Annotated in this window: 56 protein-coding genes and 6 pseudogenes (1 of these 62 running past the window's edge); 31 read left to right on the forward strand and 31 right to left on the reverse strand. The window is 32.9% G+C overall.

Annotated elements, in window-relative coordinates; translation table 11 throughout:
• The 5 genes and pseudogenes from ACTYBU_RS16610 to ACTYBU_RS16630 all read left to right on the forward strand — a co-directional run.
• A pseudogene (locus ACTYBU_RS16610) lies at window positions 1-209 on the forward strand (histidine phosphatase family protein); the annotation flags it as partial.
• A 1,376-nt stretch (window positions 210-1,585) separates the two neighbouring features.
• A complete protein-coding gene (locus ACTYBU_RS16615; protein WP_445491448.1) occupies window positions 1,586-2,026 on the forward strand; it encodes a hypothetical protein in 441 nt (146 codons plus the stop codon).
• A 1,066-nt stretch (window positions 2,027-3,092) separates the two neighbouring features.
• Window positions 3,093-3,422 (forward strand): HIT domain-containing protein, encoded by a 330-nt coding sequence (locus ACTYBU_RS16620; RefSeq protein WP_445491450.1) that lies wholly within the window; start codon window positions 3,093-3,095, stop codon window positions 3,420-3,422.
• Between the two features lie 298 nt (window positions 3,423-3,720).
• A pseudogene (locus ACTYBU_RS16625) lies at window positions 3,721-4,095 on the forward strand (DUF6262 family protein).
• Window positions 4,096-4,257: 162 nt separating this feature from the next.
• The gene (locus tag ACTYBU_RS16630; RefSeq protein WP_445491451.1) at window positions 4,258-4,833 is read left to right on the forward strand and encodes a nucleotidyltransferase family protein; all 576 of its coding nucleotides are present in this window, start codon (window positions 4,258-4,260) and stop codon (window positions 4,831-4,833) included.
• A gap of 226 nt (window positions 4,834-5,059) precedes the next feature.
• Here the strand turns inward: ACTYBU_RS16630 and ACTYBU_RS16635 are convergent, their stop codons facing one another.
• Window positions 5,060-5,641 (reverse strand): LOG family protein, encoded by a 582-nt coding sequence (locus tag ACTYBU_RS16635; protein WP_445491453.1) that lies wholly within the window; start codon window positions 5,639-5,641, stop codon window positions 5,060-5,062.
• Window positions 5,642-5,735: 94 nt separating this feature from the next.
• Here ACTYBU_RS16635 and ACTYBU_RS16640 point away from each other — a divergent pair, with 94 nt between their 5' ends.
• Entirely contained in the window at window positions 5,736-6,056 is a 321-nt protein-coding gene (locus ACTYBU_RS16640) for a MazG nucleotide pyrophosphohydrolase domain-containing protein (protein ID WP_445491455.1), read from the forward strand.
• Window positions 6,057-6,388: 332 nt separating this feature from the next.
• Here the strand turns inward: ACTYBU_RS16640 and ACTYBU_RS16645 are convergent, their stop codons facing one another.
• From ACTYBU_RS16645 to ACTYBU_RS16655, 3 genes are all read right to left on the reverse strand, one after another.
• Window positions 6,389-7,819 carry an IS4 family transposase gene (locus tag ACTYBU_RS16645; RefSeq protein ID WP_445491456.1) on the reverse strand — a complete coding sequence of 477 codons (1,431 nt, stop codon included), beginning with the start codon at window positions 7,817-7,819 and terminating at the stop codon, window positions 6,389-6,391.
• 212 nt (window positions 7,820-8,031) lie between these two features.
• Complete coding sequence (locus ACTYBU_RS16650; protein ID WP_445491458.1) at window positions 8,032-9,048, reverse strand: NAD-dependent epimerase/dehydratase family protein; 1,017 nt, start codon at window positions 9,046-9,048, stop codon at window positions 8,032-8,034.
• A gap of 127 nt (window positions 9,049-9,175) precedes the next feature.
• Window positions 9,176-9,757, reverse strand: a complete 582-nt coding sequence (locus ACTYBU_RS16655) for a Crp/Fnr family transcriptional regulator (RefSeq protein WP_229523310.1) — start codon at window positions 9,755-9,757, stop codon at window positions 9,176-9,178.
• Window positions 9,758-10,041: 284 nt separating this feature from the next.
• Between ACTYBU_RS16655 and ACTYBU_RS16660 the strand changes: the two are divergent.
• From ACTYBU_RS16660 to ACTYBU_RS16675, 4 genes and pseudogenes are all read left to right on the forward strand, one after another.
• Window positions 10,042-10,311 (forward strand): annotated as a pseudogene (locus ACTYBU_RS16660) (transposase); the annotation flags it as partial.
• A 360-nt stretch (window positions 10,312-10,671) separates the two neighbouring features.
• Window positions 10,672-11,121 carry a class I SAM-dependent methyltransferase gene (locus ACTYBU_RS16665; RefSeq protein ID WP_445491461.1) on the forward strand — a complete coding sequence of 150 codons (450 nt, stop codon included), beginning with the start codon at window positions 10,672-10,674 and terminating at the stop codon, window positions 11,119-11,121.
• 434 nt (window positions 11,122-11,555) lie between these two features.
• On the forward strand, window positions 11,556-13,352 hold the full coding sequence (locus ACTYBU_RS16670; RefSeq protein WP_445491462.1) for a M3 family oligoendopeptidase: 1,797 nt from the start codon (window positions 11,556-11,558) through the stop codon (window positions 13,350-13,352).
• 314 nt (window positions 13,353-13,666) lie between these two features.
• Complete coding sequence (locus ACTYBU_RS16675; RefSeq protein ID WP_445491463.1) at window positions 13,667-14,458, forward strand: phosphotransferase; 792 nt, start codon at window positions 13,667-13,669, stop codon at window positions 14,456-14,458.
• A gap of 286 nt (window positions 14,459-14,744) precedes the next feature.
• On the opposite strand, the gene ACTYBU_RS16680 is transcribed toward ACTYBU_RS16675, so the two are convergent.
• Window positions 14,745-15,728, reverse strand: coding sequence for a serine hydrolase domain-containing protein (locus ACTYBU_RS16680; protein WP_445491464.1), 984 nt, complete (start codon window positions 15,726-15,728; stop codon window positions 14,745-14,747).
• A gap of 486 nt (window positions 15,729-16,214) precedes the next feature.
• On the opposite strand from ACTYBU_RS16680, the gene ACTYBU_RS16685 reads away from it, so the two are divergent.
• The 5 genes from ACTYBU_RS16685 (at window position 16,215) to ACTYBU_RS16705 (ending at window position 20,460) form a co-directional block, all read left to right on the forward strand.
• Window positions 16,215-16,808 (forward strand): recombinase family protein, encoded by a 594-nt coding sequence (locus ACTYBU_RS16685; RefSeq protein ID WP_445491466.1) that lies wholly within the window; start codon window positions 16,215-16,217, stop codon window positions 16,806-16,808.
• Between the two features lie 1,070 nt (window positions 16,809-17,878).
• Complete coding sequence (locus tag ACTYBU_RS16690) at window positions 17,879-18,355, forward strand: hypothetical protein (protein ID WP_445491467.1); 477 nt, start codon at window positions 17,879-17,881, stop codon at window positions 18,353-18,355.
• Window positions 18,330-18,956 (forward strand): hypothetical protein, encoded by a 627-nt coding sequence (locus ACTYBU_RS16695; protein WP_445491468.1) that lies wholly within the window; start codon window positions 18,330-18,332, stop codon window positions 18,954-18,956. The genes ACTYBU_RS16690 and ACTYBU_RS16695 overlap by 26 nt, the downstream gene beginning before the upstream one ends.
• A 722-nt stretch (window positions 18,957-19,678) precedes the next feature.
• Window positions 19,679-19,885: a hypothetical protein gene (locus ACTYBU_RS16700; RefSeq protein ID WP_445491469.1), complete on the forward strand. Its 207-nt coding sequence runs from the start codon at window positions 19,679-19,681 to the stop codon at window positions 19,883-19,885.
• A 2-nt stretch (window positions 19,886-19,887) separates the two neighbouring features.
• Window positions 19,888-20,460 (forward strand): DUF6036 family nucleotidyltransferase, encoded by a 573-nt coding sequence (locus ACTYBU_RS16705; RefSeq protein WP_445491470.1) that lies wholly within the window; start codon window positions 19,888-19,890, stop codon window positions 20,458-20,460.
• A 916-nt stretch (window positions 20,461-21,376) separates the two neighbouring features.
• Here the strand turns inward: ACTYBU_RS16705 and xerS are convergent.
• From xerS to ACTYBU_RS16735, 6 genes are all read right to left on the reverse strand, one after another.
• The gene (gene xerS / locus ACTYBU_RS16710) at window positions 21,377-22,486 is read right to left on the reverse strand and encodes a tyrosine recombinase XerS (RefSeq protein WP_445491472.1); all 1,110 of its coding nucleotides are present in this window, start codon (window positions 22,484-22,486) and stop codon (window positions 21,377-21,379) included.
• Window positions 22,487-22,599: 113 nt separating this feature from the next.
• Complete coding sequence (locus ACTYBU_RS16715) at window positions 22,600-22,737, reverse strand: hypothetical protein (RefSeq protein WP_445491473.1); 138 nt, start codon at window positions 22,735-22,737, stop codon at window positions 22,600-22,602.
• Window positions 22,738-22,848: 111 nt separating this feature from the next.
• Window positions 22,849-23,568, reverse strand: coding sequence for a DUF3800 domain-containing protein (locus ACTYBU_RS16720; protein ID WP_445491475.1), 720 nt, complete (start codon window positions 23,566-23,568; stop codon window positions 22,849-22,851).
• Between the two features lie 615 nt (window positions 23,569-24,183).
• Window positions 24,184-24,294 carry a YxiJ family protein gene (locus ACTYBU_RS16725; RefSeq protein WP_445491476.1) on the reverse strand — a complete coding sequence of 37 codons (111 nt, stop codon included), beginning with the start codon at window positions 24,292-24,294 and terminating at the stop codon, window positions 24,184-24,186.
• Window positions 24,295-24,332: 38 nt separating this feature from the next.
• The gene (locus tag ACTYBU_RS16730) at window positions 24,333-24,749 is read right to left on the reverse strand and encodes a WapI family immunity protein (protein ID WP_445491477.1); all 417 of its coding nucleotides are present in this window, start codon (window positions 24,747-24,749) and stop codon (window positions 24,333-24,335) included.
• Between the two features lie 12 nt (window positions 24,750-24,761).
• The gene (locus ACTYBU_RS16735; protein ID WP_445491478.1) at window positions 24,762-25,547 is read right to left on the reverse strand and encodes an RHS repeat-associated core domain-containing protein; all 786 of its coding nucleotides are present in this window, start codon (window positions 25,545-25,547) and stop codon (window positions 24,762-24,764) included.
• Window positions 25,548-26,296: 749 nt separating this feature from the next.
• Here ACTYBU_RS16735 and ACTYBU_RS16740 point away from each other — a divergent pair.
• The 4 genes from ACTYBU_RS16740 (at window position 26,297) to ACTYBU_RS16755 (ending at window position 30,563) form a co-directional block, all read left to right on the forward strand.
• Complete coding sequence (locus tag ACTYBU_RS16740; RefSeq protein ID WP_445491480.1) at window positions 26,297-27,673, forward strand: amino acid permease; 1,377 nt, start codon at window positions 26,297-26,299, stop codon at window positions 27,671-27,673.
• Between the two features lie 77 nt (window positions 27,674-27,750).
• Window positions 27,751-28,587 carry a transporter substrate-binding domain-containing protein gene (locus ACTYBU_RS16745; protein ID WP_445491481.1) on the forward strand — a complete coding sequence of 279 codons (837 nt, stop codon included), beginning with the start codon at window positions 27,751-27,753 and terminating at the stop codon, window positions 28,585-28,587.
• 246 nt (window positions 28,588-28,833) lie between these two features.
• Complete coding sequence (hisC, locus tag ACTYBU_RS16750; protein ID WP_445491482.1) at window positions 28,834-29,937, forward strand: histidinol-phosphate transaminase; 1,104 nt, start codon at window positions 28,834-28,836, stop codon at window positions 29,935-29,937.
• Window positions 29,938-29,948: 11 nt separating this feature from the next.
• Window positions 29,949-30,563, forward strand: a complete 615-nt coding sequence (locus ACTYBU_RS16755) for a YitT family protein (protein ID WP_445491484.1) — start codon at window positions 29,949-29,951, stop codon at window positions 30,561-30,563.
• A 913-nt stretch (window positions 30,564-31,476) separates the two neighbouring features.
• Here ACTYBU_RS16755 and ACTYBU_RS16760 read toward each other — a convergent pair.
• The 5 genes and pseudogenes from ACTYBU_RS16760 to ACTYBU_RS16780 form a co-directional block, all read right to left on the reverse strand.
• A pseudogene (locus tag ACTYBU_RS16760) lies at window positions 31,477-31,554 on the reverse strand (ABC transporter ATP-binding protein); the annotation flags it as partial.
• Window positions 31,555-31,721: 167 nt separating this feature from the next.
• The gene (locus ACTYBU_RS16765) at window positions 31,722-32,063 is read right to left on the reverse strand and encodes a DUF1048 domain-containing protein (RefSeq protein WP_445491486.1); all 342 of its coding nucleotides are present in this window, start codon (window positions 32,061-32,063) and stop codon (window positions 31,722-31,724) included.
• Window positions 32,064-32,135: 72 nt separating this feature from the next.
• Complete coding sequence (locus tag ACTYBU_RS16770; RefSeq protein ID WP_445491487.1) at window positions 32,136-32,456, reverse strand: PadR family transcriptional regulator; 321 nt, start codon at window positions 32,454-32,456, stop codon at window positions 32,136-32,138.
• 1,428 nt (window positions 32,457-33,884) lie between these two features.
• On the reverse strand, window positions 33,885-34,028 hold the full coding sequence (locus ACTYBU_RS16775; RefSeq protein ID WP_445491489.1) for a DUF7695 domain-containing protein: 144 nt from the start codon (window positions 34,026-34,028) through the stop codon (window positions 33,885-33,887).
• A 52-nt stretch (window positions 34,029-34,080) separates the two neighbouring features.
• Window positions 34,081-34,629 carry a hypothetical protein gene (locus ACTYBU_RS16780; protein ID WP_445491491.1) on the reverse strand — a complete coding sequence of 183 codons (549 nt, stop codon included), beginning with the start codon at window positions 34,627-34,629 and terminating at the stop codon, window positions 34,081-34,083.
• Window positions 34,630-35,271: 642 nt separating this feature from the next.
• On the opposite strand from ACTYBU_RS16780, the gene ACTYBU_RS16785 reads away from it, so the two are divergent.
• The 6 genes from ACTYBU_RS16785 (at window position 35,272) to ACTYBU_RS16810 (ending at window position 38,072) form a co-directional block, all read left to right on the forward strand.
• Entirely contained in the window at window positions 35,272-35,814 is a 543-nt protein-coding gene (locus ACTYBU_RS16785; protein ID WP_445491493.1) for a sigma factor-like helix-turn-helix DNA-binding protein, read from the forward strand.
• A complete protein-coding gene (locus ACTYBU_RS16790) occupies window positions 35,798-35,935 on the forward strand; it encodes a YvrJ family protein (RefSeq protein ID WP_445491494.1) in 138 nt (45 codons plus the stop codon). Before ACTYBU_RS16785 ends, ACTYBU_RS16790 begins: the two co-directional genes overlap by 17 nt.
• 15 nt (window positions 35,936-35,950) lie before the next feature.
• Window positions 35,951-36,145: a hypothetical protein gene (locus ACTYBU_RS16795; RefSeq protein WP_445491495.1), complete on the forward strand. Its 195-nt coding sequence runs from the start codon at window positions 35,951-35,953 to the stop codon at window positions 36,143-36,145.
• 169 nt (window positions 36,146-36,314) lie between these two features.
• Window positions 36,315-36,746, forward strand: a complete 432-nt coding sequence (locus ACTYBU_RS16800; RefSeq protein ID WP_445491497.1) for a hypothetical protein — start codon at window positions 36,315-36,317, stop codon at window positions 36,744-36,746.
• Between the two features lie 95 nt (window positions 36,747-36,841).
• On the forward strand, window positions 36,842-37,372 hold the full coding sequence (locus ACTYBU_RS16805) for a S8 family peptidase (RefSeq protein WP_445491498.1): 531 nt from the start codon (window positions 36,842-36,844) through the stop codon (window positions 37,370-37,372).
• A gap of 67 nt (window positions 37,373-37,439) precedes the next feature.
• On the forward strand, window positions 37,440-38,072 hold the full coding sequence (locus ACTYBU_RS16810; RefSeq protein ID WP_445491499.1) for a hypothetical protein: 633 nt from the start codon (window positions 37,440-37,442) through the stop codon (window positions 38,070-38,072).
• 1,280 nt (window positions 38,073-39,352) lie between these two features.
• Here the strand turns inward: ACTYBU_RS16810 and ACTYBU_RS16815 are convergent.
• A complete protein-coding gene (locus ACTYBU_RS16815) occupies window positions 39,353-39,496 on the reverse strand; it encodes a hypothetical protein (protein ID WP_445491500.1) in 144 nt (47 codons plus the stop codon).
• Window positions 39,497-39,506: 10 nt separating this feature from the next.
• On the opposite strand from ACTYBU_RS16815, the pseudogene ACTYBU_RS16820 reads away from it, so the two are divergent.
• Window positions 39,507-39,986, forward strand: a pseudogene (locus tag ACTYBU_RS16820) (Tn3 family transposase); the annotation flags it as partial.
• Between the two features lie 242 nt (window positions 39,987-40,228).
• Here ACTYBU_RS16820 and ACTYBU_RS16825 read toward each other — a convergent pair.
• A complete protein-coding gene (locus ACTYBU_RS16825) occupies window positions 40,229-40,699 on the reverse strand; it encodes an Lrp/AsnC family transcriptional regulator (RefSeq protein ID WP_445491502.1) in 471 nt (156 codons plus the stop codon).
• 324 nt (window positions 40,700-41,023) lie between these two features.
• Between ACTYBU_RS16825 and ACTYBU_RS16830 the strand changes: the two genes are divergently transcribed.
• The gene (locus tag ACTYBU_RS16830; RefSeq protein ID WP_445491504.1) at window positions 41,024-42,187 is read left to right on the forward strand and encodes an aminotransferase-like domain-containing protein; all 1,164 of its coding nucleotides are present in this window, start codon (window positions 41,024-41,026) and stop codon (window positions 42,185-42,187) included.
• A gap of 94 nt (window positions 42,188-42,281) precedes the next feature.
• Window positions 42,282-43,478 carry an MFS transporter gene (locus ACTYBU_RS16835; protein WP_445491505.1) on the forward strand — a complete coding sequence of 399 codons (1,197 nt, stop codon included), beginning with the start codon at window positions 42,282-42,284 and terminating at the stop codon, window positions 43,476-43,478.
• A gap of 456 nt (window positions 43,479-43,934) precedes the next feature.
• Here ACTYBU_RS16835 and ACTYBU_RS16840 read toward each other — a convergent pair whose 3' ends face one another.
• The 9 genes and pseudogenes from ACTYBU_RS16840 to ACTYBU_RS16880 form a co-directional block, all read right to left on the reverse strand.
• Window positions 43,935-44,378 carry a JAB domain-containing protein gene (locus tag ACTYBU_RS16840; RefSeq protein WP_445491507.1) on the reverse strand — a complete coding sequence of 148 codons (444 nt, stop codon included), beginning with the start codon at window positions 44,376-44,378 and terminating at the stop codon, window positions 43,935-43,937.
• Between the two features lie 1,060 nt (window positions 44,379-45,438).
• Complete coding sequence (locus ACTYBU_RS16845) at window positions 45,439-46,281, reverse strand: alpha/beta fold hydrolase (protein ID WP_445491509.1); 843 nt, start codon at window positions 46,279-46,281, stop codon at window positions 45,439-45,441.
• A 24-nt stretch (window positions 46,282-46,305) separates the two neighbouring features.
• Complete coding sequence (locus tag ACTYBU_RS16850; protein WP_445491511.1) at window positions 46,306-47,307, reverse strand: NADP-dependent oxidoreductase; 1,002 nt, start codon at window positions 47,305-47,307, stop codon at window positions 46,306-46,308.
• 158 nt (window positions 47,308-47,465) lie between these two features.
• On the reverse strand, window positions 47,466-48,527 hold the full coding sequence (locus tag ACTYBU_RS16855; protein WP_443480459.1) for an alkene reductase: 1,062 nt from the start codon (window positions 48,525-48,527) through the stop codon (window positions 47,466-47,468).
• 33 nt (window positions 48,528-48,560) lie between these two features.
• The gene (locus ACTYBU_RS16860) at window positions 48,561-49,409 is read right to left on the reverse strand and encodes an alpha/beta fold hydrolase (protein WP_445491512.1); all 849 of its coding nucleotides are present in this window, start codon (window positions 49,407-49,409) and stop codon (window positions 48,561-48,563) included.
• Window positions 49,410-49,751: 342 nt separating this feature from the next.
• On the reverse strand, window positions 49,752-50,501 hold the full coding sequence (locus ACTYBU_RS16865) for an SDR family NAD(P)-dependent oxidoreductase (protein WP_443480457.1): 750 nt from the start codon (window positions 50,499-50,501) through the stop codon (window positions 49,752-49,754).
• Between the two features lie 171 nt (window positions 50,502-50,672).
• Entirely contained in the window at window positions 50,673-51,248 is a 576-nt protein-coding gene (locus ACTYBU_RS16870; RefSeq protein WP_443480456.1) for a TetR/AcrR family transcriptional regulator, read from the reverse strand.
• A gap of 853 nt (window positions 51,249-52,101) precedes the next feature.
• On the reverse strand, window positions 52,102-52,539 hold the full coding sequence (locus ACTYBU_RS16875) for a Tn7-like element transposition protein TnsE (protein WP_445491624.1): 438 nt from the start codon (window positions 52,537-52,539) through the stop codon (window positions 52,102-52,104).
• 224 nt (window positions 52,540-52,763) lie between these two features.
• A pseudogene (locus ACTYBU_RS16880) lies at window positions 52,764-53,128 on the reverse strand (winged helix-turn-helix transcriptional regulator).
• 143 nt (window positions 53,129-53,271) lie between these two features.
• Here ACTYBU_RS16880 and ACTYBU_RS16885 point away from each other — a divergent pair.
• Window positions 53,272-53,790: a DJ-1/PfpI family protein gene (locus ACTYBU_RS16885; RefSeq protein WP_445491513.1), complete on the forward strand. Its 519-nt coding sequence runs from the start codon at window positions 53,272-53,274 to the stop codon at window positions 53,788-53,790.
• Between the two features lie 236 nt (window positions 53,791-54,026).
• On the opposite strand, the gene ACTYBU_RS16890 is transcribed toward ACTYBU_RS16885, so the two are convergent.
• The 3 genes from ACTYBU_RS16890 to ACTYBU_RS16900 all read right to left on the reverse strand — a co-directional run bounded on the left by ACTYBU_RS16890 (window position 54,027) and on the right by ACTYBU_RS16900 (window position 55,689).
• On the reverse strand, window positions 54,027-54,467 hold the full coding sequence (locus tag ACTYBU_RS16890; RefSeq protein WP_445491515.1) for a DUF4275 family protein: 441 nt from the start codon (window positions 54,465-54,467) through the stop codon (window positions 54,027-54,029).
• A 189-nt stretch (window positions 54,468-54,656) separates the two neighbouring features.
• On the reverse strand, window positions 54,657-54,908 hold the full coding sequence (locus ACTYBU_RS16895) for a hypothetical protein (protein ID WP_445491517.1): 252 nt from the start codon (window positions 54,906-54,908) through the stop codon (window positions 54,657-54,659).
• Window positions 54,892-55,689, reverse strand: coding sequence for a ParA family protein (locus tag ACTYBU_RS16900; protein WP_445491626.1), 798 nt, complete (start codon window positions 55,687-55,689; stop codon window positions 54,892-54,894). The genes ACTYBU_RS16895 and ACTYBU_RS16900 overlap by 17 nt, the downstream gene beginning before the upstream one ends.
• A gap of 609 nt (window positions 55,690-56,298) precedes the next feature.
• On the opposite strand from ACTYBU_RS16900, the gene ACTYBU_RS16905 reads away from it, so the two are divergent.
• Window positions 56,299-56,616 (forward strand): hypothetical protein, encoded by a 318-nt coding sequence (locus ACTYBU_RS16905; RefSeq protein ID WP_445491518.1) that lies wholly within the window; start codon window positions 56,299-56,301, stop codon window positions 56,614-56,616.
• A gap of 86 nt (window positions 56,617-56,702) precedes the next feature.
• Entirely contained in the window at window positions 56,703-56,942 is a 240-nt protein-coding gene (locus tag ACTYBU_RS16910; RefSeq protein WP_445491519.1) for a hypothetical protein, read from the forward strand.
• A 691-nt stretch (window positions 56,943-57,633) separates the two neighbouring features.
• Here ACTYBU_RS16910 and ACTYBU_RS16915 read toward each other — a convergent pair.
• Window positions 57,634-57,671: the 3' portion of a hypothetical protein gene (locus ACTYBU_RS16915; protein ID WP_445491520.1), read on the reverse strand. 268 nt of this gene lie beyond the right edge of the window; the window shows 38 of its 306 coding nt (coding positions 269-306); its start codon lies off the right edge, out of view; the stop codon is at window positions 57,634-57,636.

Below are 57,671 nucleotides of genomic sequence, written 5' to 3' on the forward strand. Positions count from 1 at the left end.
GAATTTTTAATGTAATCGATGAAATTTTTAATAATGAACTTGAAAATACGGTGATTGCTACCCATGGAAATATCATGTCATTGTTGCTTAAAAATTTTGATCCAACCTTTAATTTTGAATGCTGGGAGAAGCTTAGTAACCCTGATGTATTCGAATTGAATTTATTTAATAACAGAGTGGAAATAAATCACACTTGGAAAGGTTTTTAGTGTTACGCTAATGCTGACACAAAAATATTTTGCTCACACTAAGTGAGCTTTTTTATCTTTTCTTAGGCAGCACGATGGCTTTATAATCACTATCGTATATGCTCTCTATATTAAAAGTTTACAGATCAAAGTTTTCCTTTTGGTTAGTTTTCATCATTTGTCCAATTCTAATAGGTATTATTCGTTACCTATTAGAATTGGACAAATATTCCTAAAATTCTTTAATTCCATTTACGTAGCAAAAAAAGAGAGTTAGAAGCGTAATTTACTTCTAATCCCTTCAAGTACAATAACTGTTCCAAAACAATCTGTACTCTTTAAAATCCAACAACTTTTATTATATAGAAAAAACTCGATTTCTCATGGTTTTCTATCATACTGTATTGATGGTACATTGGGATGTCAAATCCCTGATCTTTACCTAGCTAGAGTAAGGGTAAATTGAAGACTTTCTAGTTTCTTAGATTATATATTAATTTATTTTTAGATTAATAATCTTATAAATTTTTCAAAATACTGCTGGCATTATTTTTATAACGTACACCGAATATAGGAGGAAATGCACCTCACTTGATTAGTGATAAAATAGAGGGTATTCAAGTTGACTTAGTTAAGTATTTTAAACATAAGTAGTGTTGTGTTGCTGAGGGTGATTCTGACGCAATTAACTTTTGTTAGTAAGGAAAGGGTATAGTTAATTTCCTTGTATAGCTTCGTAGGTGAATAGATTTTTTCTTTTTTTGTTTAATTATAGCTTGAAGATTAACCTTTTTTGGGGAATATATATGGGTGGAAAAACTATAAATAAAATATTGTATAGTCTTTAATCAATGCATACAAACATGATTTATTTTAAAAATCTATTAGAATGTGTGAAAAGGTGAAAATGTACGTAAGAAAGGTGAATAAAAAAATCTACATATGCGGATTTTTTTAATAAGGACCGAATTTTAAGTAATGAGGTAACAGCAAGTGAATCATACCACTTTTTTAATGAATAATTTCGTTTCAAAAGACATTAAAAAACCGCGCATAAGTAAAGTTATGCGCGGTAAATGCGAGATAGTGTCTGTGAGGAAATTAAAATGGTTTTAACCCATGATTGGTCATTTAATTCCTTGTGAAAGTATTGAATTTTTTTCATTAAAATCCAATGACTTGAGCAATAGCCTCAAAAAGAACGATGCATGATAAAGTGGTAGATGAAAGCTCTTAAAAAGTAATTTATTCAAAAGTAATACGTTCAGACTAGATTTTTTTATGCAATAATAGGGGTAGACAAGAAAGAATTTAAACTTTATAAAGAATTAAGGTCCTTAACCGTTTTTCCAGGAGTTGATTTATTTTTGTTTAATCTAGGAGGTAATTTATAATAAATGATTTCATACAAAAGAGAAATTAGATTAAGAGATTTAGAAGTCTACTTGATATTTAAAGAAAATATATCAATGGGATATTTAATTATTGAAGATTTGAGAAGACCTTTAGGTCAAGAGGAGTTGACAATATCTCCTTATAAATATATGGATGAAGAAGATATTGAAGGATATCGAAATCTTATTAAAATCGATATTTTATCTGATGCGAAATTAACAGAAGAAGATCAAGAATTATATAGAGAATTTGCTTATGATTTAGTAGATCGAAAAGATTTCTGTGCTCTAAAGATAAATTATACTGTTGATTCGGAATTATTTAAAAATCTTCCATTAGATTTAGAAGTAAAAGATTATCAAGAGGTATTAAAGGTGATTAATTCCAAATATGACATTTCTAATTTGAATTTAGATAATTTAATGTATTTGTCTCAAGATTAGTTAGAAACAGAAAGAATTTGTTCTTGAAAAATCGGTATTCATCTCTATAAGAAACAAAAAAATTATTATTAATTTGGTTAGATCTATAAAAGAAAAACTTTTAAGGCGGATTATACTGGGTTAGAAATTGAAACGTATTTCAATACAAAGTACCTTATAGAATTGGTCGAAGCCGATGAATTTAAAAAGGTAATTTTATTTCCATTGAGCTACTACAGCTATGAGGACTTTTTTTCTTCCAAACTATGTCGAGTATCGTTGCATTTGAAAGAGGTTTATCAATCAACGTCCAAAACCAGGATTACAATCCGCAGTAGGTACAGAGGAAGTTGGTTACTTAATTTTCACACGAACGAGTTTTACTCCATCCTTCTTCGCATTTGCTGCTGCTTTTTTTAAGTATGTAGCTGTTGACTTATTTTTTTTATTTGCTTTTCTCATTTTACATTCCCCATTTTTCGAATATTTGATGTTACCATTCTTTCCGATATTGTCTAAGAATATACGAAAATAGCATACATAAAGCATAATAATCTCGCCCCTCCCAATTAACTGAGTTTGGAAATTTGGAAAAGAGGAAAAGCGACCCTGCAATAGGATATCCAAACGGAGAAAAGAGTGGGGAGGTGGGACATATCATGGAAAGAAACATGATTAATATAAAAAATTAATCTCATTGTGTTTTCTAAAAGATTGTTGATTTAGAAAAGAATAAATTTACAGTGGCCGACTATTTAATAAAAATCTTATTAAATCAGGTTTTTTGGTATAATATAACAAAAAATAAGATGGAGATGATGGTGTCGCCATTCGATTTACCTATTTGGTTCATGTTAATTTCCTACATTATGGGTTGGTCATTTATTTATGTGGGATACAGATAGTTGAAAAACTAACTTTAACGGTCACTTTGGATATTTTGCAAAAAAAAAACTATCACCTCCAAAAATTATTATCGAACGTAAGATAGTGGAGAAATGTTCTTGAACTAACAGAGGATTAGTAGAATGAAGGAATAGAATAAAGAAAAGTAAAAGTAGAAAAAGTAAAATTTAAGGAGATTATTATGACTGAAGATTTTTATTGTGACGAAGTATTAAGTGGTAAAACACAAGTTAATAAAGTGTTGGAGACAAAAAATGTATTAGCCTATTATCATACAAATCCTTTTTACCCAGTCCATATTGTTGCTATACCTAAGAAACATATCCCTTCTTTAATTACGTTGGAAGAGCGAGATAACAAATTATTGCTAGAACTTTTAGGAGTCATAAAAAAAGTTGCTGCTATGGTAACTGAAAAAAATGGTGCTTGTAGAGTTATTACAAACTTAGGTGATTATCAGGATTCAAAACACCTCCATTGGCATATAGTCTCTGGAAGCCCTCTGAAATAGTGTATTTTCATTTAACTACTGAGTCCGATTTTTTAATAAGTAAGGTCTCTTTTTCCCATATGATAGAAACTTGATAGGTCCGTTAAATAAGGGAGTTCGTCATATAATCGTTGTAAGAAGAAACATATGGAGGAAATTGGATGAAAATCAGAAAAGCTACGATTAATGACGTTCCAAGAATAGTATCATTAATGGAGCAACTTGGTTATCCAACATTAGTAGATAAATAAAACACTTAAAACTGGAAGTGTAATATTTGGAAGATTAGATCGAGTAAAACGAAAGCAAGGTGTAACAAATGGCTAAATATGACCGTTCTGCTCATTTTCATGCTCAATGAAAAGCAGCTACATACCAAAAGGTAGATGAAGCAATTAAAAGGCTAATAAGAGCAAATGAGATAATCAATTTTAACAGTGTATCAAATGAATCTGGTGTATCGAAAGCAACTCTATACAATAATTTCGATATTCGTGAAAGGATTGAAACATTAAGGCTGCAACAATCAATTGCTCCCACATCAAAACAATTGAGGCGAGAAATGAATGAGAGCAATAAGGATGCTCTTATTGAATCACTGAAACGGAAGGTTATGAAATTAGAAGATGATAACAAACAACTTATAGATAGATTAAAAGTCGCTTATGCAGAGGTATATAAAAATATTAATTAATATGGAGAACGAAGTTCTCCCTTCCCTACTTTTTAAATTAATGGAGATTTTTCTTGTGTCACAAACTTGGCAGGTTAGCGGAAGAAGGATTATTGAAAATTTCTGTTGAATTTCTTATGTTGAAAAGGGAAGTAAGTGCAGGTTCTATAACAGGAGGCAAATATGAAAGTATATGAAGACTTATTAGTTGAGACCATATCAAGTTATGAACCATTAATGAGGGTTATTAAGGTTCTTAAAGATTTAAATCTCCCTTTTGAATATTATGTTGGGGCAGGCTGTATCACAAACATGGTTTGGAATGACATCTCTGGCTATCCTCTTGAATATGGTATTTCAGACTTTGATATAGTTTATTATGCACCTGAAGATTTAACTTCCGAGAGTGAGAAGAAACTCAAGGATAAATTGTTAAATCTACTCGGAGATTTTCAATTTAAGCTAGATGTGAAAAACCAGGCGAGAGTACACCTGTGGTATGAGAATAAGTTTGGTTTTTCCATAAAGCCCTACCACTCTCTCGAAGAAGCAATAGATAGTTGGCCAACCACTGCAACAGCTTTAGGACTAAGACAAGAACAAGATGGGGCATATAAAATCTATGCACCTTACGATTTGGACGATTTATTTTCATTGGTAGTAAGACCAAATAAACTGATGATAACTAGAGAAATCTATGAAAATAAAGTACAGAAATGGCGAGAAAAATGGCCAAAACTTATGGTAGTTCCTTGGTAACCCATTTTTGTTGTGAGAAATTCTATTCAATTACGAATGGGTAGTTATTGAACAAACGTGGGCAAGATATTACTTCAGTAACGGGCGGTGATCAGCTCTTTTTTTCTTATGCAGTAACAGGGCAGCATTCCTGTAATAAATATTGAATATCTTTCTTCTAGAGCACTCTTGGCAGGATAGTTCAACAAGAAACCATCGAATATTAGATGGTTTCTTTCTATAATGATTAAGTTTGAGTGGCTTTAATATAGGTTTTAACTGAAGGTGGATTGTACGTTTGAAATTGTTCTATTAACGACGCTGGCTCAGAATCATTCATAAGCATTGATAGGTATTTATCTTGAAGAAATTCTTTTTTATTCATTTGACTAAAGAATTTAATCAATAAATCGAAGTAACTATCTATATTTAGTAAGCCACAAGGCTTTTTATGTAAACCTAATTGCCCCCATGTAAAAACTTCAAAAAATTCTTCCATAGTTCCTGGTCCGCCAGGTAAAGCTATAAATCCATCAGCAAGCTCTGCCATTTTCGCTTTTCTTTCATGCATTGAATCTACGATGATCAGCTCTGACAAGTTTTTATGAGCTATCTCTCTATTATCTAAAAAACTTGGCATAACACCAATTACGTATCCTCCTTCATTCAGAACTGAGTCTGCAACAGCCCCCATAATACCAACACTCGCTCCACCATAAACAAGTGCAATATTTCGGCTTGCTAGTTCTTTACCAAGTCTTTTTGCACCTTCAATATATATATCAGATGCTCCGTTACTCGATCCACAAAATACCGCCAACTTTTTCAAAATATCGCCTCCTTGAGAATCACACTATTAAAGATTATACAAAACTTTTATTTTTTTGTTAAACTTAAAGTATGGAATTGGAGGTCAGATGAGTATGAATGTAACTGAATTTCAGCAATGGGTAAAGGATTATTATGAAAGTAGGGGTTGGTCTGAACTAGACATATTTATTCGTATTGGCTTTTTAGCAGAAGAAACAGGCGAGGTTGCACGGGCTATAAGAGCACTTGAAATTGGTAGAGATAGACCAGATGAAATAAGAGGATCATATGAGGAAAATAAACAGGAGTTAACGGAAGAGTTAGGTGATGTACTGGGTAATTTAATAGTAATTGCCAACAAATACAATATCCCACTAGAAGAAGTGTTTCGGTCACATAAAAAGAAACTATCAGATCGTTATTCTAATATTTAATAATAATTGAGAACCAGGAAAAATAAGGGGATTCAAGCTGCTATCAGGCAGCTAATTTTTATGGAGTATGTAACCATAATAAAAGAACTTAAAAAGGTGACTTTGTGAAGAAATGTTACTTAAAGTAACGGGGTGTTTGTTTTATAAAGGGCTCATACATATTAAACATATATAATATGTATGAGCCCTTATTTTATCTATAAGGGGTAGCGTCACATGCCCATCAAGCTAACAAAGTAAATTACTAGATACAAAATGATCCTTGTTTCAAAACTAGCAAGTGATAGAAAAGTAGGCATGCTAAAGAAGCCTATTAAAACGCGATTTTTTCGCTAGGTAGCTTGTCTATGCTTCACCGTCGTTTTATACACAATCCCTAGAATATCAAAGACGGTCATCTTCTTATATCTATGACATTTACGACCGTTCTTTTTAAGCAGCTGATAAAGGCGATGCAGAATTTTCAAAAGTTCCTCTGTTCCAACGGCTATCGCTTGAAACAGTAATGGAAAATAGTCTTTAATCATATAAATCGCTTTGTATTCACTCAGCTCCTGCTTTTTCTTTTCAAGCAGAAATTGTCGCATTTGAAACATTGTAGAAGAACAGAGGAGAATGCCGATGAGTTGTCCATATAAATGGCACTCTAGGCGTTCTCTTTTAATATTTTTACATTCATCAATTTCAAAGAATGACTTCCACGTTTTAAACAAAATCTCAATCTGCCAACGAAGTGAATACAATGAATGCACGTAGTTCGTCGGTACTTCTTCTAGCGACGTGTTCGTGATATATACATTCATGCCCATTAAACGTTTACTTTTATCCTTCATGACAATGCCTTTTTTCTTTTCACGTATCGCCTGATTTTTCAGGCGTGTTTGCGTTTGATCATCGGTTAAACGATGGATAATGACACGTGCTGGCAGCTTATGATTTTGGCCAATGTATGCCTCGGGGATTTCCATCGTTTCACCAGGGATTAGACTAGACATCATTTGTATCATATCAAGCTGAATGTATTCTGTTTGCTTTTTTAACGTGCCATTGTTGAAGTATTCTGGCTCAGGGTTCTTGATATAAATGCGTGTATTCAGCTTCAACCGCGAGATATAGTAAACCTCTTTATCATGAATGGTTTGTAAGTCTCCTAAATCGAAGTAACCAAGATCACGTAAACACAAATCGCCCGCCTCTACGGTTTCAAGGCAGATGGTACCGTATGTTTTATCATTATTTTTTCCTGGTCCAAGCTGCACGTTAAGAAATTGACCACTAAGTAAATCATATTCCAATTGGATTTTCACGCCTGCCGTATTACTACTCCCACCTGAACCTTGATAGTCAGTGGCGAAATGATCAGGCAGTTGAAACACCGTCACATCTAAAATACGGATACGATTGAAAGTAGAGATCATGTGTACAGAAAGCGAGTGATTTGAACAGAGTTTTTGTGTGAGAAGAGAAGTAAAGACTTCTCGAAGAAATGCGACAGCCGCTGGATTAAAGCGTTGATTCAGTCCTTCTGAACTCATCAGTACCCCAGTGGAAGCCTCTAACTGACTGCACAATTGTGTAAGTGATGTGCTAGCTATTTCTTGACTGAGCCATACGCAAAGGGCAATGAGTTCGTTTGCTTGATACTTACTAGATCGCTGTACAAAGCCAACTTGTTTGGCGATATCTTGTAGGACTACTGGAGATAAAAAGTATTGTAGCTCTTGTGCGAAAAGATTCAGTTCATTTGAAATGATAGGATTCATCAAAAACGCCATCCTTTTTGTATATTTCTACAAAAAGAATAGCGTTTTTTTCGTTATATAGATACAAATTCGTCTTAACTTGATGACGATGTGGTGGGACCCCATATAAAGTTTCTGGGACTGTTCACTTATGTGAGTTAGAAGTATGCCCAGAATTGGCGGTAAGTCTACTTGACCTTTATTTTATTGTCCAGTTAAGTGTAGCCGATTCATTATAAGGATTTTTTTCTTAGGCTAGCAAAAAAACGTTTAAAATACTCTTCTAATGCCACTTCACCCAACTTAGGCTTAAAATTCAAATCCTGTCTTGATGTAGTAAGGTCATAGTGTCTATTTATTCCACCATAATATAATTCTACTTGACTTCTAAGTAGTGATGGCTGAGTATTCTTTTCCTTTGCTTCAAATTCAAGTTTATCAGCTAAATTTAACAACTGTTCTTTAGTATATTTTTGTGGTATCTCAAGATTAGGAATAAATTTTTTTGCAATTTTAATGATATCATCTGAAGTTACAGGCTCTTCATTAGCCAAGATATATCTTGTACCCCTTACACCTTTTTCCGCTGCAGCAATCATACCTTTCACAACATCAGTTACATCTATTGGCGTCATTTCACTTATATAGTTAACTTTCATCTTTCCTAAAAGAATACTATCGAAGGCCAGTATGGTTGGAGTTTTCTTTAAAAACTCTCCACCAATCATTGCACCAGGAAGAACGCTAACCATATCCAAATCATATTTTTCTGCCAGCTCCCAAGCTGTTCTTTCAGCTCGTGCTTTTGAATCAAAGTATGCATTTCCATGACTGTTTTCAAGCCATGTAGTTTCATCAATTTTACCCTTTAAGTTTGTCTTGTCCAATGACAATGCTGCTACGGAGCTTACATATACTATTTTTCTTACATTTGCTTCTTTAGCAGCCTCCATTATATTTTGAGTTGCCTCAACATTAGGAATAATTATCTCTTTTTCAGGATCTTGTGCCCAATGTTTAAATACAGCAGCTACTTGATATAAGGTATTCACTCCATCAAGTGCTTTATGAAGTGAGTCTTTATCCCTCAAATCGGCGTAGACAATCTCACAATTAAGGCCTATAAATGGTTCTTTGTCATTTAAATCTCGTACACTTGCTCTAACAGTTTCTCCTCTTTTTAATAATTCCCTTACCAAGTTGTTACCCAAATGACCATTTGCACCTGTTACCAAGGAAATTTTCTTCATAAATAAATCCTCCTAAATCAGTGATTACACCAGTTATCATAATGCGATAATAGCCTGTTGTAATTGACATATGTAAATTGCAATAAAAAAACACCAAATACTTTTATTTGATGTTTCCTAAAAACGTTTATTCTATTTTCATACTTCTCTTAATTCTACTAAGTGAGCTTGCTCTAATTCCAATATAAGAAGCAATATATGATTGATTTATTCTACTTTCTAAAGAAGAATACTCTCTTTTAAACTCCATGTACCTTTCCAGTGCATCTTTCATAAGTAACGCCTGTTCTCGATTTAGCATACCAACAAGAATCTTCTGAATATAATTAGTGAATATAACCTTCATTTGATTAGTTTTCTTCATACCTTGATCTATGGAATTATACGGAATAACTACGCAAATGCTGTCTTGCAGGCTTTCTACACTAAATCTAGCTTCTTCAACTCTTAATAAACCCTCTGCACAGGCAAATTCTGTTTCAGCTGCAAAACATTTTGTCACATCATTCCCTGCAGCATCTATATAATATCCTCTCATAATTCCTTTATGAATATAATACAGTGAAGAAACTCTTTGCCCCTGCCTTAAAACAATTGTACCCTTTGGTACCATCTTTATATCAGCTGTTGAATTAAATAAGTATTTTAAATCTTCTTCCAACTCCAGCTTCAAACCAGCTTCAATATAATCACTCGGCTTATTAAGCATAATTCATCACCTCTCTAAACATAGAAGGCATATCCTTTATCCACAATTTACTATTATAGCATTTAACCATGTCAAGCAACATAATAGATTTACTTAAAATTCAATACAATCAACGATTAGCACTTATGGGGGTAGTAACACACATCCATCAACTTAAGAAATTGGCTGTTACCCAAAACGAAAAAATGAATTTAATTTTCATAAATAACTATCAAGAGATAAAAATTTCGTTTTGGGGGTACTTCAAAATATTAGCTTGATGGGCATGTGACGGTACCCCATTATGTACAAAAGCAAAAGAAGGAAACAATCGAAAACTAATGGTGAATGAAAATTGGGAACAGCAAAAAGAATATGTAAGATCGAAGCTTTCAGAAGAGAAAACGAGTGCCATCTATTGAAAACGGAAAATCGATGTGGAACCAGTTTTTGGATTCTTGAAGGCTAATTTGCGTTTCGCTCGATTTTCTGTACGAGGAAACTCGAAGGTACAAAATGAAATGGGCTTCGCATTAATGGCAGTGAATTTAAGAAAATTCACTGCCAACAACTAAATACTAGAAGAATTTACACGTAAAAATAGAGAGAGGTGAATTTGAGTACGCTCAAATTCACCTTCTTCACAATTTGAAGCTAGTTATGTCCCAGCCTCTTTTTATTATTGAAACCATTATATTTATTTTAGGCACACCTCTATCTAAATTTTACTAAAAATATAAAAATAAGTCTATTTCTTTTTTAATAAATATGGAAAAATTATAATAGTGTCAATAAAAAATTCCCTTAAGAAAGAGGCGATTTTGAACATGAAACAAAACATTTATGATCATCCAGAATTCTTCCAGAGTTACCGAAACCTACGTGAGTCTGAATCGAATTACAATGATTTACTAGGACAACCTACCCTAAGAGATATGTTACCTGAATTAAAGAATAAAATTGTATTGGATGTAGGCTGTGGTATGGGGGACTTCGCAAAGTATTGTGTAAAGGAACAGGCTCGGGAGGTCGTAGCGATAGGCATTTCGAAGAAAATGATTCAAGTTGCTAAGCAAAGAAATTCCCATGAACGTATTAACTATGTAAATATTGCTTTAGAAGATCTTCAGTTAAAACAACATGAATTTGATGTTGTAGTTAGTTCACTAGCTTTACATTATATACGGGACTATGGTGTTGTCATAAAAAAAATTAACTGTAGTTTAAAAGAAATGGGGGTTTTTCTTTTCTCCATTGAGCATCCGATTGTAACAGCTAGAAGAAATATGGATAATTGGATAGTTGATAAAGAAAATAACAGATCACATTACGCAGTTGATCATTATTTTAGGAAGAAGGCGAAAGGCAACAACATTGGTATATAGATGGTATTATTAAATATCACCGTACTTTTTCAACTCTAATAAATGAACTAATCCTGAATGGCTTTCAGATTGAGCAAGTAATTGAGCCTATTCCCGATAATAAAGCATTGAATAGTTTACCAAAGATTATTAATGAGATGAGAAAACCGTCTTTTATGATTATTAGGGCAAAGAAAGTTTGGTAATATTAAATTTAGAACAATGCTTTCCGATAAGTTTGAATAGACTTCTTTTCTGCATAATATCAACCTACTAATGTTCAATAAATGGAACCCTTCAATGTTTGAACAAACAGGTGCTTTGTTTCATTACCAGGAGCTGATCAGCAGCTCCTTTTCTTAGTTCCTTAACACCCATAATATTACAGATTGTGATAAACTAAGAATGCACGTTCGATTAAGGGGCATAGTTTTAAATTTAGGGGGGGTAAACAAATGAAGGAAACAAAGTATCTGCAAGTATGGAGCTTGGATGAATTGTTTCAGGATGGAAACCAATCATCTCAATTTCGTGAACATTTAAAACACTTGGAAATCAAAGTTTCTAAATTTGAAGAAAAATTGAAGTTTTTTCATATTCCAAAAGAATTAAATGAATCATTAAAAGTTGTAGATATTATTGAATACATAATAGACATTCGAATGAACCTATCACAAGCCAATTCTTTTATAACCTGTCTTCTTGCACAAAACCCAAAGGATCAAAATGCTACAACACTACGAGGAAAAACATCTTCTATAAATGCTCGTTTTGAGTCTGCTTTTAAAAAAGTACAAAAAGTACTTGTAAACACAAATCAACATTTGTGGGAAGGGATACTAGATACTGAGGTTTTAAATAACTATAAGTTCATACTTAATGAATGGCGTAAAAAAGCCGAGTTACATCTTTCAGATGAAGAAGAAAGTTTAGTTTCAGATCTGATGGTAGATGGTTATCATGCTTGGGGGCAGTTTTATAATTCACTTGTTAATAGTATTAGAGTTAATGTTCAAATCGACGGAGAAAAAAATGAATTATCTGTTGGTCAAGCGATAAATTTACGTTCACACCCTGATGAAGAGGTTCGCAAAGAGTCTCATAGGGCTTTGGAAGATAAATGGAACGAGCAAGAAGAACTATTTGCCAAAATACTGAATCATATCGCAGGTTTCCGATTACAAGTGTACAAAAAACGAGGATTAGAAAATATACTAAAAGTTCCTTTGATTGAAAATCGCATCAAAGAGGAAACACTGAATACAATGTGGACAGCCGTAAGTAAATACAAAAAAACTTTTACAAATTACCTAAATCAAAAAGCAAAAATGAATGGCGATGAAAAAATGCATTCGTATAACTTTTGGGCTCCTGTTACAAAAGGTAATCAAAAGATAAAATATGAAGATGCTGTGGATTTTATTTTGGAGCATTTTAGTCAATTTGGAACGGAATTAGAAAGTTTTTCTCGGCAGGCATTTGATAAAGGTTGGATAGAGGCTGAGGATCGTCCAAATAAATCAACTGTTGCGTTTTGTGCGGGGTTCCCACTTTCAGGAGAATCAAGAGTTTTTGTTACATATGGTGGTAGAATTACCAATGTTTTAACCTTAGCACATGAATTAGGTCATGCATTTCATAACCATGCGATGAAACCGGTTAATGGAGTGAATAAACAATATCCAATGAGTATTGCTGAAACTGCTTCAACATTTTCCGAAATGATTATCTTAGATGCTGCAATGGAAAAAGCTGAATCCACTAAAGAAAAATTGTTTTTACTTGATGAAAAATTAAAACGAAGTGTGATGAATTTCATGAATATTCATTCTAGGTTCTTGTTTGAAAAGAAATTTTACGAGGAACGTAAAGAGGGGATTGTTTCTTCATCACGTTTAAATGAAATAATGCAAGAAGCAATAGATGTAGGGTATGAAGGTTCTCTTGATAATGCTTCTATCCATTCGTGGATTTGGACACCACATTATTACATTACTAAATCTCCATTTTACAACTTCCCATATACATTCGGATACTTATTTTCTCTAAGTATTTATGCAAAGGCAAAGGAAAAAGGAAAAGAGTTTGAAAAAGATTATTTAGACTTGCTTCGTGATTCAGGAAGTATGTCCACAGAAGATTTAGTAATGAAGCATTTAGGGGAAGATATTACATTAGAAGCCTTTTGGGAAAAAGGAATTGAATTATGCGTTAAAGATGCCGAAGAATTTATTATCTTAACTACTTCTTAAGTTAAAGGGTGCGATTCTTCAATAAAAGGGTTTCATATTTCTTATTGGGGTACAGCCAGGGTACAGCCAACATTTTAGAAATTTTGTGCGTTAAGCACTTATTCCCAATAGGGTACAAGCATTTAATTTCGGTACTTTCTTATTGGTAATGAGTTTTGGTGCTAATATTGATACTATTTTAAGTATGAATAGTTGATACAAAGAACAAAAAATGAACGTTTATGGTACTGTTCTTCTTCATACAGGCAGGTTAGTTGAACAAACAGGATTTGTTTTACGGTTTATAGAAAGTCATATTAGGGAGGAATATTTAGATGTCAAACCATGAAAACGAAGAAATGCTAACAGGAGGGAATGTCTCTAACGTTTATCGTTCGGTAGATACTGTGCGACGAGAATTAAAGCCGGATAGTCCCAAAATTCATAAGCTATTAAAGCATTTGGAGAACAAAGGTTTCAGTTATGCACCAAAGTTTTTAGGTATTGATGAAAAAGGAAGAGAGCTATTATCATTTATTGAAGGAGAAGCTGGTAATTATCCTTTAAAAGAATACATGTGGTCTGAAGATCTCTTAGTAGAAATAGCGAAAATGCTCCGTCTTTATCATGATTCTGTGAGTGATTTTTCATTTGATGATAGCTGGCAATCGATAGATAACACCCCCCAACAATTTGAGGTACTATGCCATAATGATTTTGCAATATACAACATTATTTTTAATCATGAAAGACCAATAGGTATTATTGATTTTGATGTTGCTGGACCTGGTCCAAGACTTTGGGACATAGCTTATACTCTTTATACTTGCGTCCCCTTAAGTAGATTTTATCTTTCTGAAATAGGTGAGAAAGTTTATTATAATTCATTACAGCATGCTAACCGTATAAAACAAAGAGTTAGATTGTTTTTTGAATCTTACGGTGTGGGAATAGAAGAAGATTATTTGGAAATGGTATTGCTGCGATTAGAAGGGTTATGTAAAACAATTACAGGAAAAGCCAGTGAAAGTGACATTGCTTTTCAAAAGATGATAGATGAAGGGCATCTTGAACATTATCAAAACGATATTAAATTCATTCGTGAACATGGAAAAGAGTGGATTTAAGGGTAGGTTTTTGTTGAACTAACGGGTGCTTGTGCGGCCGAGCCCCAAAACGATAAAATAAGTTTCTTTCGTTATAAGCAAGTCTGAAATTTCGTTCTTGGGGGGATACAAACTTTTAGCTTGATGGCGATGGTGTACCGCCAAAATTACGGAAATTTTGTACGCTAAGGGAATTTTAACCTAAAAAAGTCGGATTCCTGTATTCTAAGGAATCGACTTTTTTGTTTGTCTTGTTAAGCTAACGGCACCCGATAGTTTGAGTAGAAACTTTCACAATCTTTTGACTCTATTCGAACAATGGCATAATATGCTTTCTAATCGATTCAATTCTGTCCTTGGCACGTGGCATAAAGTGAGAAGCAATAGTAACTACCATTTCCTTTTTAGGGTTTATGAAAATTACATTTCCACCATCACCCAAAGCTGCATAGCAATCATCAACAATCCACCACAAGTAACCATATGACAACTCTCCCCATTGACTTTTTTCCTTTGTGCTGTCCTCTATCCATTTGGAAGATAGAATTTGATTACCGTTCCATACACCGCCACTTAAATATAACTGACCTATTTTTGCCATATCCCGTGGCGTTAAAGTAAGCCCCCAACCAGCAGTATTTACACCTTTAGGGTCTACTACCCAACCAGTTACATATTTATCCTTAAGAAAAGCGAAATGTTCTTCTTTATTTTGTATAAATGCATTATTAGGAGCTTTGATTTCAAGAGGTTTAAACAAGCTCTCTGTAGCGAAATCAATCACAGATTGACCAGTTGCATTTGTAAGAACACCTGATAAAATATGTGTGCCAACGGTAGAATATTTAAACTCTCCAATACCGCCTTTTCCCCCTAGCAAATCCAATGTAGCTTTTACCCAGTCATCACTTGAATAAATCTTTGTATATGGCTCTGACTTGTATTTATATGGTGCAGTCATTGTCATCAAATTTTTCATGGTGACATTTTGTATTGTTTTTTCGCCACGTCTAACTGTGTAATCCGGAAAAAATTCTAATACTTTCAGTTCTATATTTTTAATATATCCTTTATCTATTGCAATACCAATAAGAACTGATATTATACTTTTTGTTACAGATGCAATATGCAATACATCATCTTTGGTGTACCCATCAAAATATTTTTCATAAATCAAACTTTCATCTTTTCTAATAGCAATGCCTGCTATATTGGAATATTCTTTTTTTATTAAATCTTCAAAGTTAGAAATAGGATTATTATTCATTCTCACCTTTTCGTATTCACACATCGACGTCAAATATATCAATCCATTCCTTTCGTTAAAATGATTGATCAATATTGATGTAATAAATAGTAATTTATTATAAAATTATTTTCAAATCTTTTTTTACAAATAAATAACAATGTGGAAAAATTACTTCAGATTCTCTGTATTTATGTTGCTAAAAGAACTATTGAAAATTTCATAAACTCTTTATGTTCCAAAACTCGTCTATTTAGTTACGACTATCCCTCTGTACAAATTGGCTATTAAATGACTAAAAAACGGTGTAACAAAATACTGTCACATAAATTTCTTGTAACAATATCTACTTCAAGCATTTTTGAGACAAATTATTGTAGGAAACATCTTCTTTTTGCGGGCGATGACAGCTTCGCTGGTACTTATCAATAGAGTATACCCTATTGATAGTTTACTTACGTATTGATTTTACTGTATTATTGAACTGCCATATACACTTGTCTTTTGATTTACTGTTTTGGGAGGGATATTATGATTTTTGGTTATGCACGTGTCTCATCTTTTGATCAAAATTTGGATTCTCAGATTGAACAATTGCGAAATGCAAACGTAGATCAAATTGTTCATGAAAAAGTGTCAGGCGTACAAAATAAAAAAGAGGAATTACAACAACTACTGAATCGATTGGTTAAAGGGGATACACTCATCGTTACAAGGATGGACCGTCTCGGGAGAAATACAAAGCAATTGTTAGAGCTCATTGAAGAGTTAGAAGGACGTGGCATTCATTTAGTGATATTGAATCTCGGGATTGATACGAGAACGCCTTCCGGAAAATTCATTCTAACGGTTATGTCTGCATTTAGTGAGCTAGATCGCACGATGATTAAAGAAAAACAACAAGCTGGCATTGCGATTGCGAAAAGGAAAGGAACCTACAAAGGCAAAAAACAGAGATTCACTTTAAAACATGAAGGCGTCAGACACGCAATGGAGTTACATGAGACCACCAACAAACCAATAAAGGAAATCTGTAAAATCACCAATATAAGTGAAGCCACTTTTTATCGCCGGTGGAGAGAGTATAAGAAGCAGAAAAGTGAGCTTCCTACATCTACACACTAATAATTAAAGCCTGAATTCTCGTCATTGTTGCTTGAAATTAGGCTTTTTTATATGTTGTATTTCCTTAGCGTTGTAAATCCGTATTTTCCTGACGCTACCCCTACTAGGTTGCATATTTATTAAAATATACATTAAAGAAACTATTCAAAAGTGCAATGAGAACCAAATACTTTTAAGAAATCCCACTACATAATTTTTACCCTAACCAGTTTTACTCTGTTCTTCTTAGACATTTGCAATTTGTAGCAGTTTTTCCCATTTTACAATCCCCATTCTCTCCCCAGATCTTTTAGGAATATAAATTAAATAAAGCATAATAATCTCCTCCTCTTTTCTAACAGTGTTGGAAGTTTGGAAAAGAGGAAAAGTGACCCTGCAATAGGGTGCCCTAAAGTAAAGAGATAAGGTTAGGAGGAAGGGAGGGATATACTTTAAAAAGTGAAGAAAAAACATAAATATATATAATTGTTTTTTTCTAATTCAGATTTTGTTGCATTTATAATTTTATATAGGAAAACATTAACTTAAACTAACGGTGCTGCTTAGTCCAAGAAGGACTTGTTAAACTAATTAAAGAATAAACTAGTATATGGAGATAGGTATTTTCATCCTGAAACAAATTACGATAGGGAATTGGTTATTAGAGATTGATATGGAAAAGACACGAGACTTCTATGAAAAAGGCATTGAGGTATGTAATTGTCTATACTGTAATAATTTTGTTGAGTGGAGACCATTTAATACATGCCTGTTTTGATAATAATAATAAATTATTAAGTGCAGATATCTAATGATATTTAATTGAATTTATTAGGTGTTTTTCAAATAAACTATTTATATTTATTTTGTTATAGTGGCCAAATTGAAAATGAATATTATGAAACCGCCTCAGAATACTTCAATCACTCTTCTACATTAAAACTCTTTCCCATTCTTTTGAAACGATCAAAAAAGATCCTATAAAATTTTTACAAAATGGTTCTAAAACTTGTCCTACATTACTATATATCTAGTAGAAGTGGAAAAACGGAAAAGTAACCCTGTGAAAAGAATGGAGGAGAGGATCTATAGTGACCTATATCAATCCGTTATTTAATGAACAGAAAATAATAAAAGAAGAAGCGCCTAAAAAAACATTGCCACCCAGTAAGCCTCCTAGGAAAATCAGTTCCGATAAAACGCATAATATCAAGTTCCCAGTTAATAAAATAGAACAAATGAAATTAAAGTCATTATGTAAACAAGTAAACAGAATACATGCGGATGTCAGGAAGGATCCTATCACCCAAACGAAATTTAATACCGCTATTCTTCGATTTGGCTTGCTGCATTTAGAGATAATTTCATGGGACAAGCCCTACTCGGATACGAAACAATATATGCATACAAATATTTTAGAAAGTGAATACGAGGAAATTGGCGGGCCACATGGCTTATCCGTGCGGAAGAATGGATCGGACCGAAAAATTGTTTATTACATTATAAGTTCTGTATTAACTTGGCTGGAGGGGGAAGGGAACATTGAAAAAGTCATTAAGCAGCTTTAATCTGCTTCAAGGGAAATTAGGAAATGAAAATTCGCAAAGCAAGGGGTTCCTTCATTCTTTATTCACGGAAAGAAAATACATCACCCTCAAAATTCCTTATTATGCGTATTTACGAGGAAAAATCTTTATCGAAGATCTTCGCGATAATTATGAAGAGGATGTCCCATACCAGTTTGACGTAGCTTTTTTAATTCATATGCTCTATACAGACTTTATGGATCAAGTAAAAAAGGGAGTTAAAAATGAAGAAGTAGCTGCTTATTTGAAGAAGGGAAAAACAAAGTACTTTAAGAAAAAGGAAAAAAGAGTATTAAAGCCAATCACTAATTACATTCTGAAATTAGAAACAGTGGAAGAGCCGGAAACAGAATTGGAATCAAAAAGAGAAGAAAAGAGTGCTTATATTGAAATGCGTATGAAAGAAAAAGTAATCCTTCGAGGAGAAGTTCTTCTATTTGATTTGGAACCTTATTTAAGTGGGGTATCCGTTTCAGTAGAAGAATTAATTTCCATTATCTATTTAGATTTCATCTCTTCCACTGCTCAGCAGGGGAATTCTACAAAAATCCAATCTTCCATTGTTCAAAGTCTGAAAAACTAGCTTCATTCATCAAATATGAACCAACTTAGGTGGTCCACTTTTTTCTTTTTTTAGTAAATGGGTTGCACTTGGTGAAATACTATTTCATTTGTTGCTTTGAAATAAAGTTTGATCATTTCCCTTTGGAAAAATAATAAATTCGATGTGCTGTTAGTCCTTAAAATAGAATAGAATAGCCGTTTATTGTAGTTTCTTCCCTTCGCAGCATTTGAATAACTCTTTCTTTTACAGGAAATAAAGGAGTCGCTCCATACCAGATAAGTCTTTACCTGTGGATATTTTGGCATCGTTCTTAATCGTAAATGGATTGCTGCAGACACCCTTTTTTTCTCCATAGCAAAATAAAGGGATATTTATACTCATGTTATTGCTTGAGACATACGAAAAAAAACATAGCTTTTAATCGGCTCTGTTCCAATTTTCATCCTCATCTTGTAAGTATGGGATGTCCCCTATTTTTTCATTTAATGAGTAGCGGCAATATATCTGTTGTTCAAAATGGGGGCGGGAACATCTGTAAGTATCAATATTGGTTCTTTTTCACATATTATACATGACTAATATATTAATCCTTTACTAATAAGCTTTTTTTATTTTAGGTCTTGATAAAAAATGAAATAAGCAGTATACATTAAACTTTCTAATGTTCCCTATAAAGACTTATGTGGTATAATTTTTATAAGATAAGGAAATAATATCTTAAAAACAATTGAGGTATTATTATGAAACAAAGAAAAAAGGGTGATATCGGTATGATCACAGTTTCTTTAAAGGATATTGCAAATAGAGCTAAGATCAATGCGAATGTACGTAAAAACTCAATTGAAACTTTTAACAAAGAAATACAACGTAAAAACATGAATCAAGGTAGAATGAGACCTAGGGATCCAGATGAGGCTAAAATTCTTTCCATGTTCTCTAGAAAATAACCATGAACATTGAACAAGCTAAATATAGACTAAAAGAAATAGAAAGTTTTGAAAAGTACGACGCAATGATACACACAGCTTCCATTATTACACAACTTTTAGATAAATATAACATTAAACCAATCATCGTAGGTGGATTATCAGTAGAGATATACACTCAAAATGATTATGTCACAAGGGATATAGATTTTGTATCAGATGGACATCAAATTATTGAGGATGTTCTTTTTTCTTTGGATTTCAAAAAAGAAGGTAAAAATTATTACCATTCTGGAATTGAAATTGCTGTAGAAATACCAGATAATGACTTAGCTGGTAGTTACGATAAGGTAGCTAAAGTAGATATAGATAATGAAAATTATGTTTATCTAATTTCAGTTGAAGATATAATACTGGATAGATTAAAAGCAGCGGTTCATTGGAATTCTGAACAAGACACAATATGGGGATTTAGATTATTAGTTCTACATTTTGAAGAAGTAGATTTAGAGTATTTAAGACAAAATACAGAAACAAAAATAGAATTAGATGAAATAAACAACTGGATTGATCAATTACAAAGAGATATACATTAGTCGTTGTAAATTTTTAATAATCTTCCTTCAAAGAGTTCTTTATTTTTGTATCCATCAAAGTTATTATTAGCATGTTTAAAAACTAATGGAAAATACCTAGTGTGATTTAAACAAACGTTTGATTAATTTCAATAAGTGTAATAAGCATATGAAAGAGATCTTTTCAAAAGCTCTCGAGTAGCCTATCGCTTTTCTAAATCTCCCCTTTCTTATAGGATTAAATCTTTACAGTGGATAACTATTCCTGAAAGTGCCGGTACTGTATCTACTGATAAAAAAGTTTGTATAAGAGTTATATTTTGGAACACCAGAAAGATATCTTGATGGTGTTCCAACTAAATATAAAGAATAATTTGTCGCTGCATCTGATAGTGGTAGGTTGTGGTAGTCAATAATGAATGGTAAGATGTTAGAATGAAAAAGGGTTGTTGATCTACTTTGAAGAAACTACTTGTTGCAAATCTCCTTTTATTCTCAGGGCTCATTTATTTGATAGTAAAAATTTCAAAGAAAACTGTATATCTATCAAAGTTTTCTGTTGAAGCTGATAATCCAGTAAGTCTTAGTTTAAGATATATAAGTATTAATACTGGATTTGAGAAGGGTGATCCAGGTTCAATTTATCATATATGGCTACCACCAATTTATGTTTTGGTTTTATTAGCGATAATCCTTATTATATTATCATTTAAAAAGAAGTAGGGATTTTAGCGAGTAAACTGGATTTCCATCCGTGTTTACTCGCTTTTTCAATAGCAGAGGAATTATTAGGCGTTTCTCTTATATACTTTTTTTATAAGGTTAACAATCAATAATTAATTATTATAAAAGGTTTATTTTTATCTTAATTAGAGGATGATAATCAAATAAATATTATCATAATCCTATTTCAAATAAAAGTTCTTCTTTCTTTCACTTATTTATTCCTTCGTTTATCCAACTTTTCAGCAGCTAATTTCGCTTTTTCTCTTGTTGTATTGATGTAGAGAAGCGATATATCGGATTGAGTATGCCCTAATTGATTCATGATTAGTGGGATATCTCCGCCCGTTTGTTCGGCCAAATTCGTAGCATACGTATGTCTTAATTTATGAGGTGACATTCGTTTATCAAAAGACTTCGTATATTTATAAACAATATCCTCCACTGCTCTATTTGTTAAAGGTTCTGTTTTTCCTCTATATAATTTGACAAAAACAAATTCATTTTCGCTGTCACCAGCTTTATATTTTTCTTTTCGAACTTGTAAATATTCTACAACATCCTGAAGGGAAGAGGGGGTAACCGAAACAGTATCCTTTTTTCCGCCTTTCCGAATAACGCTAACCTCACTGGAGGTTACATCTAAATCTTTTAATCGTAAAGACGTTAACTCATTTACCCGCATTCCACTGCCTAAAAATAGGGATAATATCGCAAAATTCCTTTCTTTATCCCGCTTATAATACCGGAGTTCAGCAGGGGATAGGGAAGCTTCATAGTGTTGCTCGATATAGTCTAAAAATTCTACATCGTGATCATCAATAAATATTTTTTCTGTAATCTTTTTTGCTCGTTCATTAAAGGTTTCCGAAACCTTTTTAATCGGAATCTTTTTCATCACATTCCGGTGAAAGTATGGCTCGCCAGCATGAATTTCCGCTTCAATCGTTAAGTAATTGAAAAGGGAACGAAGGGAAGACTTGTGCCGATTAACGGTTTTGGGGCTAATTTGCTTGATTTCATCATCTTTTTCCGAAGCTTTATATTTTTTTCTTGCGATATGTTTAAAGTAATTTTGTGCATCAGATAAGGGAAGGGAGCCCAAAGCCTCAACAGGAATTTCTTTTATCGTAGAACAGCTAACAATCTGTTCGCTTAAAAGCCATTCGAAAAACTCTTTAAAATCCCTTACATAGTTAAATAGTGTAAGAGGAGAACGGATGTCCAGTTTATCATCCACATACTGAACAACGTAAAAAGGCATTTCTTTCAAAAGTTCTTCTAACCGTTTCTGATAATATTCATGCTGCTTTGTAATGGCCAATAGATTTCACCTCTTTGTTCTCTATTAAGAACAAATGTTCGTATAATACAATTTTTACGAACACTTGTTAACATAATTTTTTTATAGTAAACTTAACATCTGAAATTAGTATTTTAATCTTTTAATAAATATGTATTTCTTCCAAGACCATTAATTTGATCTTTATAACCTAGTAACTGCCTTAACCTTGTATTAGGGTATTGCAGCATGACTCTTAAATCTTTTGTGGAAATACCAGGATACTCTACCAATACTTTTTGAATTCTAGTTATTTCATCTACATCGTATTTTGTTTTATATAGCATAAAAGGGGAGAGGTATTCTGCAATATTTATTTGGGTTAGTTCTTCATTACCAGTCCATTAAAATAATCGAATTTGATGTTGAAAACGATTGATATTATTTCCTTCAGAAAAAAAACGATAAATCAAATCACTTTTAACTATTGATCTATCAGTATTTTCTAGATAGCTTTCTTCGAGTAAAAAAACGACGATGCCCATAAAAGTGTCTACAATTTGTAAGGGAATAGATTTTTTGGAATCCTGAGAAATAACTTTAGTGACACGATAATTTTTATTTCTATATGCAGAGTGCGCATTCATTTGTTCAATGATCTTTTCATTTAGAAATAATTTATCATATTCATCATTACTATCAATTTTTATCTTAACTTGAACTAGATCTGTATTATTTCCGATATGTGATAGGTCCCTCGTTAGTCCATAAAACAATCTTTCTGGTATTTTTATATAGAAAAGATTTCTTAGTTCCGTTGCAGATAAACCAATTTTATCTGCAGAGGAAAAAGCATCCTCATTATTAACAATTAATATATTTATTCTAATATTTTCGTTTATAACTTTATGTAACGTTTGCAGATACTTTTTTAAATGGTAGTCCTTTTTATATTCACGGAAGTGGAGCTCACTACTAGAATTACAATTCAAAAAGATTTTCCTAATTTGTTTAACCAGTTTAGCTAAATCTTTATCAGTACCACTATATGCTCCATAGTATGAAAACTCTTTATTAAACTGATCGATTTTATTGGACCCATCAAAGTATATTAAATAATTCATCGTCCACTCCTTCGTACACTATTATTGACTTATGATGTATAAATGGTATAATTACATCATAAATTAATAGTGTTACTTTCTCTGCTACCGATTTTGTAGAGCTGGTAACATTGGGTTAAAAATAGCTTTTCCCCGCTACCGATCTTGTGGGGCTGAGCTATTTTTTTATTCTAATAGTATGTATTAAATAACTACGCGTTCATGTGAGCGACCGAATTTATTGATGGATTATAAGTACGCACTCATGTGAGTGTCTGAAAATTAATCGACTTTTCAGAAGAGTGTTCCGTAATATGGAATGCTCTTTGTTTTATTATACCAAACATACGTTTGATACGTCTATATATAATTATTCGTAAAAGAGGTATTATACGAATAGTATGTAATAACCTCTAAAGTTCAGAAAACAATTGTACCACATCTCTTTTGTTCCTTATTGGCGTTTATTATTATCTTCGTTAAATTAGAATTTAACGCAAACTTAAAAGCCGTTGCTTTAAATTAGTCTTATAAGAATAGTCTTAGATTAAACTAAAAAAGAAAGCTGTTTTCGCTTCCTCTTTTAGTTTTTCACTTTTTATCAAAGAGTACCCTATAGATACCATGTTAGGAACCCTACTTAATTTCTAGTAGTAATTCTCTTATTTTTTCATGAGCATTTAATTCTCTTGCAAAATCAAGGTACTTTTGTAAATGTTCCTTTAAATTTTGATAATAAGGAAACAATGTGAAAAAATCTGTTCATTTAGGGGCTTTAGAAATATTTAATTATAATGAAAAGATAAAAAGAAAGTATCTAAATCTTTTATAAGGTAGTCTAAGGTAGAATAATCACAGTTAATGTAAGTAGATAATTGATCTTCATCTTCCAACTTTTTATAATTAACAATAAAATCGAAACCATTATTAATTTTATTAAACCTTAATACTACTTCATCTGACATGGATTTAAAAACCAGATTTTCCTCTTGATCTTTCGATAGTCTTTTTATACTTTTATAAAAGTCATAAATATCTTTGTTAGTAAAATAAAAACTATTAGTCTTTGCTGAATACCCTTTACATTTAATATTTAAAGCGGCTTCGAATTCATAACCTAAGTCAAACTCATCCGCTTCATAAAAATTGATTAATTCTATTTCACAAAACCAGTCAGAATATGCAATTTTAAATATTTTCACTAGAATAGCTCCTTATCTTCGATATAAAAAGTGTCTAACGGCTTTTCTTTTTTTGTTATAAACAACTTCTAATTTATATTTTTTGTTGTTTTTATACATATTAGTTGTATACTTTGAATACCCTTTTGCCCCATCTTTCGTTTTTTTACCATAAACAATAGCCCTCGCTTGAAGATATCTAGGAACATACCTACCTGTTTCTCCCATATGCCTGTTTGCAGTTGAATCAAATTTCATACTTTTTGCTATTTTGTAAACCTTTCTAGCTTTATAAGCTCTATAAGCAACTCTTCCTGCCTTAAATGCAGCCCCACCAACTAATCCTACTCCTGCCGCTACTGCCGCAGCCTTCCAACCACCTTTTTTATAAGCTTTATAACCATAATATGCGGAGACTCCTAAGTTTACAGCAAGCCAAAAGAAATCACCATCCGGATCTACCTGTAACACCGGATTATTTCCTGCATACATATATCCATTCTGAGAAATTGGATCATCGTCATCACCAGGATGAGGGTCTAACGCTAAGAAATTACCATTTAGAGGATCGTAATATCTTGCTTTTAAATAATAATGCTTGGTTTCCTGATCATAATAATAACTAGCATATCGAATAGAATTCTCTTTCGCAATCGTACTATTTTCACTTAAGACATTCCCGTATGCATCGTATGTGTAGGATCCTACTTCTACTCCTGTACTATCAACAATACTTGTCACATCACCGCGTTGGTTTGTCCAAAAATAGTAGGTCTTGGTTTGCCATGCTCCGGATGCATTTTTATCTTTTACAACCATTCCAACTACTTTTCCAGCTTCATTCCATTGGTAGTAGCGATATTTTTGTACTGGGATTTTGTTGCATATTTATAGAAAAGAAGCCAAGCTAAAAAAATTGGCTTCTTTTCTACTATTCTTCATTTTGAATTATATATATCTTTATAGGTTGAAACTTAGATATACCGTTAATCCTACGATTAGGATGCTGATGAAAGTCCAGACTAAGAATGATTCTTCTTTTTCCGTAATTAATGACAATCGTTTCCCAACCATCATATTCTGTGTCATGCTTTTCTGCCAACTCTATTAAAAGATCTGTTACTTTTTTTTAACGTAATCAACAAAATCAGTTCTTGAAATCAAACATTAAATATTTCCCCTCATCATCTATTATTTCTTCTTCGATGGCCACCCCCTGCATTCTTTGCAGCTTTTATGAATAACTTGAACATTTTTATAGCTATAACTGGTTAGTATGTAAATATTTAGGTCGATTATAAGATCCAGAAAATTCTAAATTTCAAAATGAATATTTTTTATTCTATTTTCATTCGAAAAGAAGATTTTTTAATAGAATTATGTTCTTTTTTGTATATGAAATACACTATTTATAACTTAATATTATTGGAAAGAAAATTTAAAATTATTAGATTATTAAGAAAGGAGCAAGCTTTTATATTGAAAAGCGAGCCAGGAAAATCAACATAAAGTATTAACTGGAGGAAAGTAGATGAAACTTTTTCGAAAAAAAATCGATAGACTTATTATTGTCACAAGCAAACCATAAAGGATCCCATTTAAAAAAGGACTTAGGTGGATTTGATTTAACGATGTTGGGAATAGGAGCAACTATTGGAACCGGTATTTTCGTATTAACTGGAGTGGCTGCTTCCTTACATGCTGGTCCCGCATTAGTTATTTCTTTTATATTATCTGGACTTGCGTGTTTATTTGCTGCTCTTTGTTATTCTGAATTTGCTTCATCAGTACCTACATCAGGAAGTGCATATACATTTAGCTATGCCACATTTGGTGAGTTGATTGCATGGATATTAGGCTGGGATCTTATTTTAGAATATGGATTGGCTTCTTCAGCGGTAGCAAGTGGATGGTCTGGATATTTTCAAGGACTTTTATCAGGATTTGGTATACAATTACCAACGGCTATAACGAGTGCTTACAACCCTAATAATGGGACATTTATTGATTTGCCAGCTATTTTAATTATTTTTCTTATAACAACACTCCTTATTAGTGGAGTGAAAAAATCATCCCGATTTAATAGCATTATGGTTATTGTCAAAGTTAGTGTTATTTTATTGTTTATTTTCGTAGGGGTTAATTATGTTCAGCCGGAAAACTGGACACCATTTATGCCGTTTGGCTTTTCTGGCGTAGCTGTTGGAGCTGCTACCGTATTTTTTGCTTATTTAGGGTTTGATGCAGTAGCAACAGCAGCAGAAGAAGTGAAGAATCCTCAACGAAATATGCCAATTGGAATCATCTCTTCACTTGCTGTTTGTACCGTTCTTTATATTGTTGTGAGTTTAATTCTTACTGGAATTATCCCTTATACGGAACTAAATGTAAAAAGTCCAGTAGCTTTTGCTCTTCAATATATTCAACAAGATTGGGTTGCTGGTTTTATTTCTCTAGGAGCTATTGTAGGGATCACAACGGTTTTACTTGTAATGCTTTATGCTCAAACAAGATTATTTTATTCGATTAGCCGTGATGGATTATTGCCAAAAGCTTTATCTAAAGTTAATAAAAAAACAAAAACACCGGTTGCCAACACTGTAATTACTGGTGCAATTGTAGCTGTTTTTGCAGGCTGTGTTCCATTAAATAAGCTGGCTGAGTTGACTAATATCGGAACATTATTTGCATTTATCGTTGTATCTATAGGGATATTAGTTTTAAGAAAAACGCAACCAGAACTGAAAAGGCCTTTTAAAGTGCCCTTTGTACCAGTTGTTCCAATTTTATCGGTTTTATTTTGTGGATTTTTAATTATTCAGCTCCCGGCGTCCACTTGGATTAGCTTTGGGATTTGGATGGTGATTGGCTTGGTTGTTTATTTCGCTTATGGGAGAAAAAATAGTGAATTAGCAAAAACGGAAAAGAAAGATAATGCAGCATAGCTATTTATAAAAATAAACTGTGATAAAAGGAAATATTTTTTTGGAAGTTATTCTAACTAAGAAAAGAGGAGTTTAAAATGAAAAAGTTTTTAACATCTATTTTATTGGGATTAATTATTGTGTTAGGTTTAAGTGCATGTACTCAAAATGCGAAGGAAAATCAGACAGCAGAGAAAAAGGAAACAAAAGGCAATGACCAAATCTTACAATCACGTCTAGATGAAATTTTAGATAAAGGGATTATTCGCGTCGGAACAATGGGTGACTACAAACCTTTTACTTATATGAATCCGTCAACCAAACAATTTGAAGGATTTGATATAGACGCAGCAAATCTTTTAGCAAAAGACTTAGGGGTTAAAATAGAATTTGTACAAACTTCTTGGCAGACCTTAATAAAGGACCTGCAGGATGATAAATTTGATATAGCTATGGGAGGAATTACAAGGAATTTTGAAAGACAGAAGGTAGGTCATTTGAGTCCAGCCTATTTTACAGATGGAAAAATCCCCTTAATTCGAGATGAAGATAAAGATCGTTTTAAAAGTCTTAAAGACATTAACCAGTCTTCTGTACGAATTGGTGTAAATCCTGGAGGCACAAATGAAAAATTTGTTAGAGCGAATTTATCTAATGCACAGATTACAGTTGTTAATAACAATTTAGATATCCCCAAAATGGTTGCAGAAGGAAAAGTCGATGTCATGATTACAGATAGTGTAGAAGCAAGAAATTATGAAAAAAGCGACAAGCGTTTATATGCTGCTTTAAGAGATAAGCCATTCACTATTTTTGATTTAGGATACTTAATGCATCGAGATGACTTAGCTTTTCAAAATTGGGTAAACCTTTGGGTAGAAGAACATAAGCTCCAAGGTACATTTAATGACTTAGAGAAAAAATGGATGGATTAATTCACTAATTTTATATGGGGTTTTCTTTATATAGCTGCAGTTCTCTTTCAATAGAGGGCTGCTTTTTTTGTGGGATTTCATCTTTCAAAATGAATAAAAAAAGATAAAAAATGATTCTATATGATAATAAACATTGGATATATACTTCGGTTTTGTATATAAAATCAGTCATTTATATTCTATTATGTATAGTGTGAGTATTGAGCAAATAATTAATTGAATTCACTAAACGGAGGAATTGTAAAGATGACAACTATAACAGCTAGGAAAAATCTTGAGAATATTCATGCATATGTTGCTGGAAAGCCTATTGAAGAGGTGCAGCGGGAATTAGGACTCGAAAGCATCATTAAATTAGCTTCCAATGAAAATCCTTATGGCTATTCAACATTAGTAAAGGAAGCGATGCTTTCTGAAATGGAACAGACGCATTTTTATCCTGAAGGAATGGCACCGGCATTAGCTGCAAAATTAGCTGGAAAACTAGGCGTTGAGAGGGATCAAATTATTGTTGGCAACGGATCTGACGAAATCATTCGTTTATTAACGAGAAGCTATATTGAGGTAAAAGATGAAGTGATTATGCCTGATGTTACCTTTCCTCGTTATGAAACAAACACATTAATTGAAGGTGGCACCCCAGTGCTTGTTCCACTAGTTGATGGTGTGCACGACTTAAAATCTATGTATAACGCAATTACAGATAGGACGAAGATGATTGTTGTTTGTAACCCCAATAATCCGACAGGAACAATTGCAAAAAAAGCTGAATTGATCGATTTTATTAACAAAATTCCTCAACATATTTTATTAATCATAGATGAAGCATACTATGAATATGTCAATGATGAGGAATATTTAGAGACGATTCCTTTTCTTGAAACGAATCCTAACCTAGTAATTCTTCGCACTTTTTCAAAAATTTATGGATTAGCTTCCCTGCGCATTGGCTATGGCATTATGCATCCATCTATTATCGAAGAACTAATAAAAGTAAAGGATGCCTTTAATACAAATCGAATAGGGCAGGCAGCCGCGTTAGCATCTTTAGACGACGATGGGTTTGTTGAGTATTGTGCTGCAGAAAATACAAAGTGCCGGAAGTATTTAGAAAATGAATTAACAAAAATGGGGTTAGACTATTTCCCATCCCATGCCAACTTCTTAATGATCAAGTTAAAGCAGCATGGAAAAGAAATATTTGATGGATTATTAAAGCAAGGAATTATCATTCGATCTGGCCACTTATTAGGTTATGACCATACAATACGTGTTTCTATTGGAAATCAGCAGGAGAATGAAAAATTTATTAAAGCATTGCAAAATTTTATTGGATCAACTCATAAGTAAGAAGCATAAAAATGAAGAAAACATTAAATATATTGATAGGCTGCTTGGTTGTGAGTGTAGGGGTCCTTATTTTAAGACATTCCCATCTTGTAACAGGCGGAACTGCTGGACTTTCATTAAGTCTGTCCTATCTCATGCATTTGCCTTTTGCCTTTTTATTTTTAATCGTTAATATCCCATTTTATATCTTTTCTTTTATTCGAATGGGGTGGAATTTTACGATATCTACTATTTCAGCTGTCACCATTCTCTCGCTAATAACTGGTATTGATCAGTGGATTCCTTCTTTTTCAATTTTCCCTTTAACAGGGGCCATTATGGGAGGAGTCATCATTGGATTTGGTTTATCTATTCTGTTTTTGAATGGTTCTTCCCTTGGCGGATTTAATATTTTAGCCTTATTTTTACAAAAAAAGCTAAATTGGAATCCTGGCAAAATAAATTTTCTATTTGATTTTATTGTTGTCATTTCTGGAATTTATTTTTTTGGATTTCTAAAAGGACTTTGTTCCATTCTATCCATTGCGATTACATCTAGTATTATCAGCTACTATAAAAATAGAATTGCTGCAACTAATCGTTCTGAAAAAGTAAATTTAATAAAATTCAAAAATGCAACGAATTAGCTTAATACATTAGGAGCAATTGAAGTAGAAATAGTTAAAAAGCCCTATCATATCTTGAACTACACCCCTTAAAAGTAGATGTTGAAAAACCATGGAGTAATTACCTGATAGAGGAAATTACTCCATGGTTTTTCTTCACTTCCACTGGGGCTACATATAAGGGGTAACTGTTTCTTGCTTCTTATCTAATACTTGTATTGATTTATATCCTTTATTTTCATCTTTATGCTGCCACAGTACATCCAAATATTATACGTTTACTACTTTTTTTATCAGGGTCATTAACCTCTTACATAATCTTTTTTTTAAAACAAACCAAGTATATTTACTCCTCCAAGAGAAGAACCATTAAGCAGCTTCTATAAGATAAATACCACCAATAAACGTTTTTCTACGAAGATTTGTTTTTTGTCTAATACGTTCCCCATTATCAAGGCCGGTTTTTAGATGATAATGGTGTTTAATTTTAGAGATTTCTGCTAGTCTTTCTAGTAAAACCTTATTCTACCAGTTATAACACCGCCCCTTTTTCTCTTAATACCAATTTATTTTATTATCGTTATGGGGAATGAAAAATTGTACTGAATGGAGAATCAATTCCTTAATTTCAAAATAAGTAATTAAGAATAAAGTATTGGATGCGTAAAATTTATGTTTGTAAGAATAAATGCTGGGAAATATATTTAATACCCCCTATTTCAATAGCAAAAAAGAAAATTCCTGTTTAAATCGATCCAGGATTTTGATCAAACTTTATTTTTTTCAAGACCTAAATTGTAAAAAGTCATGAAAATTAAAGGGTGATACATATTAGTCACCTATAATATGTATCACCCTTTTACTTTTTGTTTCACGATTGCGAGATTGTTGAATAACATGAAGATGTTATATCGACAATCGTTACCCTGAGAACATAATCCACCCCCTTTAAGACTTCCATGTCTTTAAAAGATTTTTTTAACCCTTTTACAGAAATCGCTGCATTGCTCATACTTTTTTCCTCCTTATAAAAAGCGCCTTGCGAAACTAGATTGCCTATACACTTCTATTTAGTCTGACCGATAATCTGTATTACTTAGTACCGGGATGAAAATATAACTGAATAACGAAGGTGGCAATTTTTGCAACCAGCCATTCAGTCGGTATTATCTATTGAATTCACTTTTTTCCCAATCGCTTCATAATACTCTGATTCAAATCTTCACGATACTTGGCGACATAGGTTTTAGCGTTTGCCACTAGTTCGTCAGCAAAGGACGCCACGTCATCCCCAGTGATTTCCAGCACTTGTCTGCCTTCCGCCGCACCGGCTTCGAACAACTCGATTAATTCATACTGCATGTGCAGCATATCCATCCCGTTGCCCGCTGAGAAATTCCACATGTAGTTTTGAATTTTCTTAAATACAAACTGGTAGTCCTCTGGCAGGGCTTCAACCCGTGCCATCATCTTTTTGTACTCTTTTTTATCACCAATCATTTTTTTAAACATTTCCATCATGTTATTTTTCCTCCTTTTTTTATAAAGCTGAACCAGACACTCCAAAAATATCGGACGGAATATCTTATGAAGCTAGGTTGACTTCAAGACATTAATTTTTGATGATACAAAATCCCATTTTTTCCAAAACAATTCAAGTTCCTTGCGGCCAGCCTCATTAAGTGTGTAAAACTTGCGGGGCGGCCCCATATCTGACGGTTTCTTTTCTAAGTTCACCAGTTTTTTCTTTTCTAATCGCACGAGGATGGTGTAGACCGTCCCTTCCACGACTTCGGTAAACCCAAGCTCGTTCAGGCGGCGGGTAATCTCGTAGCCATAGGTTTCATGACGGCTGATGATTTCCAGCACGCAGCCTTCCAGCGAACCCTTCAGCATTTCAGTTAAATTTTCCATGTTTAGAGCCACCTCTATTTTGTCTGACTTATATTCAGTATAACTTAGTACTGAGGTAAATTTTCACTTAATGGCTTTTCCGAAATCAAGCTATTAAGTATTACTTATTACAAGTACATTGTAACACCGAGTAGCAAGGGTGTCAACTAGACTTTCTAAATATTTTAAAACCAGCTATCCCCATTGTATACAGCCGATTTTCTTTATGGAGCTTTTACTTCCTCCTATGCTTCTTTCACAATGAATACACCACTGATTATTCCCATCCAGATGCTGTACATATGAATATGGCCATTCTATCCCTCCATTATTTTTCGATTATCTTATTCACTACTTGCTCATTAACTTTTTTAAGTAAAAAGCCGTCTTCTGTTTCTATGAACTCACCGAATAGATCTAGAAATTTGTTGTTCATTAGTATATACCTCTTATGTCTTTACTGGATTTATTATAAATTAAAAGCTTTACTCCCTCTAAGAAATAAAGCTAAATATATTTTCTCCCTATTAAAAAACTTATCCTCTTTATTTTACTAAACCCCCTCTATATAGAAAGGAAAATCCCACACCAAATCTTAACACGAATATCCAAATTTGTCTGAGAAGGCTTGTTCCAGAATATGGCCCGTTTGTTGAACAAGCAGAGATGAAGAGCACCGTTCCCGCCCCATAAACTTAACTTTTTTTATATACTTCTACATAAGCAACCATTAATTGCTCTCTAAGTTGTTTTTTATCATCTTCTAATTTCTTAATCTTTCGTTTCAGTAATTTATTATGGGATGGTCTTCATGTGAGCTGAACGGTCATATTTAGCCATTTGTGACACCTTGCTTTCGTTTTATTCGATCTTTTCGGCAAAAATAATATAAATTAGGTTCTTCTTTCAAGAAAATGGTTTTGTGATAATGAAAATTGTCCTAAACGTATTTTCACGGAACGATTTGAAGAGGTTTCTACCAACGGTCGTCTTACGTAAAGAGCAGAACAAATTTTACGCAACATTGCTTTTTCCACTAGCTGCTTGGCTTCGGAAAAGTACACATGCTTCTCCTATTCCTGTCAGCCACGATATGTTGTTATCCATTGTTCAACGAACAAATATTTCCCCGCAGGTGTCTCCCTTTTGTAGGGTTAGATGACTTCGCTTTCCGAAAAGGGCATACATAGAAGGGGATCTATTGAAAGTCTCTTTACAAAATCCTTACTGGAATATGTTTTTTATCGCTTTTCAAATTTATCACCTCATAAAAACAAGTTCACTATAAATTAAAAAAAGCCTTTTAAAAATAAAAAGCTATTCGATATGAGATTTATGAATTTCAATCAAACAAACTACTTTATTTGTATCTTGATCAATAGAATCTTTAACTTTTTCAACAATCCTCCATTCCCAAGTAATCAATTATTTCTTGTTTTGTTTTTCCTTCTAACTTGAAAATGCTTTTTGAAAATCCGTACCGCCATCAATAGCAATAGCCCCACAACTGAACCGTTGAAAATCATGAGCATGCTTCGATTCAATAATGCTGCTGCATTTTTTACAGCGAACTCTGTTAACGATAATTTTCATGATATATCCTCCTATAGCTAATAAAATGATTTAATGCAACAAATGATGTGTTTTAACTTTTTGTTCTTACATATTCAATAATCGCAAATAATACTTGCTCTTCTAGACTTTCAAAGCGTCGATCTAATAAGAGTCGGTTTCCTTCGAAACTAAATGCCTCTAATAGATAAGATACTCTTGCTTTTTTGTAAGATGAACTATTTGCAACACACCGTTCCCAAACGCGTTCTTCTAACTGTTTGGAGTACCGACGGTGTTGAATACATTCATTTAGTCTTGTTTTTTTTATTTCTACATACCCTTCCCAAATATTTTTTTGAGCGAGCTCCATCCACATTTCTGCTCGAATCTGCTCTTTATTTAATACAACAATCATTTCATTATCTTCTTTCACATCATTTGTTGCAAAAGAAGATGGCAGCCGGTCTGCTAAAAAGCAATCCAGGGCTTCTTTTGTTACTTTCCATCCTTCTTTTCGGGAAACCGGTGGGATACCGTCGATACTTCCCTCACGTAACCACCGACGGACAGACTCGATATTGCTAGTAATTTTATTTTCTTTTAAAATTTCAAAGACTTCTTGAACCGTATATAATTGCAATGTTAACCCCTCCTTATACAACAATTGTTTTATTAATTTTAATATACAACAATCGTTGTATATGGTCAATCTACTACCATGTAAAAACGGACCATAAACTGTCTTTTTTGTCCATTGGATAAAAGAGTAGGATCCAGGAGAAAAACGAAGCAATCACGATTTTTGCTTTTTGATTATAGAGCCTATTTTTTCGTTATTTCCCAAACGCAAAAAGGCGGAATTTGCACAAATAGGGACGAATTCCGCCTTTTTCTTTTTTGGCTGCTGCCGATAGGACTCATTATGTTAACTAAGGGTATTCAATATGTATAAATATGTTTAACTAAGTACTTAAAAATATGTAATCAACTTTCCTTTTCAATACTCGGTACAATTTCAGCAACTAAATATTATTTAATTAAGTAATTTGGTTGTTAAAATTCCTCTTTTTTGTTCTTTAGAATATAGAAGTTAATATTTTGAAATTATTTAAGTCAATTGGACTCTTTATTTGAAATATAGAGTCCATTTCTTCTCTTTTAAAAAGAACATATGTTCGATATAATAGTAAAATAAGTATAATTTTGATTGGTTTTTTAGTTATAAGGTCCTTAACCAAAAAATATTTTAAAATGAAAAATAATATGTTAGTAGGTGATATTATTGAAAATTAAAAATTTAAGTGAAAATGATAGAATATTGAACGATTTTTTTGCTGATCTAGACAATAAAAACCTTTATGAAAGACATTTAGAAAAGCCTACAGAAGACATAAAAAACACCTTAGATAAAAGATTTAAAAAACATATATATATAACAAGATGCGTGGCTTACTTGATTAAAGCAATTTACTTTTACAGCCAAAGATTTGATAAAAACCTTCGTGAAAATTCTCACAGGTTTCCGCTTGTTTTAGATAAACCTATGGAAGATGGAAACAGCATGACTGAAATGATTCCATCTCCCTTTCGAATTACAGAATATTACACACAGTTAGAAGATTATCTGTCTGATCCCAATTTACATAAATCATTACAACTTCTCACAACAAGACAAAAACAAATACTTTATTTAATTTACATCAAAGAATTGAGGGATTATGAAGTTGCAGCCATTTTAAACATTAGCCAACAAGCTGTAACTAAATCTAAAAATAAAGCCATTAATAAATTAAAGGAGGGTTTTTATTTTGGAAGAGATCGTTAAATTAATTGGCAATTTTGGTTTTCCAATTGTTATAACAGTTTATCTTTTATATAGGTTTGAACAAAAAATTGATAAGCTCGAAACAGCCATAGTTGAATTAACAACAGTATTAAAAAGATAGAAAGAGGTATGGTATATGCGATTGGGAGAGGACGATATTTTATATATAATTAACAAAATCACTCCTAAAATAAACAAATGCTTAAATCAAACTAATTACGCTAATCGTGATGATTTAGAACAAGACTTAAAAGAAATTGTAATTAAAACCCTTAAAAGAGAAAAGATAAACCGAGACAATATCCCAGGTTTATTTGAATACCTTGAATAATTTTTTCTACCCTTTAACATAGAAAAAAAGCATTTTACAAATCTCGATATTTTTTCGAGTGTAAAATGCTTTTTATTTTGATCTTAATAAAGTACATATATATTTTAGATATGTATTTTATACAAAAATGATATAATCAAGGTTAAATTTTAAAAAGGGGGATTAAACAATGCATACAAATAAACGTTCATCCATAATAGTAGCATTTATAAACGTTATTATCATTTGTTTAAGTCAATATTTATACTTTTCAATAATGAATGACAAAATTACAGTTCCAATTTTTCAATTTTTATTTTTAACTTTGATATTCTTACCTATTAATATATTTCTTTGGTTTAGTAAATTTAAAATTGAATTTTATCATCATTGGGTTAGTGTATACATAGGTTTCTTTTGTTCTATTCTTATTTTTTATATTATTAATTATTTCACTGTAGATACTGCGACTGATTTTCCGCCAGGTGAAGCTCATTTCGATTTATTCTTAACTATTCTTGCATTTTCATTCATACAACTAATTACATTACTTTGTTTTAATGGTATTACTTATTTACTTTATAAAAACTATCCTTATCTAATATCTAAAAAAAATAAATGAATAAAAGATTTCAAAACGGTTGTTAAAGAGTCCTCCAATTGTCCTTTAATAAACATAGAAAACAATAAAAAAATTGTTTCTAGAGCAATTAATTCTTGTTTTCTGTAAATATTGAAGTTGATGTGTTAAATATTAGCTTAGCAACACCAATTTATGATCAAGATTTACATGAGGTGGTGAAAGAAGCTGTTGATAACGGAATAACTATCGTAGCTTCAGCTGGAAATAATAGTGATAATGAAAATTATTATCCTGCTGCCTTTAATATTCCGGGGGTAATTTCAGTAGCGTCCATTAATTTATCGAATGACATTCTTTATGAAAGTACGGTAAATGAACATGTAGACATTTTTGCTCCAGGAGAAGATATTTACACATTCGGAAGAGAGAATTTGATAGAAAAATTCAGTGGAACATCTGTTTCAACTCCAATAGTCACATCCCTAGTGATTTTATTAAAGGCAAAATGCAAAGGTTATGAGCCTAGAGATATTGAAAATATTATAAAAGAAGGAGCAAGTATTTATACAGGTAGCTGGAAAAATACATCAAGAAGTATTTCCTTAATTAATTTTGAGAAAACCTTAGAATTATGTGAGAATTCAAATAATAATAAAGCTCCTTAATACCTATTGTAGATTTTAAAATGGTTCAACTTATTGCGTAAAAATGAATTTTAAAAGAGGAGAAAAAATGAGAAAAAGTAAAATTAATGTTATCTTCATTTTATTTCTAGTGTTAATTTTTTTAGCTTCCTGTTCTAATAGCCAACAAAAAAACGTAAATACTACAAATAATGATAAAAACTCTAATGGACTCATAGTAGAAGATGAAAACGACTTGATAAGTAATTCACTAAAAGACTTACTTGTAAATTCAATAAAAAAAGCCAATAATATATCAGAAATAGAGAATGTGAAAATAACCGAAGTTAATAATGATGACTCTTTATTATCAATAGTAACTTTTTTAATAACGATTGATAAAAAAAAATACATTGGCATATTTTTAGCACAAAAGATTGAAAGTAATAAATATAAATATGTTGGTATCGAATATGCGAAAATAAATACAGAAGAATTAAGTATTTTTCATTATATAGGAATGAAACCTGGAGAAATACAACAAAAGATGTCTATAACATCTGGCTATTTAAATAATAAACAAATACAAAAGGTTTATGTTAATTATACAGATAAAAAAACTTCAGCATTAATTTTAAATAAAGATCAAGAAACATTCACAGAGATTAGGATAGGTGGCGACCCCCATATAGAATCTGTCTTAGGATTATCGAGCGATAATGATATAATTTATGAAAAATGATGTATAAAAACTTAATAACTTACTTATTACCTCTTTTATAGAGGCATTTTTTAGATTTATAAAAAAATAATGGCCCCTACTAACAATTGGGAAATAAACCCATTAAATGGAACTAGCGTATTTTTTAGTATCAGTAATTGCGATTATACTATTTTGCAGATCTCTCCAAACATCATGATGAAGGGTTCTGATCATAAAAAAAGCTTGCTCTTAAATTACTATGACGATAGTAAAAAGCAAGAGAACGAATAAAGTGCGATTGCAAGGCGTTTTATTCAAAAGCCCCTGTAAAAACAGGGGCTTTTTTATAGCTCCATTCCATTATCCCGACTGCGCCTTTTCAATTTTATTTCATGTTCTTTATCCTGCTCAATGGATTTATTTACGTCTTTTACCAAATTAAACTTTTGAGCAAGAGAATTCATCAAATCAAATGCTTTTGGAGCGTTCTCTTTAATAAAGTCAACGCACTTGGACTTAAACTGCTTAAGACGCTGCTTTAAATCTTTAATCTGGGGTGGAGTCAGGAAAATGCGGATTTACAACGGTAAGCAATTCAGAGAAGTAAAAACGTATAATTGAACAACGATAAGGTATTTTGAGACATATATATGAGACGTTTGAAACGCTTTTACCACGGTTATAAGTTGGATTATCAATAGAGTAAACCCTATTGATACAAACCTTCATAAAACTTGATATAACTGTGTTTTGGATCCTTATCGTTGTAAATTGTCAAAATCCTGACGGTACCCCTATTAGATTTTTGCTTTTAGTTTTTCCCCCTCAATAAAAATGTACGAAAACAAAGCGTTAAAGTGCGTCAAAATTGAACAAAAAAATTGCGCCGAAATTGAACGTGTAAAGTGCACCAAAAGTCGATTCTTTATTGACACATTTAATGGAGTTCACTATAGTATAAGTATGGTTAATGTAGTTACCTATGGACAAGGTAACTTTCTGACGGTTTTCAAAGCTCTTGGACAGAGCAATTTATACGTACTTAAAGGATATTTTATTTTGAATTTAAGGTAGGGTTTCTAAATAAGATATTCTGACACACAAAAAAGGCATCCGACCGGACATTGGATGCCTTTTTACGTATAAATATTATGATATTTGAACATATTAGAAATAAATTGTAATTAAAAAGGGTATGTATCTAATATACGTATAGAGTCAGGTTCATCCTGTTCAGGCTGGCACCTCTGGACGTTGACGAGTAAATTTCTTCCTTGGACGAGGAAGAAATGCCCGAACATTTAGAACCTAACTTTTAATTAGAAGAAATCCTTGAAAAATTGAATTGCTTCTGCAATTTTCGGCGCTACTGTAATTAGGTGGACACCCCAACCAGTAATTCGCCATGCATTAGCTTTTCTTTTTTCTTTTATTGCTTGTCTTTCTAACTCGCGACGTTCCATACGAGTTTTTAGGGAATTCTTCGATTTTAGAGAGCTTACGGCAAAAGACAATGATTTTTTGACAGATTGGTTAAATGAACAAGTTCACTTTACACATGATACTGACTATTTAAAAAACCAGGCATATAGTCTGTTTCGCAAATGGAAAGTCGAACCTCCTACAAACGGGAGTTTAAAGCGAATGATCGATTCTGCCATTGATATTTTTGAAAAGAATTTGTATAAATCAATTTATCAGCAGCTGTCTCCTAGCACTTGTTCACGATTAGATGCGTTACTGGAATCCTTTGCTGATGAGGGATCAGCAGAAGGTTTTGAAGATGAGTTTCATAAGGAAAGGGAATCCGATATTTTAACTTTTCGCCAACTTTTATCCTCTCCTAGCAAACCAAGTGTAAACACCATGGAAATGAAAATTAAAAAATTGTTATCAATTCCGCATTTACACATTCCTCCAAGATTATTTCATCATTTGACTCCGAAATTGATGACCTATCTTCCCTAAGAAAAGAGTATGAAAAAAAGATGGAGAAACTTCAACTACAACTGGAGGAACAACAGAACCCTAAAAAAGATTAATAATGCTATGAAGGTAGTTTGGGGAGAAAAATGGGGGCTGTCCAATAAGTCGATTTTTCGGCAAGTGGATACCCTCTTTTCACGCCCAAGAATGATGATATATTCTGGAATAAGTACATATATGAATAAATGATTACTAACGAATGGTTTTTTCTATATAGGTAAAACGGTTGAATTTTTAATTTCTCTCAGAACTAAGCTTGTTTGAATCCTTGTGATGCCGAGTTTATATAATTTCCTGGTAAATGCCTCCAAGTCGTTTCGATTTTTGCTGACTATTTTTAAAAGGTAATCATACTCCCCTGTTAAACAATGACATTCTAATACCTCGGGCATTTCCTTTATTGAATTTTCTAAAAATTCAAATTTATCACCCTGATGTATATTCATGCTAATAAAAATAAAGCATGATAAATCAAAACCTAGTTTCTCTTGATCTAAAATGGCCACTTGCCTTTTAATAAAACCGTCTTTTTCTAAACGTTTTATTCTTGAGTGTATAGCTGGTGGAGACAAATTGACACGTTTTGCTAGCTCTATATTACTTAACTGTGCTTGTGTTTGTAGTAAATTCAAAATTTGAATATCAATATTATCTAAAGTTTTGCTTACGATAGATTCCATTTACAACACTCCAATTAACATTATTCATAAAAAAGCTGCACTTCAAGAGTATAAAAGAATTTAATTTCGAATAAAAGTTTTATTTCTTTATTTTATTTTGAATTTATTTGATTATATCGAATAATATACAACCTAGTCAAACAGCATGTTAAAATAATTAACAAACAAATAAATTAACCTAAAAGTTTCTGGTTCTAATGTAAAAGAGATTTATTTAAATGATTCTTTTAATATGAAATTTATTAACATTAATAGCCTTAAACAATTCTTTTTACTAATATTTAATTGGAGGTAAAACTAGTGAACTGTAAATATGCTAGTCGTATGGAGAAAGTAAAACCATCAGCTATTAGGGAGCTGCTTGCTTTAGGTGCTCAACCTGACATTATTTCATTCGGTGGGGGGTATCCTGCTCCAGAAGTATTCCCCATTGAGAAACTTAATGAAGTTTTCTTGGATGTTATGAAGGATAATGCTTCCAAAGCCCTTCAATATGCAACATCCGAAGGCCTTCTGCCATTGAGAGAAAAGCTTGTGCAACGTATGGTGAATACAGGGATTTCTTGTGAATTAGATCATTTATTCATGATTCAAGGTGCCCAACAAGGACTGGATTTAGTTGCAAAAATGTTTATTGATAAAGGTGATGTCATTGTTACAGAAAATCCTACTTTCTTAGGAGCACTTATTGCTTTTAATCCTTATGAGCCTGAATACAAGACAGTGCCTATGGATGAAGAAGGCATGGATATGGACGCGTTAGAAGAAACTTTAAAAACTCATTCAAAAGTCAAATTTATCTACACAGTTCCAGATTTCCATAATCCAACAGGTGTCACAATGAGTTTAGAGCGGCGAAAACGTTTAGTTGAATTGGCTAATAGATATGATGTGATGATTTTAGAAGATAGCCCATATAGAGAGATTCGTTTTGAAGGCAAAGCTATTCCACCGATTAAGAGCCTTGATACAGAAGGACGAGTTATCTATCTAGGAAGCTTCTCAAAAATTCTATGTCCTGGTATGCGCTTGGGTTGGGTAGTGGCAGAAAAAGAGATAGCTTCTAAGCTATGCCTATTAAAAATGGCTGCAGATACTCAAAACAGTACACTTAATATGTATCTGGCTGATAAATTTATGGAAACATACGATATTGATGAACATATTTGGTCCATTCGAGAGGTTTATAAAGAGAAAAAAGAAACGATGATACAAGCCATTCAAGAATATCTTCCTTCCACCGTATCCTATACAAACCCTGAAGGAGGACTTTTCACTTGGCTGACCTTCTCTAGTAATATTGATGCTGGAATGTTAATGCGTGAACGGTTGCTTTCAGAGGCGAAAGTAGCGTACGTTCCTGGTGAGGCCTTCTTTCCAGTTAAAGGAGAAGTTAATCATTGCAGAATCAGCTATTCGAATATGTCTAAAGAAAAGATTGTTGAAGGAATCGCCTCATTAGGTAAAATACTAAACGAATATTTTTAAATTTGAATATAACTAGGTAAACATTCAAAAAGAGACGGTAAAACGTTTGAATGGAGAAGTGTTCCGAAAAATTAATTGAAAGTCCGGTGTAACTATGTCAGAAGTTAATGTTATAAGTCAGTTGCAGAAGTCAAACGAGAAATCTCTCATTTACATAAGAGGGCAAAACTTCTTTTTCTGGGCAAGTTATTGCATTATTCTATCTTATCTCCCTCTTTATTTTCATGAACGTGGTTTAAACACAAAGGAAATAGGATTTATATTGGCAGTAGGCCCACTGGTTTCCATCTTTGCTCAGCCCTTTTGGGGGATTGTAGCTGATCGTATAAATTCCATAAGGCGAACCATTCTATTGTTGGCATCATGCAGTACGGTGTTATGTACAGGAGTGTTTATAGCAAATGGTTTTTATCCAATCTTTTTCTTAATTGCTCTACTTATGTTTTTCTTTACATCTATTATGCCATTGAATGATTCTATGAACGTTAAAATAAGTGTTTATCATAAGGTGAGTTATAGTACGATAAGGGCATGGGGGTCCATTGGTTTTGCGGTTGCATCAATTGGGTTAGGTTATCTGCTTATCATCATCGACCTATCCCAATTGATTTATGTGTATGTCTTCTTAATGACGCTGATCTTTTTTTTCGCTTATCAGACATTTGAACCTGTACAAAAAGGAAATAAATTTGAACGAAAAGACCTTTATATTTTACTCAAAAATAGCAAATTTTTGATGTTTTTAGTATTTGTTCTCATTGTTTCTATTCCGCATCAGCTAAATTTAAGCTTATTAACCACTTACCTCTCCTCATTGGGAGCATCTAAGCAGATCATTGGATTATCATGGATGACTGCAGGAGTGATGGAGGGGCTTGTATTTTTAACGTTTGGTAAAATACTAGATCGATACAAACCGCTGCCGATTCTGGTAGCTGCATCTTTTTTATATGCATTAAGATGGTTTTTATATTTCTCTATTCAGTCTCCTGAGATTATTGCAATTTTACAAATACTCCAGGCTTTCACTTTTACTCTTTTACTATCTGCGTCCGTTAGATACATGGCTGAAATCATTCCAGCAAAATTAAGGGCAACAGGACAGGCTTTGTTTTCAGCCGTATTTGCTGGAATCGCAGGTGTAATTGGAAATTTAGCTGGTGGATGGGCGATGTATGCTTATGGTGGACAAACTGTATATAAATGGGGATCCGTTTTATCTTTAATAGCTGGCGTATATGCTTTTCTTTATATGTTATACGTTGTTAAATCAGGAAAGAAGACTCCATAATACGAACTGATTGTATAAGTTGAAATTTGTTTTACTCCTCTATTTTGGGAGTAAAACCATAAAAAGCCCTAGTCTAAGAACTAGGGATCAGATTGTAGAGAAATTATTAATTTCTCTACAATTTTTTTGTTTATAGAATTTCATAGGATCTCTAAGCGAAGTGTAGGTGAGATTTCCCCATATATCTCTATCTTACTCCTCAAAGAGTCAGCTTACAGCAATGAGTTACTTTATGAAACGGGTTTTCCCATTTCCGTTGTTATTAAGTGGGCTATAGCATCTACTCTCCCTCTTAAAATATCTGCTGATTTTTTTAATATGCATATCTTTCCTTTGAAGTAATAGGGTTTAATACATTAAAGGTTTCCTTGCTTTCTGATTCTTGCCATACACCAAATAACAGTAACAACTCAAAAGATTTCCGACGAAAAAAAAAGGGAGATTGCTCTCCCTCTCTTATACTTGCCCATGCTCTTTCATGCTGTAATAATCGGCTTTTGCGTTTACAATCACGTGATCTAATACTTCTATTCCTAATACCTTTCCGCATTCTACTAATCTTGTAGTTACGGTGATATCTTCTAAAGAAGGATTTACATCTCCACTTGGATGCTGGTGACTCACAACGATGGACGCACTGTTATTTAGAATGGCTGCTTTAAATACTTCCCTTGGAATAACTAAGGAAATATTCAACCCTCCTACATGCGCTCGGTGTACCGCTACCACTTCATTTTTGGTAGAAAGACACATCACGAAAAATACTTCTCTGTCTTCATCTCCGATAAACTTTGCGGCAACGATGGCTGCATCTTGAGGAGATCGTATGATATATTTTTGCTCCCCCTCCACTTCCTTGATTACTTGTTTAATGCGTACTACTTCATATACTTTTTTCATGTTTCCTCTCTCCTTTCTGCGTTTGAGAGAGGATTTACAATTCGCGCAAACAGGGGCAAGGGCGTGCTGACGAAGAAGCACGCTTGCCAGTTTTGGGTAGGACAAGTCCAGAAAAGTTCCTTCTTTCTGGACTTTTTCGTTAGAAATCGAGAAAAGCCCAATAACTTAGCAAGCGTTCCATTGCGTAGTTGGCAAGGTTACGCTTGTTTAGCCCACTTGGCTTTTCCGCTTTCTTTCCCAAAACGCCCGGCCTTCCCGCTGTCATAAGCGAACTTGTTACAATGAGGAGAACGAAGGAAGGATAGAAAAGGAAAACAAACGGAAAAAACGGCAAGGGTTCGATGCCCGCAGCCGTTTAGCACATAGCTTTTTCATTTCGTATGACAAAAAGGCAGAAAAATTTAAAAAGCGTTCTGTATGAAAACGTTCTTTCTTCATACTGTAGCTTTATAAATAAGATTGATCAAAACTTTAGGTTAGCTATATTTTAGAACACGCATTTTAAAATAAAGTTTGATCAAAAATGTTATAGAAACCTTGATTTATCAATATCCTCATAAAAAAAGATTGTATTTTAATCAAACTTTTTTACAAACGGTTAAACTTTATTTCAAATCAACAATCTTATTCAACAAACGCCCCCTTTACTTTAAGTGCATTTCTTCACAAATTAGTACCTTTTTGTAGTAGTTCTTTTATTAAAGGAATGCTGAAGCGTTTGTCACATACAAAGACAGTTACCTTATTGGCAACTGCTTTGTAAGGAAAGCATATTAATGTGTAAAAAAGAGTTTTTCCGCTCACTTAAATTCTAGATTCGAAAGCTAATATAACTTTACCTTGTGAGTGTCCTGAAGATACTTTTTTAACGCTTCGATAATATCAGTAAATTTATATATTGAGTCTATAAAAGACTTAATATTTTCTTTTTCAATAAGTGTTGTGATTTTTTGTAGTTGGCTGCCAATACTTTACACAAATAAAAAATGATATTCCTTTATAATATTTTCGTACTAAGAAATCCACACGAGCACCAACTAATCCAAATAATAAAACTTTATCAACTTAAGAATGTTATTACAATTTCGACAAACTCTTTTGGATATTGAAATAAGGACCCATGTCCTGCATGGTCAAATATTTTCAACTTACTATCAGGGATTCTATTTGCCAAGTCATATGAATTTTCTATTGGAACCATGCGATCATGATTTCCGTTTATTATTAGTGTTGGCTGAACGATTTTGGATAGATCCGAAGGCTTCTCTTTTCCCCATTTAATGATTGCATCTAATTGCATTCTATACGCTCTTAAACTGATTGTTTTATCTCGATGTTTTTTCCTTTTTTTTATTTGAATTAGAAATTCTTTAGCCTTTTTCTTACCATTCTCTGTGTTTGGAAAAAAAAGATAGGTCTTGACGTCTTTGAAAGTCAAAGTTGCACGGACAAGATCAAGATGAGTAATATGCATGACATTGGAAATACCTTTTCCTCCTCGAGGTCCCGTACCAACTAATACCAGCTTTCTAACTAAGCTTGGTTCCTTTAAGATTAATTCTTGAGCAATCATTCCTCCCATTGACAAAGCTATCAAATCAATCTTTAAAAATCCTAATAGTTTAATAAATGTGATTGCATCATTTGCCATTTGAGGGATGTTATTTGGTACTTTACCATTGGATAGTCCTACCCCTATGTTATCAAATGCGATGACCCAATGGCTTTTAGCAAGACCATCGATAATCCTAGGATCCCAATTATCAAGATTAGCTGAAAGATGTGTCAATAAAATAATAGGGATTCCTTTTTTTTCTCCCAATTCTCTATAAGCATACCGTTTACCATTCTGATGCTGAATGAATAAGTTAGGTGCGTCAATGTAAGAATAATGAATTGACATTGCTACTTCCACTCCTACTTTCCTTTAAAATTTAATAACTACTTTTCCTTTTGTCTTTCCTTTTACTACTAAATTTAATGCATCATTAATGTCATAAATTGTAAAGTTGGTAGGGTCAATAGCTGGAACAATATTGTTTTCTTCAATGATTTTTGTAATTTTTTCTAATTGTTTTCCATCAGCTCTTACGAAAATGAAGCGATATTGAACGCCTTTTTTCTTTGCTTTCTTATCAAATTTCGAGCCAACTATTCCAAAAATAATTTGCTTCCATTTAGGAAGACCTTGATCTATTGCAAACTGTTTATTTGGTGCAGTACGAAGACTTAGTAACCGACCGCCTGGTTTTATAATGGATAACTCCCGTTCGAATTCATCAGCACCTAGAGTATCGATTACAAAATCAACTTCGTCTAGTATTTCCCAATAATTTTCCTTTGTATAATCAATATATTGATCTGCACCAGCATTCAACGTTCTCTCTTTAGCGGAAGGACTACCAGAAACAATAACCTTTAATCCCATTGCTTTAGCTATAGGAACAGCCATTTGGCCAAAACTTCCTGATCCTCCTGGAATAAACACTGTTTGTCCCTTTTTTGCTTCTAACTCTTCTATTAAGCCTTGATATGCCGTCAAACCAGTTAAAGGTGCACCAGCTCCAGTAACGAAATCTAAATTTTTCGGCAAATGCCATATGGATTTAGCATCAACTGCAACATATTCTGCAAATGCCCCAATTTTTTCAATAGGGAGTCTTGTATAAATAGGATCTCCAACCTTAAAACCATATACATGATTACCCACTTTTTCGACAATCCCTGTTAGTTCATTTCCTAATACAAGAGGCATATCATAGTCTTGTATTAATTTTACACTTCCTGTAATATTTAATATTTCAAGTGGATTTATTGCAGCAACTTTTACCTTTACCAGTATTTCATTATCTTTAATACTTGGTATAGGGATATCAACAATCTGCGCTTCAATGTTTTTCGAGTATTTTTGTATTTGAGCAGCTTTCATATTCTTAATCTCCTTCTAAAAAACCACCAATTCTTACATTGATGGTTTTTTATCATTCGTTTATTTCATTCATTGATAGTCTAGTCTGTGTATCCTAAAGCACCATTATTAACCTAAAATGTTTTGTCGATTCCGTTAACTGTTAAACCTTGCCTGTTTTATTCTTTTAAGAACGGATAGTCTGTATACCCTTCCGCTCCTCCTGCATAAATCGTATTTCTATCCGGAGTATTTAGTGGGGCATCCAATTTCAATCGCTCGACAAAATCTGGGTTGGCTATCATCCAAGTCCCTACAGTTATAACGTCCGCAAGTTCATTATCCAAGTCTACAGTAAGTTGGTCTAAAGTACGTCCTGCTCGGTTAATAAGAAGTGCTTGTGACCAAAGTTGACGGATATCTTGTAATAATGATTCGTTTCCGAAGTGCATGATGTGTAGATATGCAAGGTTGAGCTTATCTAACTCGCTGATTAAATAGCGGTACATTTCACTACTTGATTCTCCCTCTTCTATTCCATTTAGTGTTCCTTGAGGAGAGAAGCGTATGCCTGTTCGTTCTGGACCAATCTCATCAACAACTGCTTTTGCTACTTCAATGGCAAATCGCGAGCGATTTTCAATCGTTCCACCGTACGCATCCTGACGTTGATTAGCATTTTCACTTAAGAACTGTTGAATAATGTAACCATTTGCTCCGTGGATTTCAACCCCATCTGCACCAGCTTCTACCGCTGCTCGTGCTGCTAAGCGAAACTCATTTATAACGTCCTTTATTTCTCCTTCACTCAACGCTCTAGGTGTAGGAATCTCCTTCATCCCTTGTGCTGTAAATATTTCTGTATTAGGCGCAATAGCAGAAGGCGCAACAGCTTGACGGTGATGAGGCGTATTGTCAGGATGTGATACACGGCCTACATGCATAAGTTGAACAAAGATTCTTCCTCCTTCGTTATGCACTTTTGATGTAACCTTTTTCCACCCCTCAATGTGTGATTCTGTATAAATACCAGGTGTATTAGAATACCCCTGACCATCATCTGAGGGTTGAGTGCCTTCACTTATTATTAAACCAACAGATGCACGTTGGCCGTAATACTCTGCTGCCAAATCACTAGGTGTGCCATCTGGCAGTGCTCTACTCCTTGTCATTGGTGCCATACCTAAACGGTTTTTTAGCTCTATGTTTCCAATTTTGACTGATTCAAATAACTTGCTCATATAACTTCCTCCTTTTTAATCGTTATCAATTTTTTATAGAGATGTTGAATTCAGGAACGAATTGACGTTCTCAGCAAATAGTTCTGGAAATTGGAATAGGTGTCCGTGACCAGAATCAGGATATATAATGAGTTGTGCTTTTGGTAAGCGCTCAGCTAAAATATAACTATTTTTGGTTGGAACCATAACATCGTTATCACCATTTGTCACAAGCACAGGGTGTTTAATGTTCTGTAACCAATTGTAATCATTATTGGATTTTGGTTGAGACCACTTTGCCAAAGCCTTTAATTGGGCATGTTGTACTTGGTCAGAACTTTCAACCTTTTTCTGATTGATAATTCTTTGTAAAGATGCCATTCCAGCAGATTTACTTGTTTCAGTTGAACGGTAGAAGAAAAACATGAAGTCATCTAAAGCATTCTCTGCATTCCCACCGTGTCGATTCATCCTTTCAAATATTTCCATATCAGGATTAATTCCAGATTCTGGTCCAGTACCTGCCATGATGATTCGTCTAATTAAATTCCCTTCTTGTAATGCCAATTCTTGTGCAACCATTCCACCAATTGAAAAACCGAGAATATCGACTTGATTTAAACCAAGTGCTTTAATAAATTTCCCTGCATCTTGTGCCATCTCAGCTATCGTAGCAGGTGTTTGCCCATTCGTCTCACCAACCCCTTTGTTATCAAATAGGATAACTGGACGTTCCTTCGTTATTGGACCAACCATATTAGGATCCCAATTTTCCATCGTTCCTCTAAAGTGAACTAGAAATACGACAAGTACTCCCGTTTTTTCACCAAACCTTCTATAAGCATAACTAGTACCTTCAACTTCAATAAATTCTGATTGAGATGGCATGGTAAATGTTGTCATTTAAGTTGCTTCTCCTTCGAACATTGAGTTCTAAATTTTTTAATATAAATTAGCTGAATGACATACCTTTTTTAGAATGAACATTCTAAAAATTCATGTGGAAAGAAAGCTAACACAGCATTTAAAGGGTCAGATTATTACAAGGATGTTTTGAAGATAAAGGGAGCAAACCCAAGGTTATGTTCATTCGAGATTTCAAGTTTATACTGTCCTTGTTATTAGTAGATTAAACTAAAAGATTATCTGTACTGCTGAAATATATTTGTGATTATTTGGGCAACAACGGCTAAGTTAACAGTCAGACACCCTTCCAAATATTAGAATCTAAAGGGTATTAAAAACTTAACCTCCAATTATTGGATAAATTTGATTTCTTATTTTAAATTCATAATTTTGGTCTACAATACCTACGACCGCATTACTATCATATATTTCCATCATAAATCCAGCTACTTGCTTAGCTGTGTGGTACATAGGCAAATTTTCTTTGTAATTGAAATTATCCAAATTAGTTGCATTTTTAGCAAATTCTGTTTCCGTCATAGCTGGTGCTATAACTTTTGCTTTTAATTTTGCACCTTTCAATTCTAGTTCTTTTGCAAGACCTTCAGTGAAGGCACTAACATAATATTTAGATGCAGAATAAGTTATAGTCCCAACAGCAATTGCATATCCGAGTGCCGATGATACGTTAATTAACTGAGTTCCCTCTTTCTCTGCATAATCTCGAACAAATAATGTAGAAAGGATTGTCAAAGATTCTATGTTAACCCGTAACAGTGTTTCAACTTTGCTTAAATTTTGATCTGCTACAAATGCGGATTCACCAAGACCAGCATTATTAATCCAAGTCTCAATTTCATACCCTTTTAATTTGTTGTACAGGTTATATGCCTGATCTGTTACAGATAAGTCAATTGAGCAAATAATAACATCTAATTCAGGATTTATATTATGAATTGTGGATTTTAGTTCCTCTAATTTATCTAATCTTCTAGCAACTATAATTAAGTTTTTCCCCCGAGCAGCAAATGCTAATGCTGTCTCATATCCTATACCTGAGCTTGCTCCTGTAATAACTGTGTATTTCATATTATCTCTCCTTAAATTAAAGTAATTTGAATTATCATTTAGTTTTTTTCTGTTTTATTGAATTTTTGAATAAATATCAAGGCAAGCTTTGCTTGATAGCTGACAAGTGAAGTTCAGCTAGATTGATTACTAACTTTTTCGGGAATGAACGTTCTTAAAAGGGTAAAAAAATTAATCTAATACAGAGAGTGTTATATCAATAATATTATTTAATTTTTCTATATCATCGGTAGTTTTGGTCATAACACGTAGTCCTACTAAGGAATTATGAAGAAATTCCGATATTTTTTTTGCATCATGATGTCTAGATATTTCTCCAGATTTTTGACCACTCAACACTAGATTGTTTAGCAGTAATTCGGTCTTAGAAAAACTCTCCACAACCTTTTCTGCTGCTTGATCATCATGTAAAGACAACTCAACTGCCGTATTTACCGTCAAACATCCAATAAGTTGTTGTTTATCCCTGACAATTACCATTTCAAATAATTGCCTGATAGCATCCTTTACCGATTCCAGCTGGTTTACTTCATTCTCTATTCTAGTTCTTATTATTTCATTATAATGATCCAACGCTTTTATAAACAAAGTATGTTTGTCGCCAAACGTATCATATAAGCTACGACGATGGATACCCATATACTTCACTAAATCTTGCATGGAGGTTTTTTCATAGCCTTGTATCCAAAAAAGTTCCATAGCTTTTCGTAATACTTCATTTTCATCAAATTCTTTATTTCTAGCCATACTATCATTTCCTTTGAGTAATCTTAGAGTAACCAGAAAATCTTAATGATAACTTCAAAGATATCCATCATTCAACAAGGTGAAGAATATTGATTTTCTCGTTCCTCGCCAATAATATCATTTTAAGAATGAACAGTAAATATCAGCTTAAAGAGTTACTACCAATTTTACCAATTGTGTGTATGAACCATACGTTTTAACAGCTTCAGCTCCTTTAAAAAAGAATTTTCAATATGTTTCTGTAAACTTAAGATAGTGCTAAGTGATGTTTTTAGAATGAACATTCTCATTATGACAAAAATTAGCTAATAACCTTACAAATCTATAGTATCATTTCGAGAACGATTGGTAAAGAAAAAGTTTTGGATTTTTTTTAACATTAGGCGAGATAAAAGTGCATAATGTTAAATTCTATATTACGGTTTAATAATTCATTCTATAACATGTGAACAATAAACCTTTTTATTTTTTTAATTTGAAAGAATAGTTTAAATCCTTATTCAACAAACCTGCCCTGATAGTTCCAGAAGAAACCCGCGAATCCTTCTTGAATCAAAGCTCCCGTTAGTGGAATAAGAACCTTTCAAAAATAATAAAAGACTACCCAGTTATGAGCAGTCCTTTTCAATATTTGTATATGTTTAACAAGGCACATGCAGCATTAGTAACGATGTTTGAAGAACTCGAATCTTAAATTTTGTTTATTGGCAGGGCTAGCCCTACCAATAAATAAAATCAATCCTTCGAGCACAGTTATTATTATACCAAAGGTGACATTCTATCTAAACAGGTTGAAAAGTCATTTACACAAAAATATTGACAGTACCATTTTTAATTGTAACTTTATTAACCCCTAGTATTTTAACAATTTTTCCAATAATAACTTTGCTCTGTGCTTATAATCTTTTTTGCTATGTTTCGCTTTTTTCACTAATATTCCTTGCTGTTCTAATTTACCTAGCCACTCTTTCTCCCAGACACCACTGCTATTCACTAAATTAAGTAGCAATTCTTCAGTTACATGATTCCAGTTAATAGTTAATATTGAAGATAGTATTAGCATTGATAATGATCGTGTTTCTCTTTCAATTTCCAGTACCCTATACTCCATGCCATCAAATAAGTTAATTGTTGTAATAGCATATTGCCGATTTGTTATACCATCATCTAAATAACTGAACTTCCTCTTACCATCACACGTTGATAAATGGTTAATTTGAATATGAACAGACTGCACTTCTGGGTAATTTTCTACTATTGTTGCTTTTAAATAAAGTTTGATCAAAAACACCTCACAACCCCGTATTTTGCGGTGAACAAGAAGAATCCACTTTGAAAAAAGATTGATCAAAATGGATTCTTCTCTAGCATATTTAAGTTTCGGTTTTATAAAAAAGTTTGATCATTTTCTACCTTCGTTCATAAACAATCGCGCACGAATTGAACAAGATAAAACTTATTTCTTTTTCTGTCTTATTAACATAAGTATATGGAAACTACCTAGTTTTTCTTCTTCTAAATAAATATTTTCTTGTTTTTAATTTGAGCTATTCGTTTTTTGCCCCATTCATACATCATCTCAACGATTGGTAATAACGTCATCCCTAATTCAGTCATTGAATATTCTACTTTCGGAGGAATTTCTGGAAAAACTTCTCTATGAACGATTCCATCTTCTATCAGCTCACGTAAACCTTATGAGATATTCCGGGGAAAAGTCTTTGAAGTTCGCTAAAGCGATGTGGTCCTTCTACACCTAAATGCCACAGAATAACCACTTTCCATTTTCCGCTAATAATTGATAAAGTAAGTTCTTTTTCACAATGATAATCATGATTTAATATTCTCTTTTTAATCTCTTCTCTTAATATATCCGACATGGGGTTAACTCCTTTTCTTTTAATAGTAACCGTTTGGTAACCTCCGCACAAAAAAGTGCATTCTTCACAATATAGAAAACCATCGGTAGAATGAAGTTAGTTCTTAAATACAAATCTTTTTCTATTTTAGGAGGCAAACATATATGAGTAAAAAAGTATTATTAATTATACCACCAGAACGATTTAATGAAGATGAATTATTTCAACCTAAAGAAGCATTAGAAAATGCAGGGGTCAAAGTAACCATTGCAAGCACCAAAAAAGGTGAAATTACAGGAGACTATCAAGGAAAGACAAATGTTGAAGTAATCTTCTCTGAGGTTACAGCTACTGATTATGATGCTCTTGCTGTCATTGGAGGTTCTGGTACGAACGATCATTTATGGGGAAATCAAGAATTACTAAGCTACTTGAAACAAGCGCATGAACAAAATGTTCTTGTAACAGGAATTTGTGCCGGAGCTGTAACTGTAGTTAAAACAGGTTTACTTACTGGCCGAAAAGCAACATGCTACCCCGTTGACGTACAAAAGAACGAATTAAAAGCTCATAACGTAGAATACGTTGAGCAACATGTCGTATCACATGATGATATTATTACAGGCGATGGACCAGATGGTGCGAAAGAATTCGGAAAGAGCCTGGTTAAAGCATTAAGTTAATTCTTAAATATTAATGCGAAAAACTTATTTGAATAGGAAGCCCTTCGGAATTTATTCCGGATGGCTTCTTTTCATAATATGATATATCAACGTTTTCGTCTTCTAGATAACGATGGTTACTTTATAAAAAAAGTGGTATAAAACCTTTTACTCCATTAAATAGCTCTTTAACGGAACAACTCTATTTTAACTCAACAATTCCATACCCACATTATTTCTATATTCAATCTATTTTTTTACTTATAATTTTTATTCCGGCTAAAATATGGACCACACAAACCTGTTTCGTGTGTTATGACAAATGTCCAGCGAAATTCTTTATCTACAACATATATATCTGTTTCATCCATTAGGTCATTTTTGTGAAACAAAGAAGCATTCTCAAGAAGCAATGCGTAATCCGAATGTTGGTAGAAGATATAACATTTATTCTTTCGTTCATTATGGAATGCTTCCTCAGCTTTTTCACCTTCAAAATAATCCTTTTTATTATAACTAAACAGATGCCAGAGAAAGCCTGAAACCCGTCCACTCTCGATTAAATAAATGGACTTCTTTTCTTTCTCATTAAGATGATGAGCAAAGTTATTTTCCCATTCTTTCCGTAAATAAGCCCCCCATTTAGGCAGTTCTACTATTTTCATATTTTTATTTTTAAGTTTTTCTAGTAAGTCCATACACTGCCTCCATATACCTATAATAATGGTAATTCAACATGAATTTACATAAAAAATTTTTTATATTTATTCTTCTGCATAGGACGAACACAACCAACCATTAAGTCATCCCTATAAAAGGGTAACAAAAGTTGTAGTTGGAGGAAATACTTTTTCCAGGAAAAAATAGGTCCCACAAATGGTGGAGACCTATTTTTCTGACAAGTATTTTTCCAATGCTTCTTCAATTAAAAGATAAATACTTTTCTCTTCCAGTATAGACTGCATTTTCAATTGCTTATGTAAATCGGTTCGAAGATCAAACGATACACGCTTTCTTTCTACCTTCTTTTCCATCTTCGAAGAAACGTTCTTTTCTTCTACTTCTTGTGAAAGTGCTTGTGTTGGGGTAACCGTTTTTTGAAGTCTTCTTCTGTTCTTAATATCATTTACGTTCGACACGATTGATCAGCTCCTTATAAAATCCTTCGTATTGTTCCAAAGCCTGTTTTAATTCACTATTATCGCTAAAACCATACAGAGCTAAACGACCGACTGGTGCCTTTCTCGTAATAATTTTTTTGAACACTTCATCCGGATAGTCTTCTTCGATCATTTCATTGAACGCTTTTGCATCATTTCTTCTTACATCGTTCATCGTTCTTAATATGCCGATAACTTTTGTATCCCTGTTTCCATGTTGATTAGCTCCAATAACCGAATCCATGAAATTAGGAATCGCCGAGTAGCACCAGTTGGAGCATTCAAATAAAACAACAACATACTCACTTGCGCACAACGCGTTGGTTGTTTGTTCGGACAAAGAAGGTGGCGTATCAATCACAATAAAATCATATTCATCTCTTACTTCATCCAAACAATGGTCTAAAATTAAACTTGGAATGCCACTAAAAGGAATACTATCACCTGTATAGGTTATTCCTGTGTAGATCCACCTTGGGAACGTTGCTAAAAAATTATTCGCCGGCAGTAAATCTAAATTTTCTCCAATAGGAACTATATAATCGTTAATATTTCCATGCTGCATCGCTTCTAAAACAGATTTCCCTACAAACTCATTAGACGGCTGTTCGGACAACAACTCGGTTAAGTTGCCTTGCGAGTCCATATCAATCGCCAACACCCTATACCCATCTCTGCTCAACAAATAGGACAAAATTCCAGTCGTGGTTGATTTTCCGCAGCCGCCTTTTTGGATCCCTAGCGTAATCGTAATCGCCAATCTTTCCACCTTCTTTTCTACCAACGTTGTTTTCTTCTTTTATTTATACGATTCTTTTTATCTCTTAATTCTTTCTCTAAAAATGAGAAAAATCCTTTTAGATAATTTAAAAAGAATCTCAGAGAGTAAATAAAGGTAATTGCTAAAACTGCAGGCTGACCGAAAACGTTTGTATTTCAAGCTCACAAACAATAAAATTGTTGAAAAAAAATAGAGAGGAAGGACCAGCCTAATGAAGCTTATGTAATATTTACATGAAAATTTAAAAATTACGCATAGGGACTGCTAGTATCACAATTATTAGCGGAACTTTCTTACATGGATATTTATTATTTGTTGAAGAAGAATTAATCTCATTTTACGAGAAAAACAACTTTAACCTTAGTAAATCTTTATTTGTAATGCATAGAAAAAGAAAACTATCGTTATTAAATTAGATGAACAAATCAAAAAAGGAGAATGCTCTTTTCTTTTTCAAGAGTAAGCTGTCATAACTATTTTTTAATATATTTCTGAAAAATGTGAAAATTTTGTTAAATATAGCCTAAAGACCTATTATCTTCTTCCTATCTAGTATATATTTTATATAAAAAAAAGGAGTTGTTGTGATTGTTTCGTTCAAATTCTGCTATATCAGTGGTATATCCTAATGTACTTATGAAAGGGATGAAAAAAGAAGGGATTATGATTTCACCTGTTGATGTAAACATCGGGATAGCTGCTCTTTCTGAGAAAGAATATGAAAATCAAATTTTACGATTATACCAGTTGGTAAGAGAGGAGAATACTTATCATTTCAGCCACGAATTAGCAGCTTTTCGTTTTACCTCCTATCATGAACTTGATCCATTCCTGCAAAAATTACCTGCTATATCCGGATTAGAAATGCTAATGCTACTTAATCCATACCCTGAAGCTTTTAATTAATCATCTACAGTTTTTCATGTAAAAATCTAGAAAACTTAATGAAGAAAAATGGAAAGTAATAAAAAAAGATAAAGGAAGTGAACTAAATGGATACGCTAGCTAATTTAGTGGAAGCAAGAATAGTGAAGATAAGAGAAAGAATCGGTGGGACGATTATAACAGATTTATACAAATGCAAAGATGGCCGTTTTGTCGCTTATTCCTCTTATGCCCGAGATAAAGCCGAACGAATTGTAGGAAAAGCAGACGGTAAAAATGAAGAAGAAGCGGTAAGATTATCGAGAAATGAACTAAAAATAGAATGGAAAAAACAGAAAAAAACATAAGATACTGGAGCAGGAATTCTTTTACTCTTAGAAGATCCTCTTTCTAAAAAAGAATATGCAAATGTAGTGTTACGATTATACCAGTTTGGAAAAAGAGGAGAATACTTATCATTTCAGCCACGGATAAACAGCTTTTAGTTTTACTACCTACCATGGAATAAAAATGCTAATGTTACTTAACCATGCCCTGCATCTTTAATCACCATTATGTTTTTTCTATTAAAAATCAAAAAACATAACAAATACAAACATGTTTTCTACCTTCTTTTATTTCTTGGTTTCTAACTTCGAAGAAACGTTCTTTTCTTCGAAGTTTTTATTTAAAATATTTATAATACTTGTTATCACCAGGTACCATGGTATCTTCAAAATATTTTGGAGCATGCATCCGCTTCCTTGAAAAAGAGGAATTGATAGCTCCCTGAAGAATCTAAAGAGCATGATGATTTCATCTAAACCCAGTCAGGAAAATTTTTATTTTTCTATTATCTTACACTAGATTCATTAGAGCTATCGATTATTTTGTATTTATTTCCAGTTTTACTTCCAATTAAAAAGCCCCCTAAGCCCTTCCAAAAACACAAATTATCAGAAGGGTTTATCGTTATAATTTTGGAATTCTTAGCTGTTAAAAATCGAAAAATGAATAATAGAATAATTTTGATCATTTTCTATACTGCTAATTCTTACATTAACCCCACCACATGGCTAAAACAAATAATGACCAAA

This window comes from Niallia sp. 03133 (genome assembly GCF_052663225.1).

Coding starts and splice junctions, on each gene's coding strand:
- ACTYBU_RS16860 (WP_445491512.1), bottom strand. CDS start 49,409: ATGACAACATTTACCATGCCATCTCAATCAGAATTTATTGAAGTTGAA.
- ACTYBU_RS16700 (WP_445491469.1), top strand. CDS start 19,679: ATGAAACAAAGAAAAAAGGGTGATATCGGTATGATCACAGTTTCTTTA.
- ACTYBU_RS16655 (WP_229523310.1), bottom strand. CDS start 9,757: ATGCTTAATAAGCCGAGTGATTATATTGAAGCTGGTTTGAAGCTGGAG.
- ACTYBU_RS16675 (WP_445491463.1), top strand. CDS start 13,667: ATGTCAAACCATGAAAACGAAGAAATGCTAACAGGAGGGAATGTCTCT.
- ACTYBU_RS16620 (WP_445491450.1), top strand. CDS start 3,093: ATGACTGAAGATTTTTATTGTGACGAAGTATTAAGTGGTAAAACACAA.
- ACTYBU_RS16840 (WP_445491507.1), bottom strand. CDS start 44,378: ATGAAAAAAGTATATGAAGTAGTACGCATTAAACAAGTAATCAAGGAA.
- ACTYBU_RS16755 (WP_445491484.1), top strand. CDS start 29,949: ATGAAGAAAACATTAAATATATTGATAGGCTGCTTGGTTGTGAGTGTA.
- ACTYBU_RS16815 (WP_445491500.1), bottom strand. CDS start 39,496: ATGGAACGTCGCGAGTTAGAAAGACAAGCAATAAAAGAAAAAAGAAAA.
- ACTYBU_RS16650 (WP_445491458.1), bottom strand. CDS start 9,048: ATGAAGAAAATTTCCTTGGTAACAGGTGCAAATGGTCATTTGGGTAAC.
- ACTYBU_RS16865 (WP_443480457.1), bottom strand. CDS start 50,501: ATGAAATACACAGTTATTACAGGAGCAAGCTCAGGTATAGGATATGAG.
- ACTYBU_RS16845 (WP_445491509.1), bottom strand. CDS start 46,281: ATGTCAATTCATTATTCTTACATTGACGCACCTAACTTATTCATTCAG.
- ACTYBU_RS16665 (WP_445491461.1), top strand. CDS start 10,672: ATGTTACCTGAATTAAAGAATAAAATTGTATTGGATGTAGGCTGTGGT.
- hisC (WP_445491482.1), top strand. CDS start 28,834: ATGACAACTATAACAGCTAGGAAAAATCTTGAGAATATTCATGCATAT.
- ACTYBU_RS16670 (WP_445491462.1), top strand. CDS start 11,556: ATGAAGGAAACAAAGTATCTGCAAGTATGGAGCTTGGATGAATTGTTT.
- ACTYBU_RS16775 (WP_445491489.1), bottom strand. CDS start 34,028: ATGAAAATTATCGTTAACAGAGTTCGCTGTAAAAAATGCAGCAGCATT.
- ACTYBU_RS16825 (WP_445491502.1), bottom strand. CDS start 40,699: ATGGAATCTATCGTAAGCAAAACTTTAGATAATATTGATATTCAAATT.
- ACTYBU_RS16680 (WP_445491464.1), bottom strand. CDS start 15,728: ATGTGTGAATACGAAAAGGTGAGAATGAATAATAATCCTATTTCTAAC.
- ACTYBU_RS16645 (WP_445491456.1), bottom strand. CDS start 7,819: ATGAATCCTATCATTTCAAATGAACTGAATCTTTTCGCACAAGAGCTA.
- ACTYBU_RS16720 (WP_445491475.1), bottom strand. CDS start 23,568: ATGAATTATTTAATATACTTTGATGGGTCCAATAAAATCGATCAGTTT.
- ACTYBU_RS16745 (WP_445491481.1), top strand. CDS start 27,751: ATGAAAAAGTTTTTAACATCTATTTTATTGGGATTAATTATTGTGTTA.
- ACTYBU_RS16835 (WP_445491505.1), top strand. CDS start 42,282: ATGTCAGAAGTTAATGTTATAAGTCAGTTGCAGAAGTCAAACGAGAAA.
- ACTYBU_RS16850 (WP_445491511.1), bottom strand. CDS start 47,307: ATGAAAGCTGCTCAAATACAAAAATACTCGAAAAACATTGAAGCGCAG.
- ACTYBU_RS16800 (WP_445491497.1), top strand. CDS start 36,315: ATGCATACAAATAAACGTTCATCCATAATAGTAGCATTTATAAACGTT.
- ACTYBU_RS16890 (WP_445491515.1), bottom strand. CDS start 54,467: ATGGACTTACTAGAAAAACTTAAAAATAAAAATATGAAAATAGTAGAA.
- ACTYBU_RS16765 (WP_445491486.1), bottom strand. CDS start 32,063: ATGATGGAAATGTTTAAAAAAATGATTGGTGATAAAAAAGAGTACAAA.
- ACTYBU_RS16640 (WP_445491455.1), top strand. CDS start 5,736: ATGAATGTAACTGAATTTCAGCAATGGGTAAAGGATTATTATGAAAGT.
- ACTYBU_RS16705 (WP_445491470.1), top strand. CDS start 19,888: ATGAACATTGAACAAGCTAAATATAGACTAAAAGAAATAGAAAGTTTT.
- ACTYBU_RS16855 (WP_443480459.1), bottom strand. CDS start 48,527: ATGAGCAAGTTATTTGAATCAGTCAAAATTGGAAACATAGAGCTAAAA.
- ACTYBU_RS16810 (WP_445491499.1), top strand. CDS start 37,440: ATGAGAAAAAGTAAAATTAATGTTATCTTCATTTTATTTCTAGTGTTA.
- ACTYBU_RS16735 (WP_445491478.1), bottom strand. CDS start 25,547: ATGGTTGTAAAAGATAAAAATGCATCCGGAGCATGGCAAACCAAGACC.
- ACTYBU_RS16795 (WP_445491495.1), top strand. CDS start 35,951: ATGCGATTGGGAGAGGACGATATTTTATATATAATTAACAAAATCACT.
- ACTYBU_RS16830 (WP_445491504.1), top strand. CDS start 41,024: ATGGAGAAAGTAAAACCATCAGCTATTAGGGAGCTGCTTGCTTTAGGT.
- ACTYBU_RS16630 (WP_445491451.1), top strand. CDS start 4,258: ATGAAAGTATATGAAGACTTATTAGTTGAGACCATATCAAGTTATGAA.
- ACTYBU_RS16885 (WP_445491513.1), top strand. CDS start 53,272: ATGAGTAAAAAAGTATTATTAATTATACCACCAGAACGATTTAATGAA.
- ACTYBU_RS16910 (WP_445491519.1), top strand. CDS start 56,703: ATGGATACGCTAGCTAATTTAGTGGAAGCAAGAATAGTGAAGATAAGA.
- ACTYBU_RS16615 (WP_445491448.1), top strand. CDS start 1,586: ATGATTTCATACAAAAGAGAAATTAGATTAAGAGATTTAGAAGTCTAC.
- ACTYBU_RS16870 (WP_443480456.1), bottom strand. CDS start 51,248: ATGGCTAGAAATAAAGAATTTGATGAAAATGAAGTATTACGAAAAGCT.
- ACTYBU_RS16685 (WP_445491466.1), top strand. CDS start 16,215: ATGATTTTTGGTTATGCACGTGTCTCATCTTTTGATCAAAATTTGGAT.
- ACTYBU_RS16770 (WP_445491487.1), bottom strand. CDS start 32,456: ATGGAAAATTTAACTGAAATGCTGAAGGGTTCGCTGGAAGGCTGCGTG.